The sequence below is a fragment of the Anaerotignum faecicola genome (assembly GCF_003865035.1).
Taxonomy (GTDB): domain Bacteria; phylum Bacillota; class Clostridia; order Lachnospirales; family Anaerotignaceae; genus Anaerotignum_A; species Anaerotignum_A faecicola.
In genome coordinates, this window is sequence record NZ_BHVZ01000010.1 from 57,672 (window position 1) to 115,342 (window position 57,671).

The 57,671-nt window shown below is 47.2% G+C and carries 53 protein-coding genes and 1 pseudogene (1 of these 54 only partly in view); 40 read left to right on the top strand and 14 right to left on the bottom strand.

The features are described from left to right. Positions 1-325 precede the first annotated feature (325 nt). Entirely contained in the window at positions 326-856 is a 531-nt protein-coding gene (locus EJE48_RS09200) for a helix-turn-helix domain-containing protein (protein WP_009247529.1), read from the top strand. 292 nt (positions 857-1,148) lie between these two features. Here the strand turns inward: EJE48_RS09200 and guaA are convergent, their stop codons facing one another. Together guaA and EJE48_RS09210 are read right to left on the bottom strand one after the other, a co-directional pair. Further along, positions 1,149-2,438 carry a glutamine-hydrolyzing GMP synthase gene (gene guaA, locus EJE48_RS09205; RefSeq protein ID WP_124984517.1) on the bottom strand — a complete coding sequence of 430 codons (1,290 nt, stop codon included), beginning with the start codon at positions 2,436-2,438 and terminating at the stop codon, positions 1,149-1,151. Between the two features lie 115 nt (positions 2,439-2,553). Continuing rightward, the gene (locus EJE48_RS09210) at positions 2,554-3,483 is read right to left on the bottom strand and encodes a P1 family peptidase (RefSeq protein ID WP_118578884.1); all 930 of its coding nucleotides are present in this window, start codon (positions 3,481-3,483) and stop codon (positions 2,554-2,556) included. Positions 3,484-3,622: 139 nt separating this feature from the next. Here EJE48_RS09210 and murA point away from each other — a divergent pair, with 139 nt between their 5' ends. The 12 genes from murA to EJE48_RS09270 all read left to right on the top strand — a co-directional run bounded on the left by murA (position 3,623) and on the right by EJE48_RS09270 (position 17,671). Next, a complete protein-coding gene (murA, locus tag EJE48_RS09215; protein WP_118578882.1) occupies positions 3,623-4,885 on the top strand; it encodes a UDP-N-acetylglucosamine 1-carboxyvinyltransferase in 1,263 nt (420 codons plus the stop codon). A 20-nt stretch (positions 4,886-4,905) separates the two neighbouring features. Then, entirely contained in the window at positions 4,906-5,724 is an 819-nt protein-coding gene (locus tag EJE48_RS09220; protein WP_118578880.1) for a cell division protein FtsQ/DivIB, read from the top strand. Positions 5,725-5,961: 237 nt separating this feature from the next. After that, entirely contained in the window at positions 5,962-7,146 is a 1,185-nt protein-coding gene (gene ftsZ, locus EJE48_RS09225; protein ID WP_118578878.1) for a cell division protein FtsZ, read from the top strand. Between the two features lie 353 nt (positions 7,147-7,499). Next, positions 7,500-8,297 carry a sporulation initiation factor Spo0A C-terminal domain-containing protein gene (locus EJE48_RS09230; protein ID WP_118578876.1) on the top strand — a complete coding sequence of 266 codons (798 nt, stop codon included), beginning with the start codon at positions 7,500-7,502 and terminating at the stop codon, positions 8,295-8,297. 160 nt (positions 8,298-8,457) lie between these two features. Beyond that, complete coding sequence (locus EJE48_RS09235; protein WP_016407352.1) at positions 8,458-9,006, top strand: hypothetical protein; 549 nt, start codon at positions 8,458-8,460, stop codon at positions 9,004-9,006. A 29-nt stretch (positions 9,007-9,035) separates the two neighbouring features. Next, positions 9,036-10,232 (top strand): pyridoxal phosphate-dependent aminotransferase, encoded by a 1,197-nt coding sequence (locus tag EJE48_RS09240; RefSeq protein WP_118580362.1) that lies wholly within the window; start codon positions 9,036-9,038, stop codon positions 10,230-10,232. A 76-nt stretch (positions 10,233-10,308) separates the two neighbouring features. Then, positions 10,309-10,842 carry an NUDIX hydrolase gene (locus EJE48_RS09245; RefSeq protein WP_016407350.1) on the top strand — a complete coding sequence of 178 codons (534 nt, stop codon included), beginning with the start codon at positions 10,309-10,311 and terminating at the stop codon, positions 10,840-10,842. A 41-nt stretch (positions 10,843-10,883) separates the two neighbouring features. After that, the gene (locus EJE48_RS09250) at positions 10,884-11,459 is read left to right on the top strand and encodes a stage II sporulation protein M (RefSeq protein WP_160117345.1); all 576 of its coding nucleotides are present in this window, start codon (positions 10,884-10,886) and stop codon (positions 11,457-11,459) included. A 168-nt stretch (positions 11,460-11,627) separates the two neighbouring features. After that, a complete protein-coding gene (gene xerD / locus EJE48_RS09255; RefSeq protein WP_118578872.1) occupies positions 11,628-12,512 on the top strand; it encodes a site-specific tyrosine recombinase XerD in 885 nt (294 codons plus the stop codon). Between the two features lie 254 nt (positions 12,513-12,766). Continuing rightward, positions 12,767-13,357 (top strand): FMN-dependent NADH-azoreductase, encoded by a 591-nt coding sequence (locus EJE48_RS09260; protein ID WP_124984518.1) that lies wholly within the window; start codon positions 12,767-12,769, stop codon positions 13,355-13,357. An 88-nt stretch (positions 13,358-13,445) separates the two neighbouring features. Beyond that, a complete protein-coding gene (locus EJE48_RS09265; RefSeq protein ID WP_118578868.1) occupies positions 13,446-14,579 on the top strand; it encodes an exonuclease SbcCD subunit D in 1,134 nt (377 codons plus the stop codon). Continuing rightward, positions 14,576-17,671, top strand: coding sequence for an AAA family ATPase (locus tag EJE48_RS09270; protein WP_118578866.1), 3,096 nt, complete (start codon positions 14,576-14,578; stop codon positions 17,669-17,671). The genes EJE48_RS09265 and EJE48_RS09270 overlap by 4 nt, the downstream gene beginning before the upstream one ends. Positions 17,672-17,756: 85 nt before the next feature. Here the strand turns inward: EJE48_RS09270 and EJE48_RS12785 are convergent. Together EJE48_RS12785 and EJE48_RS09280 are read right to left on the bottom strand one after the other, a co-directional pair. After that, positions 17,757-17,837 (bottom strand): annotated as a pseudogene (locus tag EJE48_RS12785) (YebC/PmpR family DNA-binding transcriptional regulator); the annotation flags it as partial. Between the two features lie 285 nt (positions 17,838-18,122). Continuing rightward, complete coding sequence (locus EJE48_RS09280) at positions 18,123-18,554, bottom strand: hypothetical protein (protein WP_118578864.1); 432 nt, start codon at positions 18,552-18,554, stop codon at positions 18,123-18,125. A 208-nt stretch (positions 18,555-18,762) separates the two neighbouring features. Here EJE48_RS09280 and EJE48_RS09285 point away from each other — a divergent pair, with 208 nt between their 5' ends. From EJE48_RS09285 to EJE48_RS09320, 9 genes are all read left to right on the top strand, one after another. Continuing rightward, a complete protein-coding gene (locus EJE48_RS09285; RefSeq protein WP_147365787.1) occupies positions 18,763-19,257 on the top strand; it encodes a hypothetical protein in 495 nt (164 codons plus the stop codon). A 520-nt stretch (positions 19,258-19,777) separates the two neighbouring features. Further along, on the top strand, positions 19,778-19,996 hold the full coding sequence (locus EJE48_RS09290; protein ID WP_330548500.1) for a helix-turn-helix transcriptional regulator: 219 nt from the start codon (positions 19,778-19,780) through the stop codon (positions 19,994-19,996). A 190-nt stretch (positions 19,997-20,186) separates the two neighbouring features. Next, a complete protein-coding gene (locus tag EJE48_RS09295) occupies positions 20,187-20,447 on the top strand; it encodes a hypothetical protein (RefSeq protein ID WP_118578860.1) in 261 nt (86 codons plus the stop codon). Between the two features lie 22 nt (positions 20,448-20,469). Continuing rightward, positions 20,470-20,757, top strand: a complete 288-nt coding sequence (locus tag EJE48_RS09300) for an AbrB/MazE/SpoVT family DNA-binding domain-containing protein (protein ID WP_118578858.1) — start codon at positions 20,470-20,472, stop codon at positions 20,755-20,757. Positions 20,758-21,183: 426 nt separating this feature from the next. Then, entirely contained in the window at positions 21,184-21,834 is a 651-nt protein-coding gene (locus EJE48_RS09305; protein WP_118578856.1) for a hypothetical protein, read from the top strand. A 67-nt stretch (positions 21,835-21,901) separates the two neighbouring features. After that, positions 21,902-23,086 carry a radical SAM protein gene (locus EJE48_RS09310; protein ID WP_118578854.1) on the top strand — a complete coding sequence of 395 codons (1,185 nt, stop codon included), beginning with the start codon at positions 21,902-21,904 and terminating at the stop codon, positions 23,084-23,086. A gap of 282 nt (positions 23,087-23,368) precedes the next feature. Beyond that, positions 23,369-23,536, top strand: coding sequence for a DUF5659 domain-containing protein (locus EJE48_RS12285; protein WP_160117346.1), 168 nt, complete (start codon positions 23,369-23,371; stop codon positions 23,534-23,536). A gap of 23 nt (positions 23,537-23,559) precedes the next feature. Beyond that, positions 23,560-24,699: a hypothetical protein gene (locus tag EJE48_RS09315; protein ID WP_118578852.1), complete on the top strand. Its 1,140-nt coding sequence runs from the start codon at positions 23,560-23,562 to the stop codon at positions 24,697-24,699. A gap of 251 nt (positions 24,700-24,950) precedes the next feature. After that, positions 24,951-25,640 (top strand): recombinase family protein, encoded by a 690-nt coding sequence (locus EJE48_RS09320; RefSeq protein WP_118578850.1) that lies wholly within the window; start codon positions 24,951-24,953, stop codon positions 25,638-25,640. 84 nt (positions 25,641-25,724) lie between these two features. On the opposite strand, the gene EJE48_RS09325 is transcribed toward EJE48_RS09320, so the two are convergent. The 7 genes from EJE48_RS09325 to EJE48_RS09355 all read right to left on the bottom strand — a co-directional run bounded on the left by EJE48_RS09325 (position 25,725) and on the right by EJE48_RS09355 (position 32,629). Continuing rightward, the gene (locus EJE48_RS09325; protein ID WP_118578848.1) at positions 25,725-26,633 is read right to left on the bottom strand and encodes a tyrosine-type recombinase/integrase; all 909 of its coding nucleotides are present in this window, start codon (positions 26,631-26,633) and stop codon (positions 25,725-25,727) included. 151 nt (positions 26,634-26,784) lie between these two features. Next, complete coding sequence (locus tag EJE48_RS09330; protein WP_016407344.1) at positions 26,785-27,513, bottom strand: YebC/PmpR family DNA-binding transcriptional regulator; 729 nt, start codon at positions 27,511-27,513, stop codon at positions 26,785-26,787. Between the two features lie 113 nt (positions 27,514-27,626). Continuing rightward, a complete protein-coding gene (locus EJE48_RS09335) occupies positions 27,627-28,166 on the bottom strand; it encodes a transcription repressor NadR (protein ID WP_124984520.1) in 540 nt (179 codons plus the stop codon). An 18-nt stretch (positions 28,167-28,184) separates the two neighbouring features. Continuing rightward, positions 28,185-29,039: a carboxylating nicotinate-nucleotide diphosphorylase gene (nadC, locus tag EJE48_RS09340; RefSeq protein WP_124984521.1), complete on the bottom strand. Its 855-nt coding sequence runs from the start codon at positions 29,037-29,039 to the stop codon at positions 28,185-28,187. Continuing rightward, positions 29,036-30,217, bottom strand: coding sequence for an L-aspartate oxidase (locus EJE48_RS09345; RefSeq protein WP_124984522.1), 1,182 nt, complete (start codon positions 30,215-30,217; stop codon positions 29,036-29,038). Before EJE48_RS09345 ends, nadC begins: the two co-directional genes overlap by 4 nt. Before the next feature lie 13 nt (positions 30,218-30,230). Then, the gene (nadA, locus tag EJE48_RS09350; protein WP_124984523.1) at positions 30,231-31,136 is read right to left on the bottom strand and encodes a quinolinate synthase NadA; all 906 of its coding nucleotides are present in this window, start codon (positions 31,134-31,136) and stop codon (positions 30,231-30,233) included. A gap of 239 nt (positions 31,137-31,375) precedes the next feature. Then, positions 31,376-32,629 (bottom strand): glycerate kinase type-2 family protein, encoded by a 1,254-nt coding sequence (locus EJE48_RS09355; RefSeq protein ID WP_124984524.1) that lies wholly within the window; start codon positions 32,627-32,629, stop codon positions 31,376-31,378. Between the two features lie 377 nt (positions 32,630-33,006). Between EJE48_RS09355 and EJE48_RS09360 the strand changes: the two genes are divergently transcribed. The 8 genes from EJE48_RS09360 to EJE48_RS09395 all read left to right on the top strand — a co-directional run bounded on the left by EJE48_RS09360 (position 33,007) and on the right by EJE48_RS09395 (position 43,670). Continuing rightward, a complete protein-coding gene (locus EJE48_RS09360) occupies positions 33,007-33,498 on the top strand; it encodes a prolyl-tRNA synthetase associated domain-containing protein (RefSeq protein ID WP_124984525.1) in 492 nt (163 codons plus the stop codon). A 118-nt stretch (positions 33,499-33,616) separates the two neighbouring features. Then, positions 33,617-35,053 carry a tRNA (N6-isopentenyl adenosine(37)-C2)-methylthiotransferase MiaB gene (gene miaB / locus EJE48_RS09365; protein ID WP_016407337.1) on the top strand — a complete coding sequence of 479 codons (1,437 nt, stop codon included), beginning with the start codon at positions 33,617-33,619 and terminating at the stop codon, positions 35,051-35,053. 11 nt (positions 35,054-35,064) lie between these two features. Then, positions 35,065-35,469, top strand: a complete 405-nt coding sequence (locus EJE48_RS09370) for a YlbF family regulator (RefSeq protein ID WP_016407336.1) — start codon at positions 35,065-35,067, stop codon at positions 35,467-35,469. A 92-nt stretch (positions 35,470-35,561) separates the two neighbouring features. Continuing rightward, positions 35,562-38,183: a DNA mismatch repair protein MutS gene (gene mutS, locus EJE48_RS09375; RefSeq protein ID WP_118578842.1), complete on the top strand. Its 2,622-nt coding sequence runs from the start codon at positions 35,562-35,564 to the stop codon at positions 38,181-38,183. Positions 38,184-38,204: 21 nt separating this feature from the next. After that, a complete protein-coding gene (mutL, locus tag EJE48_RS09380; RefSeq protein ID WP_118578840.1) occupies positions 38,205-40,208 on the top strand; it encodes a DNA mismatch repair endonuclease MutL in 2,004 nt (667 codons plus the stop codon). 12 nt (positions 40,209-40,220) lie between these two features. Beyond that, positions 40,221-41,177: a tRNA (adenosine(37)-N6)-dimethylallyltransferase MiaA gene (gene miaA / locus EJE48_RS09385; RefSeq protein ID WP_016407333.1), complete on the top strand. Its 957-nt coding sequence runs from the start codon at positions 40,221-40,223 to the stop codon at positions 41,175-41,177. A 13-nt stretch (positions 41,178-41,190) separates the two neighbouring features. Then, a complete protein-coding gene (locus EJE48_RS09390) occupies positions 41,191-42,120 on the top strand; it encodes a putative ABC transporter permease (protein WP_118578838.1) in 930 nt (309 codons plus the stop codon). After that, positions 42,117-43,670, top strand: a complete 1,554-nt coding sequence (locus EJE48_RS09395) for a D-alanyl-D-alanine carboxypeptidase family protein (protein ID WP_118578836.1) — start codon at positions 42,117-42,119, stop codon at positions 43,668-43,670. Before EJE48_RS09390 ends, EJE48_RS09395 begins: the two co-directional genes overlap by 4 nt. A 92-nt stretch (positions 43,671-43,762) precedes the next feature. Here the strand turns inward: EJE48_RS09395 and EJE48_RS09400 are convergent, their stop codons facing one another. Continuing rightward, positions 43,763-44,914, bottom strand: a complete 1,152-nt coding sequence (locus EJE48_RS09400; protein WP_118578834.1) for a THUMP domain-containing class I SAM-dependent RNA methyltransferase — start codon at positions 44,912-44,914, stop codon at positions 43,763-43,765. A gap of 209 nt (positions 44,915-45,123) precedes the next feature. Here EJE48_RS09400 and tgt point away from each other — a divergent pair, with 209 nt between their 5' ends. The 3 genes from tgt to EJE48_RS09415 all read left to right on the top strand — a co-directional run bounded on the left by tgt (position 45,124) and on the right by EJE48_RS09415 (position 47,412). Further along, complete coding sequence (gene tgt / locus EJE48_RS09405) at positions 45,124-46,257, top strand: tRNA guanosine(34) transglycosylase Tgt (RefSeq protein ID WP_118578832.1); 1,134 nt, start codon at positions 45,124-45,126, stop codon at positions 46,255-46,257. A 101-nt stretch (positions 46,258-46,358) separates the two neighbouring features. Continuing rightward, a complete protein-coding gene (gene yajC, locus EJE48_RS12720) occupies positions 46,359-46,799 on the top strand; it encodes a preprotein translocase subunit YajC (protein WP_016407328.1) in 441 nt (146 codons plus the stop codon). Positions 46,800-46,968: 169 nt separating this feature from the next. Beyond that, positions 46,969-47,412: a hypothetical protein gene (locus EJE48_RS09415; protein ID WP_118578830.1), complete on the top strand. Its 444-nt coding sequence runs from the start codon at positions 46,969-46,971 to the stop codon at positions 47,410-47,412. A gap of 112 nt (positions 47,413-47,524) precedes the next feature. Here the strand turns inward: EJE48_RS09415 and EJE48_RS09420 are convergent, their stop codons facing one another. Both EJE48_RS09420 and EJE48_RS09425 read right to left on the bottom strand, forming a co-directional pair. Then, the gene (locus EJE48_RS09420; RefSeq protein WP_243108013.1) at positions 47,525-47,911 is read right to left on the bottom strand and encodes a response regulator; all 387 of its coding nucleotides are present in this window, start codon (positions 47,909-47,911) and stop codon (positions 47,525-47,527) included. A gap of 337 nt (positions 47,912-48,248) precedes the next feature. Continuing rightward, positions 48,249-51,299, bottom strand: coding sequence for an S-layer homology domain-containing protein (locus tag EJE48_RS09425; RefSeq protein ID WP_160117347.1), 3,051 nt, complete (start codon positions 51,297-51,299; stop codon positions 48,249-48,251). 560 nt (positions 51,300-51,859) lie between these two features. On the opposite strand from EJE48_RS09425, the gene EJE48_RS09435 reads away from it, so the two are divergent. The 7 genes from EJE48_RS09435 to mgtA form a co-directional block, all read left to right on the top strand. After that, positions 51,860-52,252 (top strand): Fur family transcriptional regulator, encoded by a 393-nt coding sequence (locus EJE48_RS09435; RefSeq protein ID WP_118578826.1) that lies wholly within the window; start codon positions 51,860-51,862, stop codon positions 52,250-52,252. 31 nt (positions 52,253-52,283) lie between these two features. Continuing rightward, positions 52,284-52,586: an AraC family transcriptional regulator gene (locus EJE48_RS09440; RefSeq protein WP_124984527.1), complete on the top strand. Its 303-nt coding sequence runs from the start codon at positions 52,284-52,286 to the stop codon at positions 52,584-52,586. 123 nt (positions 52,587-52,709) lie between these two features. After that, positions 52,710-53,738 carry a metal ABC transporter substrate-binding protein gene (locus tag EJE48_RS09445; RefSeq protein WP_118578822.1) on the top strand — a complete coding sequence of 343 codons (1,029 nt, stop codon included), beginning with the start codon at positions 52,710-52,712 and terminating at the stop codon, positions 53,736-53,738. Between the two features lie 12 nt (positions 53,739-53,750). Continuing rightward, entirely contained in the window at positions 53,751-54,464 is a 714-nt protein-coding gene (locus EJE48_RS09450; RefSeq protein WP_118578820.1) for a metal ABC transporter ATP-binding protein, read from the top strand. Then, entirely contained in the window at positions 54,461-55,315 is an 855-nt protein-coding gene (locus EJE48_RS09455; protein ID WP_174707777.1) for a metal ABC transporter permease, read from the top strand. Before EJE48_RS09450 ends, EJE48_RS09455 begins: the two co-directional genes overlap by 4 nt. Next, positions 55,312-55,842: an LptM family lipoprotein gene (locus EJE48_RS09460; RefSeq protein ID WP_118578818.1), complete on the top strand. Its 531-nt coding sequence runs from the start codon at positions 55,312-55,314 to the stop codon at positions 55,840-55,842. The genes EJE48_RS09455 and EJE48_RS09460 overlap by 4 nt, the downstream gene beginning before the upstream one ends. 296 nt (positions 55,843-56,138) lie before the next feature. Then, positions 56,139-57,671: the 5' portion of a magnesium-translocating P-type ATPase gene (gene mgtA / locus EJE48_RS09465; RefSeq protein WP_118578816.1), read on the top strand. Its footprint extends 1,131 nt past the window's final position; the window shows 1,533 of its 2,664 coding nt (coding positions 1-1,533); it begins with the start codon at positions 56,139-56,141; its stop codon lies off the right edge, out of view.

The window sequence follows — 57,671 nt, forward strand, 5'->3', positions numbered from 1 at the left end:
CGCTCGCTCGTATAGGGGTTCCCGAAAAGTCGGAGACTTTTGGGGAAGAGGAGGAGCAGTGCAGCGAATGAGCTTTTGTGCTTGCACACAAGCGAACGATACGGAACTTGCTCCGACGAGGTCTTGGCGGTTTGGCTTTTCGGACGGTCATTCAGTTGTCGCATTAAGCATATTTGTTTAATTCGTAATTTATTTTACTAAACATATTTGCTATTGTCAAGTGGTTGCAAAGAAAATATTAAACATTTTTGTTTCGGTTTTTCTTGACTTCCACTAAACATTTCTGCTATACTTATTTCACTAAATATAAAAGGAGCGTATCATTATGGCTATCAGCGAAAGAATACATTTTTTCAGACTAATGCGTGGTATGACACAAAAGTATCTCGGTACAGCAATCGGTTTTCCAGAAAAGAGTGCTGATGTGCGTTTGGCACAGTACGAAACTGGTACACGCAAACCGAAAGCAGACCTTACAAATGCATTGGCACAGGTGCTTGATGTTTCTCCACAGGCTCTTGATGTTCCTGACATAGACAGCTATATCGGTCTTATGCACACTCTGTTTACCCTTGAAGATATTTACGGTCTTACTGTCAGTGAAGCAGACGGAGAGGTATGCTTAAAGGTCAACAAGGACAAAGGCAGAGAAGCATATGAACTCCTCAAAATGCTGTATGCTTGGAAAGAACAGGCAGACAAGCTATCTTCCGAAGAAATCAACAGAGAAGAATACGATAACTGGCGTTACCATTATCCAGAGTTCGACACCACACAGCGTTGGGCAAAAGTTCCATCACAGGAATTAAGTGACGCTCTCGTGGAAGCATTCAAAGACCACTTGAAAGATAAATAAGCACCTACAGGACCTGCCACTGGCAGCTCCCTACAGATGCTTTGGCAACGACAAAAAAGCCCTTAACTATGGTTATTAACCACAGCTAAGGGCTTAGTTTATAATATGGAATTTGTTCAGAGCCAAGCTCCGAACTTTAGTCTGCAAGCCACCTGTTAATTGTTCCGTTACCCATAAACCACTGGATAACAAGAATAATGGCACTTGCTATGACTGTTATCAATTTGTTATCAAAAGACTAATCGAAATCGCTGAAACCCGCATAAACACTGGCTTTTTTAAGCAACTCGATTTATTCAAACTCAATCGTACCGGTGGGCTTGGGTGTCAAATCGAACAGCACGCGATTTATGCCCTTAACCTCATGTGTGATACGGTCGGTGATATGCTGCAGCAGCTCAAAGGGTACATTTTCTACGGTTGCGGTCATAGCATCGATTGTATTTACGGCACGGATGATGGCGCACCATTCATCCACGCGCTTATTATCCTTCACGCCAACGGATTTCAAATCGGGGATAGCGGTGAAATACTGCCAAACCTTGCCCTCCAGACCGTTCTTTGCAAATTCCTCACGCAGGATGGCATCGGATTCGCGCACAGCCTCCAATCTGTCTCTTGTGATGGCACCCAGACAGCGCACGCCCAGACCGGGACCGGGGAAGGGCTGTCTGTAAACCATGCTGTCGGGCAGACCCAGAGCCTTGCCGCAGGCACGCACCTCGTCCTTAAACAGCATTTTCAGAGGCTCTACCAGTGCAAAATCCAAATCCTCAGGCAGACCGCCGACGTTATGGTGAGATTTGATTACCTTTACGGTTTTTGTGCCGGATTCGATGATATCGGGGTAAATCGTTCCCTGACCGAGGAATTCAATGCCTTCCAGCTTTCTTGCTTCCTCCTCGAATACGCGAATAAATTCCGCGCCGATGATTTTACGCTTCTGTTCGGGGTCGGCAACGCCTGCCAGCTTATCCAGGAAGCGGTCAACGGCATCTACATAAATCAGGTTTGCATCCATTTCATCGCGGAACACCTGAACCACCTGTTCGGGCTCGCCCTTGCGCAGCAGACCGTGGTTTACATGCACGCAGGTCAGCTGCTTGCCGATGGCACGAATCAAAAGCGCCGCAACAACAGAGGAATCCACGCCGCCGGAGAGCGCCAGCAGAACCTTTTTATCGCCAACCTGACGCTTGATGAGTTCAATCTGGTCGGCAATGAAGTTTTCCATGTTCCAGTTGGCTTCTGCCTTGCAGGTATCGAATACGAAATGCTTCAGAACTGTTTCTCTTTCTGCATCATCCGCAGGGAAAGCCGCGCCGCCTTTATGGTCTGCCTTTAAAATAGGAAGGCCTGCGTTGTAAACCGCCTCGGATGCATCAATTTCCACGCCATCCACCACGCGGTTCACGCCGCCGTTTAAGATAATCCCCTTTACGCCGGGCAGCTTTGCCAGCTCCTCTGCGGTAATATCGTGGGGATGAATTTCCGTATAAACTCCTAATGCACGAATCTCGCGGGCAATCTTGGGATTTTCCTCACTGCCCAGATCCAGAATCAAAATCATGTCCTGCTTCATAAGTACCTCCTAATGCTGATAACCATGTAACTGTTCTGTATGATATTTACTATGATATTTTATTGTACCATAGCGAAGGGAATCGGAAAACAGAAAATCGATATTTTCCGAAAAATTATTTTGCTGCCTTCACCGCGCGGATAATTGCCTGCTCCGCTACCCTTGCGGCAAGGATACCGACCGTATCTACGGGGTTTTCGGGGAATTCCAGCTCGCCTGTGGAAAGGCAGAAAATCGTATCTCCGTCAAGGGAGGTATGAATCGGGCGGATGCAGCGTGCCAGTCCGTCATGCGCCATGCCTGCCACCTTTGTTGCCTGTGCCTTTGTCAGCTTCACATTGGTTGCGACTACGCCGATGGTGGTGTTTTTGCCGCTGATGGAAAAATTGGATGCCATCTGCAAAAAGCCCTCCTCTGTAGAGGTAAAGCTGCCGTCATCTGCCCTTGTGCCTGCGATGATGCTGCCGTTTTCGTAAACATCCCCGATGGCATTGACCGCAATCAGCGCTGCCACGTGAATCCCGTTTGGCGTTTCCTCGCTCCATGAGCCGATGCCGCTGTTTGTGCAATGCGCCATGCCGCGCAGCTTGCCGACCGTTGCGCCGCAGCCTGCGCCGTAATCACCTTCCAGAAGGACAGAATCGGAGGCGTTTTCGCATGCCTGCATGCCCATTTCCTTATCGGGGCGAACGAAGGCATCCCCATATTCCAAATCAAACAGCACCGCAGAGGGGACGATGGGTACGCTTGTTACGCCGACATCAAAGCCGATGCCCCTTTTTTCAAGCCAGTTCATGACACCGCTTGCCGCCTCCAAGCCGAAGGCAGAGCCGCCCGAAAGCACAACGGCATGCACCTTCTCCACGGTATTGATGGGGTTTAAAAGGTCGGTTTCTCTCGTGCCGGGGCCTGCGCCGCGCACATCCACGCCACAAATCGCGCCGGTCTCTGCAAGCACAACGCTTACACCTGTTTTCGCAGTCGGATTTTCCGCCTGTCCCACCCTTATGCCCTTTATATCAAGGATATTTCTTTTTAATTCCATCTGAAGCACTCCTTTTTGTCCAAAAGTATCGTTTCCTCTTGATTTTAGCTGTTTTTCTCTTTTTTGTAAATATAAAACACGCACCGAATGGGCTCTCTGCCGATAGCATGAAGGTAAAGGAATTTTTGGAGGGAACGCCATGGGGACATATCTGGTGCGGGGCGGGAAGCGGATAGAGGGAGAATTTGCGGTGCGGGGGAGCAAGAATGCCGCTTTGCCCATTCTGGCGGCGTGCGTGCTTGCGGCGGATGAGGTGGTTCTGGAAAATCTGCCGCAGATTCGGGATGTATCGCAGACGCTGGAAATTCTGCGGGAGCTTGGCTGCTCTGTTACGCTGACGGGGCGGACGGCGGTGATAGACAGCCGCGAGATGCAGGTGACCGCGCTTTGCGGCGAAACGGTGCGGAAAATGCGTTCCTCCATCCTCTTTCTGGGGGCAATGCTTGGCAGAAGCGGTGCGGGCAGGATTGCGTATCCCGGTGGCTGTGCGATTGGCAAACGCCCGATAGATTTGCACCTTGCCGCCTTTCGCAGGATGGGCGTTTCCATTGCGGAGGAAAACGAGATTCTTGATTGCAGGGCGGAACGGCTACAGGGGTGTCGGATTGATTTGCCGTTTCCGAGCGTAGGCGCAACGGAAAACATTCTGCTTCTGGCGGTGTGTGCGGAGGGGGTAACGGTGCTGCATAACGCCGCGAGAGAGCCGGAGATTGTAGCTCTGGTGCGGTTTCTGCGTGCCATGGGGGCGGAAATTTACGGCGAGGGAACGGGCAGCCTTCTGATTGAGGGGGTGAAGCGGCTGCATGGGGCGGTTTTCACGATTCCTGCCGACCGTATCGAGGGCGGTACGTTTCTCTGTGCCGCCGCCATGACAGGGGGAGAGCTATGCTTGAAGGGACTGGAGCGAGAGCAGCTTGGCGCGGTTTCGGAAGCCCTGCGGATGACGGGCTGTCGGCTTTTCTGGGAGGAGGGAGGTCTCCTGTGGATGCGTCCGCCAAGGCGGCTGCTGTCGGATTTTTCGATTATAACGGGGCCGTTTCCTGCCTTCCCGACGGATATGCAGCCTTTGCTGATGGCTTTATTGACATTGGCGAAAGGACATTGTATGATTAGTGAAACAGTGTTTGAAGCCCGTTTTTCGCAGGCAGAGGGGCTTTGCCGCATGGGAGCCGATATCCGCATTGCGGGGAGAAGGGCTTCGGTTTTCGGCGTGGAGCGGCTCTTTGGTGCGGAGGTTTTTGCCAAGGATTTGCGCTGTGGGGCGGCGCTTTTGTGCGCGGCACTTGCGGCGGAGGGCGAAAGCCTTGTGCATGGCGCGGAATTTGTGGAGCGTGGCTATGAAAAAATAGAGACTGCGCTTTCGCTTTTGGGCGGCGAGATTCGTCTGACAGAGCAGGGCTGATAGAACAGAAAGGATACGATATGTTTCATCGGAAGAACAAACAACAGAAAAAACCACAGGAAATGCTTGATATTGACCTGATGGAGGAAATCGGCTACTATCAGAAAAAGCCGCAGAAAAAGGGGCTTGACCAGAAAATCGTGATTGCGCTGGTGCTTGTGGTGGTTGTGGCTGCATGCGTGCTGTTTTCGCCACTGTTTTCGGTGAAAAAGATAGAGGTGAATGGCGCAAGCCAGTTTACGACATCTGCGCTTTGCGAAAAAATCGGTCTTTCCAAGGGGGATAATCTGCTTCTGTTCAGCAAAGGCAGAGCGGAAAAAACGCTTGAGAAAAGCCCGTATATCGCCTCTGCGAAGCTTTCCGCCAAGCTGCCCCATACCATGAGGATAACGATAAAGGAAAGAAAGGCGAGAGGGTATGTGCCCTATATGGGGTCGTACCTCTACATAGACGAGGAAGGGCGTGTGCTTGAGGTGGCGGGCAGCTGTAGGGATGCACTGCCGCTGGTCAAGGGACTGAAATTTGACAGCTTTACGGAGGGGGAAATCCTTCCCGTGCAGAATACGGATGCGCTTGCGGTGATTCTGGAAATTTCGCAGCTGATGGAAAAATATGAGCTTCTGGATGAGGTTGTGGAAATTGATGTTTCCAAGCCGAAGGATATTTATGCCTATGTGAATCAGGTGCAGATTCATCTGGGGAATATGACGAACGGTGATATGAAAATTCAGTATATGCAGCAGATTGTAAAAAAGATTCCCAAGGAGGACAGAGGGATTTTAGACCTCAGCGGATTGGACAACCCCAAGGCGAATGTTACCTTCCAATACCTGACCTGATGGGACGGAGAAAAAAGAAAACGGCACTGAAATATTTTTTGCTGAATTTGTTATTTTCTGCTTGAATAAAAAGAGAAAAGATACTATGATAGAATATAACTGACAAAAACGGAAAAAGGCGTTTAAAAAAAAGCAAAAATTCGCAGGAAAACTTGTTTTTGCTATGGCAATCGGCTTTTCTTTCGTGTATAATATAAGTTGATAAATTTTCAGAACAACCTAGGAGGAGATTATAGCATGCTCGAATTAGATATCCCTATGAGTAATATGGCGCAGATTAAAGTAATCGGTGTTGGCGGCGGCGGCAACAACGCAGTAGATAGAATGATTGAAGACGGCTTGGATGGGGTGGAATTCATTTCCATCAATACAGACGGACAGGCTCTGTCTAAATCCAAATCCGCAACGAAAATCCAGATTGGCGAAAAGCTGACAAAGGGTTTGGGCGCAGGCGGCAACCCTGAAATCGGTCAGCGCTCCGTGGATGAAACACAGGATGATATCGCGCAGGCACTGCGTGGTTCCGATATGGTGTTCATTACCGCAGGCATGGGCGGCGGCACAGGCACAGGTGCGGCTCCCCGCATTGCGTCCATTTCCAAGGAGCTGGGCATCCTGACGGTCGGCGTTGTGACAAAGCCCTTCAATTTTGAAGGCAAGAAAAGAATGGGCAATGCGGAAAAGGGCATTGCAGAGCTGAAAAAGAACGTAGATACGCTGGTTATCATCCCCAACCAGAGACTGCTTTCCATTATTGATAAGAAAACAACCCTGACAGAGGCCTTCCGCAAGGCGGATGAAATTCTGCTGCAGGGGGTACAGGGTATTGCCGATCTGATTTCCAAGCCCGGCGTTATCAATCTGGACTTTGCTGATGTCAGAACTATCATGGCAAACAGAGGCATTGCACACATGGGCATCGGTCGCGCAAGCGGTGAAAATAAGGCTGAGGTTGCTGCGAAAATGGCAATCCAGAGCCCTCTCTTGGAAACAACCATCGAGGGTGCAAAGCATATCCTGATTAACTTCAGCGGTGACATGAACCTTGGTCTGATGGAAACAGAGGAAGCAGCAGAGCTGATTAGAGAAGCTATTGACCCCGAAGCAGAAATCATCTTCGGTACTACATTGAATGAAGAGCTGAATGACGAGGTTGTGGTTACGGTTATCGCAACAGGTCTGGAGGATGAAGCGCACACAGAAGCACCTGCCAGACGTTCCTTTGCGGAAACCATTGCTGCAAGAGGCGAAAGAGCAGAAAGAGCAGAAAGAGAAGAGGAGCATGCTGCGGAAACAGAGGAGGCTTCCGAAGAACCCGCACAGGAGGACGCACGTCCTGCCGCAAGAAGATTCGCAGATTTGGATTATGATTATGAATCCGAAATCAAGATTCCTGATTTTCTGACAAGAAAGAAATTCTGATTTTCTGCAATCAATTCAGACAAAAAATTACATAATTCGATTTTTAAACCTCATATCCGTGGAGTCTGTTCTGCGGTATGAGGTTTTTTTGTGAAAAACAACCGAAATAAAGAACAAAAATAATAGAAAAAATATTGTTTTTTTGTGGAAAAGTGCGGATAGCAAATAAAGATAAGATTGTATTTTTGCCAAAACAATTTATTTTGCGTCATTTTCAGTTTGAAAATTGTGTATTTCGTTCGGAATCTGTAGCAAAATCAGATAAATTATCTTATAATAAAAAACGGAAGAGGGGCATCTTCCTCCTTCTCTTTTGGAGAAGGAGCAGCAAAGTAAGAATTGGGGTGTATTTTATGAAAGAAAAGGAAAGAACAAAAGTGGTATTGGCGGATCGAGACGGATTTTATCTGCAACGCTTGAAGCGCTGTCTGGAAAGAAGGGGGGATATGACAGTGGTAGGCATGGCGGACAACGGTGTGGCCCTGCTGGATTTGGTGATACAGAAAAAGCCTGCTGTGCTTCTGACAGATATCCTATTGGGGGAGCGAGATGGCTTATGGGTTCTGGAAAACATCAAAAAGAGGGGACTTCCGTGTATCTGCATTTTTATTTCCGCGATTGACAGCGATAAGCTGGTGCGGCAGGCAATCAGCCTTGGTGCGGAGTATTATATGGCGAAGCCGATTCAGGGGGAGCTTCTGCTGGAGCGCATCCATCAGATGCTGAAGCAGGAAACGCCAACAAAGGAAGCAGCAAAACCGAAAGCAGCGGAGCGGAGGGAAAATCCTTTCGAGGAGCTGGAAAGCGAAATTTCCATTCTGCTCAGTCGCATGGGAATCTCTGCCAGCATAAAGGGGTACCACTTTATTCGCAAAGCGGTGATGATGGCAGTGGAAAATCAGGATGTGCTGGTCGGCATTACGAAGGGGCTGTATCCCGATATTGCCAAGCAGTATAAAACAACCGCAAGCAAGGTGGAAAGAGCCATTCGCCACGCAATCGAAAGCGTATGGAAGAAGAACGGGCCGCAGGTTTATTTTGAGGTAGCAGGCTATCTGCCGACTGAAAAGCCGACGAATGGGCAGTTCATTGCCGCCCTGTCGGAATATTTTCGCATTAAGGAAAAAGGAAAATCGAAAAAAATTAGCTGAAAATAAATAAGAAGAAAAAAGGAACGAAGCTTGTTGTATGACAATTCGTTCTTTTTTTCGGTCGAAATTCACAAATTTTCATTGTAATTCTTGCCATATCATTATAAAATAAGAAACTAGAAAGAGTATTTTTGAGAAAAACAGAAAAGGGGCGGTTGGGATGGATACGAAAAAAGCAGTGCTGAAAGGCGTTTTGACGATGGTGGTTGTTGCATTGGCAGGCTTTCTGCTGTTCAATGGCATCGGGCGGCATCCCTATCAGCCGGATGAGCTGGAGGGCGTATTCCGCAAGGAGGCAGCCGCGCGCAGTGTCAGCGGCGAGGGTGAGGTAATTTCCGAAACCTATGGCAACAGCATTACCTTTGCCATGCAGACGGCAGACGGCAAACGGGCATGTGCAACCTATGGACGCAGCATGTTTTTTGATAAATATAAGGAGCTGGAATTTTATACCGGCGTGCAGGGAGAGGAGCCTGCGGAAAATATTGTTTATGCGGAGAGGAACGACACCATAACGGGTGACAGCATCACCTATTCCGTAAACGATGGCGCGATTGCCTATCAGGCAACGGTTCGCTTTGGCAATGACATCGGGATTCAGTTCAGCGATGAGGTGAGACCGATGATGTATCTCAAATTCATGGTTGTCTGCCTTGCGGCAATGGGCATCTTCGGGGTGCGTATTTTCCTTGGCAGACGGCAGGCATGAGTACAAAAGAAAATAATGAGGTGAAGAAAATGGAATTATCGAAAAAAGCAATGAGCATCAAACCTTCTACAACAATGGCAATTTCCTCCCGTGCGGCTGAAATGAAGGCAGCGGGGGTGGATGTGGTTTCCTTCGGCGCAGGGGAACCCGATTTTGATACCCCTGCACACATCGCGCAGGCAGGCATTGATGCCATTCAGAACGGGCAGACACGCTATACCCCTGCGGCAGGGACACCGGAGCTGAGACAGGCGGTTTGCGATAAGCTGAAACGGGATAATGGTCTGGAATACGAACCGGCACAGGTGGTAATCAGCAACGGCGCAAAGCATTCCCTGATGAATACCTTCATGGCAATCCTGCATGAGGGGGACGAGGTGATTATTCCTGCGCCCTTCTGGTTAAGCTATGCGGAAATGGTGCGTATTGCCGGCGGTGTGCCTGTGATTATTCATACGAAAAAGGAAAACGGCTTCATGATGACCAAGGAGGAACTGGAAAATGCCTATTCTGCAAAAACAAAGGCAGTTGTGCTGACAACACCCTCCAACCCCACAGGGCAGGTGATGAGCAGAGCAGATCTGGAAATGGTGGCAGAATTTGCGGTCAGCCATGATATTCTGGTGGTTTCCGATGAAATTTACGAAAAGCTGATTTACGAGGATGATAAGCAGCACATCAGCATTGCATCCCTTGGGCAGGATATTTATGACAGAACCATTGTCATCAACGGTGTTTCCAAAAGCTACGCTATGACAGGCTGGAGAATCGGCTATGCGGCGGCACCCTTGCCGATTGCAAAGCTGATGGCATCCCTGCAGTCCCACATGGCTTCTAACCCCAACTCCATCGCACAGGCGGCAACGGTGGTTGCGCTGAATGGTCCGCAGGATTGTGTGGCAGAAATGTGCGTGGAATTTAAAAAACGCAGAGATTACATTTATGAAAGAGAGGAAGCCATCCCCGGCATTTCCGCACTCAAGCCCGAAGGTGCCTTCTATCTGTTTGTGGATGTTTCCGGACTGTACGGCAAGGCATACGAGGGGCAGAAAATCGAATCGGCGGCGGATTTCGCATCCATTCTTCTGGAAAAGAAGTATGTGGCGGTTGTGCCCTGTGCCGATTTCGGCATGCCCGATTATATCCGCCTTTCCTATGCAACGAGCATGGAGCTGATTAAAAAAGGCATGGACAGAATCGAAGAAATGGTAAAGGAATTGAAATAAGAAAACGCAGGCGGTGCATCTTATATCTGAACGATAAAGGGAGTGCCGCCTTTTTCAGGAGAAAGGAAGCGAGCCAATGAGCTATGAGGTTTTGGAAAGCAGGAAAACCTATGAAGGGAAGATTGTGACGATTACGGTCGATAAGCTGCGGATGCCGGATGGCAGTGAGGCCTATCGCGAAACCGTAATCCGCAAGAAAAACGCCGCAGGCGTGCTTGCGGTGGATACGGATGGGAGGCTTCTGTTTGTCCGCCAGTATCGGCATCCGTTTCGGGAAATGCTGCTGGAAATCCCTGCCGGTGTGATAGAGGAGGGCGAAAGCGGCGAAGCAGCCGTGCTGCGCGAGCTGGAGGAGGAAACGGGCAAAAGGGCAGGCAGAGCGGAATTTCTCTGCGAGCTGTATCCCTCTGTCGGCTTCTGTACGGAAAAAATTCAGCTTTTCTTCGCCACAGAGCTGACCGCAGGCACACAGAAGCTGGATGCGGATGAATTTGTGGAGATTGAAAAATATACTTTGGAGGAAGCCATTGCAATGATTCATAAGGGCGAAATCAAGGACGGAAAGACCATTGCGGCGCTTTTTGCATGGCAGGCAAGAAAAAACGCATAATTAAAACAGACGAGCCATACCTTGTATCAGGGGGGATGGCAATGAAAAGGCAGAAACGAAGGACAGACAAACAGCTGCAACGAATTATAGGCATTGTCTGCCTTTCTTTTTTATTGGGGACGGCAGGCGGCGCGCTTCTGGCGAATCTTCTGCCGCAGGGGCAGCAGGGGCAGCTTTCTGCATTTTTGCAGCAGGCGCTGGCAGATGGAGACGAAATCAGCTTTGCGGCAATTTTCTGGAAATATCTGAAATATGATATCATCATCTGGTTAGGGGGATGGATGCAGCTGGGGCTTTTCTTTGCGGGGGCGGCGTTCCTGTTTCGGAGCGTCTGTGTCGGCTTCACCTCTGCCATGATGATGGCGGCGTATGGCATGAAGGGGGTGCTTCTTTCCGCGACTGCGTTTCTGCCGCAGAATCTTCTGCTGATTCCCTGCTATATCCTGATGATGTCCGCCTGTGTGTATTATCTGCTTTCCTGGCAGGAGGAGGGCGGCAAGCGGACGCTGAAGCGAGAAAAACGGCGAAAGCAGCTGGAATATTGCATTCTCTTTGGGGGGTCTGTGCTGCTGCTTGCGGCGGCTTCTGGGGTGGAACGGATGCTTTTACTGCTGTGAGGGCTTCTTATCGAAAAAAATAAACGTTGTTTTGTAAAAAATTCATGTGAAATTTTGCAAATTGTTCACAAAAAGTTCACAAAATTAACATTTTTCAGCAAATCATATCGACAAGCCATGGAAAAATAAGTATAATTTAAAGAACTAAAGACGAAGGGGATTGTTGAAATGGAACAATGTATTGCTGATTTTACCGCATATTTACGGAATGAAAAAAAATCACCGGAAAATACTGTTCTCTCCTACAGCAGAGATTTAAAGGGGTTCTGCCGCTTTATGCAGGAGGCGGGAGTTTCGGATGCCGCAAAGGTGAATCGCACGAATGTGATGGCGTATGTCTATGAGCTGCAAAAGCAGAAAAAGGCAGGGGCAACGGTTTCCAGAAATATTGCGTCCATTCGTTCTTTTTACCAGTTTTTGCAGAAGAAGGGCATGGTGACGGAAAACCCTGCGGCGGATATAGAGCTGCCGAAGGTGGAGAAAAAAGCCCCTGAGATTCTTTCTCTGGAAAAGGTGGAGCTGCTTTTGGAGCAGCCGAGAGGGGAAGAGGATAAGGAGGTGCGCGATAAAGCCATGCTGGAGCTGCTTTATGCGACCGGCATTCGCGTGACTGAGCTGATTTCTCTGAAGGTTTCGGATTTGAATCTGCCCTTGGAATATATCCATTGCGGCAGCGAAGCAAAAAGCCGTATCATTCCCATCGGCGCACAGGCGAAGGCATCTCTGCATAAGTATATGGAACGGGTGCGGGAGCACATGATTTCCGTTCCGGAGGAGGAGGCGCTGTTTGTCAACTGCAACGGCAGACCCATGACCAGACAGGGCTTCTGGAAGATTATCAAATCCTATGCAAGGCGAGCGGGCATCGAGGAGGATATCACACCGCATATTCTGCGGCATTCCTTTGCGGCGCACTTAATCGAAAACGGTGCGGACTTGCGCTCTGTGCAGGAAATGCTGGGTCATTCCGATATTTCCACCACGCAGATTTATACGAAGCTGACGAATCAGAAGCTGAAAAATGTATACGCAAAAACGCATCCCCGTGCGTAAATCCATAAGAAAGACGAAGCTCTCCAACGAGATTTGGAGAGCTTTTTTGATGGGGAAAACCACTCCACGGAGCGTTTGTTGCTTTCGGAAGGCGGATAAAGTAAGATAAGAAAGAAGGTCTGTTCCGCAAAGGGCTGTGAGAAATATTTGTCGAGGCTTTAGGAGGGACAGCCCCTTTGAAGAAACGCGGAAAGTATGCTATACTGGAAAAAATATACCGAAAAAAGAATTTCTGTGCAAAAGGGGGAAGAAGCATGAAAAAGGTATTGTTTGTGGATTGTTGCATCCGCAGGGAGGCTTCCCGCTCCAAGGAGCTGGCGGAGTATTTTATCCAAAAATTAGAGGAAACGGGTGCGTATGAAATTGAGCGGCTGTGCCTGATGGATGAAAATTTATCTTATTTTTCCGATGGGTTCTTTTTGCAGAGAGAAGCCCTTCTGGCGGAGGGAAAATTCGACCATCCTCGTTTCCGCTATGCGCACCGGTTTGCGGCGGCGGATAAAATCGTGATTGCCGCGCCCTTCTGGGATTTAAGCTTTCCTGCGCTTTTGAAGGTGTATATCGAAAACCTCTGTGTGGACGGCATTACCTTTCATTCGGATGAAACAGGGCTGCATGGGCTTTGTAAGGCAGACCACATGGTTTTCCTGACGGCAAGGGGCGGTATTTATACGGATTCCCCCATGGAGCAGGGCGCACGCTACTTGGAGCAGATGGCGGCGTTCTTCGGCATTGCAAAATTCGACTGCGTTGCCGCGGAGGGGCTGGATATCGGCGCATGGCCTGTTGTGGAGCTGATGGAGCAGGCAAAGGAGAAGGCGGCAGAGGTCGCAAAGGCATTTTAAATAAAAGAAACACGGTATGACATGGCTCTGATTCCGAAAGGGGTTTTCTGTGATACCGTTTTTTATTAGGAAGGATGCGGGAGGAACTATGAAGCTATTTCATATCAGTGATTTGCATTTAGGCAAGCGGATATATGAATTTTCCATGCTGGAGGAGCAGAGGGAGCTGCTTTTGGAAATTCTGCGGAGCATAGACGAGGAACAGCCGCAGGCACTGCTCATCAGCGGTGATATTTACGATAAGCCTGTGCCGCCGACAGAGGCGGTGAAGCTGTTGGATGATTTTCTGACGGAAGTATCCAAACGAGGACTGCATACCTATCTGATTGCAGGCAACCATGATTCCGCACAGCGTCTGGAATTCGGCAAGGAAATTTTCGGCAGGGAAAGCATCCATATCAGCGGCAGCATTGGCGAGGGATTGGCGCATGTTACGGAAACGGATGAATATGGTACGGTGGAAATCTGGCTGCTTCCATTTTTCAAGCCGGCGCATGTGAACGCCCTGCTGCGCGAGGAGGAGGCTTCTTCCTATGCGGCGGCGGCAAAGCTTTTGTTGGAACGAGAGAAGATTGATTTTTCCAAGCGAAACGTGATTCTGGTGCATCAGTTTGTGACGTGGAGAGGGGCGGCGGAGCGCAGTGATTCCGAAACGCTTTCCTTGGGCGGCGTGGATGAAATTGATGCAGGGCTGTTTTTTGATTTTGATTATGTTGCACTGGGGCATCTGCACAATCCGCAGAAGTTGGGAAGGGAAACGGTGCGCTATGCCGGCTCTCCCATGCCATATTCCTTTTCGGAAATCCGCAGGAAAAAGGGCATTACGGTTGTTGAACTCAAGGAAAAAGGTGTGGTTTCTCTGGATTTTATCCCACTGGAAACAAAGCGGCAGTTTCGGGAAATCAAGGGCCCGTTGGAGGAAATCCTTGCGGCAGGAAGGGAAACGGGCGGCTCGGAGGATTATATCCGCTGCATCCTGACGAACAGCGAAGCCCTGCTTGACCCTGTGGGACAGCTGCGGCGCATTTACCCGAATTTAATGACGCTGGAATTTGAACAGCAGGCAGCTTCGTTTTCCGATGAGGTGCTTTTGGATACAGAGACTGCCCGCCCGGAGGAATTGTTTGCGCGCTTTTTTGAAAGGCAGAACGAAAAGGAACTGGATGAAACGCAGAAAAAGCTATTGGAGTGCATCTGGAAGGGAACGGAGGAGAAGGCATGAAACCATTAGAATTGACGATTTCCGCCATTGGCCCCTTTGCGGAGCAAACGGAGATTTCCTTTGAACGGCTGGGAAAGCAGGGGCTTTTTCTCATCAGCGGCGACACAGGCGCAGGGAAAACTACGCTCTTTGATGCCATCTGCTTTGCGCTGTTCGGTGAGGCGAGCGGCTCGAACCGTGGCGTGGACAGTATGCGGAGCGATTTTGCGAAGCCGCAGACCAAAAGCTTTGTGTCGCTGACGTTTTCCCATCAGGGCAGACAGTACCGCGTGGTGCGCAACCCTGCGTATCAGCGACCCAAGCTGCGCGGCGAGGGCATGACGGCGGAGAGTGCGGATGCGGCGTTGTATCAGGAATCGGGCGCGGAGCGGGCAACACTTGCGACCGGATTTACGCCTGTGAAAAACGAGATTGAAACGATTTTGGGCGTGGATGCAAAGCAGTTCAAGCAGATTTCCATGATTGCGCAGGGGGAATTTCTGAAGCTGCTTTATGCGGACAGCACAGAGCGCGGCAATATTTTCCGCAGGGTGTTCCATACCGACCTCTATGCCGCCTTTCAGAAACGGCTGAAGGATGCGGAGCGAGAAAAACGCATTGCCTTGGAGGACAGCGAAAAGCAGCTGTTGAGACATTTCAGCGAAATGACGGGGGAAGCCTTGAAAAAGGAAGCACTTTTCGACGGGGAGGAGCTGCTTTCCGTGCAGGAAAAACGCTTGCAGGAAATGGAGCGGAGCCTACAGGAAACAGACGAAGCCCTGACAACACAGCAAAAACGTCTTAGCGAGCTGGAGCATGCCATCAGCGAAGGCGCGGAAACGGAGCAGCTTTTTGCGAAGGCGGCGGCAGCACGGCGGCTTTTGGAAACGCAGGCGGCACTTCTGCCCGAAAAACAGGCAGAAACGGCAAGGCTGAGAAAGCAGCGAGATGCGCTTGATTTTGTTTTCCCCTTGGAGCAGGCTTGGAAAACGGCGGAAAAAATGCGGGTAAACCGGCAGAGAGGTGCCATCGAAAACGCGGAAAAGGAGAAGCAAGCGGAGGAAATACTTGCCCGTTTACAGGCGGAAAGGCTGCTTCTGGATGCAGAAAAGCCACAGCTTGAGGAAAAACGAAGTCTTTTGCGCAGATTGAAGGCAGACGAAGAACGGGTTTGGCAGAGGGAAAAAACAAAGCAGGAGACAGAGCGGCTTGCTGCGGAGAAAAGCGCGGCAGAAGCCGAGATGCAGGCGTTGCAGGAACGGCTCACGGCGCAGGAAACGGCACAGCAGGAATGGCAGGCGATGCTTTTTATGCAGGAAAAGCTGCTGTTGGAGAAGAAAGCACAGGAGCAGACGATTACCCGAAAAAAAGAATTTATCGAAAGCATCGAAACACTTCTGCAACAGAAAACAGATATCTCCAAAAAGGAAAGGGATTTGCAGGGCATGCAGAAGAAATACCTCGCGTCGGAGGAGGCATGGCAGGCGGCGAAGGCAGCGGCAACGCAGGCGGAAACGCTTTATCTGCGCGAACAGGCAGGCTTTCTAGCGGAAAACCTCACGGAGGGGATGGCTTGCCCTGTCTGCGGCGCAACGCACCATCCCCATAAGGCGGCGCTGACGGAAAATGCCATTACGCAGGCGGAATGGCAGGAGAAAAAGGCGCAGGAGGAAACGGCAGGCGCGGCTCTGCGAAGGGCATCCGAGCAGGCGAAGGTTGCAGGGGAAAAGCTGCTCCTGGCGCAGGAAGCGTTCCGCACAGGCTGTGAAAGGCTGGGGACAGCTGCGGAGGGGCTTTATGCGGAAAAGGAAACGGCAGAAGTCGCATTCAAGCAGGAAATAGCACTGCTGGCAGAGAAGCAAAGGAGGATAGACGAAGCAGAAGCCCTGCGCCCCGAAAAGGAAGGCTTGCAGGAACGCATTGCGAAAAGCCAAGCCGCCTTGGCAGCATTGCAGAAAAGGGCGGAGGAAACGAACACCGCTTTGCGGCAGAAGCAGGGCGAATATAGCCTGTTGCAGGCGCAACTTGGAAATTTGACTGCCGCAGTGCTGACAGAGAAATGCGCCGCTTTGCAGAAGGAAATTTCTCTTGCGGAGAAAAAGGAATTCGACTTGCAGGAGACTTTGCAGCAGACACGAGAGAAAAAGGAGCGTTTTCTTGCCCTGCGCAAGCAGGCAGAGCAGGAGAGCCAAGCCGCCGCAAAGACGGAGCAGGGAGCGGAAGCAGAATTTTTTGCCGTTTTGCGGGAAAAGAGCTTTGCAAATCAGACAGAATATGAAGCATATCTCACAGAGCGCACGGTATTGGAGTGTGCGGAGGAAGAAAACAGACAGTTTTTCGCAGCTTTGGAAAAGCAGAAGCAACTGGCAGAAATGCTTGCGGAGAGCTGTGCGAAAAAGGAGCGGAAGGATGTTTCCGCTTTGGAGGAGGAGCGAAAAACGCTTTTGACGGAACGCGCGGCGAAAAAGCAGATGGCAGATGAAACAAGAAAACAGGCTGCTGTTCTGGCAAATTTCCTGCAAAATGCAAGGAAGGAATGGCAGGAGAGGATGCACGCTGCGGCGGCGTATCTCCCGATTCGGGAGCTTTCTCGCACTGCCAACGGGGAATTGCCCGGTAAGGAGAAAATCGCCTTTGAACAATTTGTGCAGGGGGTTTATTTCCGAAGGATTTTGCAGGCGGCAAATCTGCGTTTGCAGGATATGACAGAGGGCAGATATCTTTTGCTGCACGCAGAGAAGGCGATGAATAAACGCTCGCAGGCGGGCTTGGAGCTGGAGGTGTTGGACCATTATACGGGCAAAAGCCGCTCGGTGCGTTCACTTTCGGGTGGGGAAGCGTTTAAGGCTTCGCTTTCCTTGGCATTGGGGCTTTCCGATGTGATTCAGGCGCACGCAGGCGGTGTCCGTGTGGATGCGATGTTCATTGATGAGGGCTTCGGCTCTCTGGATGAGCAGTCAAGGGAGCAGGCGGTGCAGGTGCTGCAAAGGCTTTCTTATGGGAATCGTCTGGTGGGAATTATTTCCCATGTTTCCGAACTGAAGGAAAGCATTGATAAGAAGATTATCGTGAAAAAGGGCAGTGCCGGCAGCAGCATTGCATGGCAGGAATAAAAAAGAAATAAGGAAATAAAAAACCTCTTTCCTCAAAGCGTATGAAAATGCTAAGGGAAAGAGGTTTTATTATTATCAGAAAAAATTATTCATCCCAGTTATGGTAGGTATTCTGAACATCATCGTCATCGTCGAGCATTTCCAGAAGCTTATTCATCTTCTTGATATCCAGAAAACCTTGATAAATCAATGGTTTCAGAGCTTTTTCAGAACCTAAATTTTTTCTTCAATTATGACATGCAACAGCAAATACATTGAACATATATCATCACTGAAATTGTACAAAAATCATCACTGAATGTCAAGAAAAGACTATATTTTTTATTTTTTATTGCATTTTTATATAGTAAAATACATAGGGTAAAAGAGAAACAGGTAGAGATGTTTATTCACTCATAATTTATTGAAACAAAAAAATACCTTAATTCAAGGTATTTTTTATCCCTCCCCATCACCTTTTAGGTTTCCAAGTATAACCGCAATTAGAACATCTATTTACAGTTTTACTTGCACCAATAAAACCCCACAGATAGTTTACTCCCCTTGCCCCTGTGGAGATTGCCGTAGAGCCGCATTTGGGACAACGTGGTTGGTTGGATTGGGATTTTTGAAGACTGATTTGTTGTTCAATTTGATTGATTTTCAGTTGATATTCAATAATGTCATTTTCTTGCAAGTCAACCATAGATTGCAGAAATTTTTTATCTCTTGATACTTGTTTTAACATATCTATTTCGTATAAAGGTATATTGATTTTGTTATGAAAAATTATGCAGTTATCAGATATACATTTTTCACATTTGTCAAAGTACATGTCTGTTAACCTACCAATGTGCTTACAGTCAATGCAATAGTAAAATCCAGTATTTCTATTTTCTGACATAATATCTCCCCCGTTTGTGTAAAAATATTCCAAGTATTTCTATTTAAGTATATCATTCAATATAAGCGTTGTAAACAGTGATAAAAATGGGAAATTAAGTATCCCTTTATTTGATATGCTTCGCACTACGGGTGAAGGAAATCCTACCGTTGGACAAGGAACTGAAAGATTTATTCAAGCTATTCGCTCTGCAAGCGAAAAAGACTTAATGGGCAAATTGAATATCGGGAAATTGGCAAAAGGCATTGGTGAAGTAGATGCCAGAGCCGTAGAAGCTGCCAAACATATGCAACAGACATCTGGCAGCATAGAAGATTTTAACAAGACGGTTGGTGCAGCAGGTACTGCCAGTCAGGAATTCGGTGAAGCCGTAAAAAGTGCAGTTATCAACATGGGTGCTATGCTTTTAGTCATGGTAGCCATCAAAGGTGCTATGTGGATATTCGACAAACTGAATGTCACCACAGAAGAACAGCAGGAAATTGTTGATGACCTGACAGAAAAGGTTAAAGGGCTAAAGGATGAGTATAACGAACTATATGGTAGAAATGACCTAACAGAAGCAGAAAAACAGAAGTTAGATTATCTGCAACGTCAGCTTACTGTTAACGAACAGATTCTAAAGCAGGAACAGAAAAAGCTGGGAACAGTAATATTTCTAATTGGACAATTTGTCCCTTTTGAATTTTCAAAGTTAGCATAAATTTGCATGTACAATAAAAAATACTTGACGAATACAAGAGAAGCACTTATACTACAGCTGTGGCTAATGGACAAGTGTGTTTTTATAGATGCTTACCGAAGCTATCACTTGAGCTTGTCTTGGGTGCTTCAATTTTTTGAAAGATATATTTCAACGTGTCACTTTCATGTGCTTTTCTAATAGGGGACAATGCCTTTCATGGTAAATGATTTTCACATCAACCCTTGCGGACGTTGAAAGAAACTTTCCGCTTTGTGTTTCGTCAAGGGTGTCATACAGTTTTAATTACAGATACCTTCTTGTATAACAAGTGTATCTATTGTTGCACGAAGCAGTAAGCTGTCTGTGAATTGCCGTAGATATATGGTGGTGTACGAAGCAGTAATTTGTCTGTGGATTCCATTCATCAGAGGTTGCCAACCTTGACAATTAAAGAATGATATCCCTGTTATAGCATATTGATATTCATAACGATTTCGTATATAATCACATATAGAATCGTTATTTTTTGATTGCGGAGGTGATTATCATAACACTACAACAAAAAGTTAAGGTTGCCTGTGCTATGGCTGGAATTAGTTTGACAGAATTAGCAGCCAGAATGGGAACTTCACAACCAAATCTTTCTAAAAGGCTACGGGTAGGCAGATTTACAAAGGAAGAACTAGAAGAAATGGCAACATATTTAGGATGTGAATACATTTCATTTTTTCAATTTAAAGACGGAACGAAGATTTAATAATTTATACTGAACGCGAAATGCACAAGAATTTTTCTTGTGTTTTTTATTACTCATGGAAATAACTAAAAAGTTATAATAAATTCGATTATAGTATTGATATAACCAAATAGTTATGATATAATGCTTTTGAAATTCATAATCAAAAAGTTATATATTATATCTCAAATGTATAAGGAGTGTTGGAAGTATGGCAGGAATTAAAAAAGCATTAGAAGTACCAGAGATGCCAGTAGGCAGATTGAAGCAGGAGTTAAAGATTGGTGCAGCCGTTACCGTATCAAAATACTCTCTTCTAAAAGATTATACATATATTCAGCGTGAGAAACGCAGCGGAACGGTAGCGGTACTGTCAAGATATATTGTTGTATTAGACTTTGGATGCTATCAAGAGTGTTTCCGCTACACGCAGTTTTTTGAATGTGGCGGTGACAGATTAAGACTGCAATAAAAGGAAAGGGAGAGTGCAGAACATGAAAACAAATGGATTTTTTCACAGCAACGATACTACAACAGGTATAACCAGAGTAATAGACGAACTTGGAAGGCTTGTTATCCCAGCTGAGGTTCGGAAAGAGTTAGGAATGTTTCCTAAGGAAGTTTGTAAAATAATTCCGTATGAAAACGGTATTTTCGTGCAAGTTTTTCATTCTGGTTTAAAACTTGAGTTAAAAAAACTAATTGATAAATATGATATGAATTTCTCTGACCCAACTATTATTGAAAGATTAAAGGGAATTTATGAAGAAATGACAGTTTAAAAAATATTTTGTTCCTTAGACAGCATTATTACTAGGGAAATAATAGGGTATATGCCCCAGATTTAAGCGTTATATTTTTGGTTGACTTATTTATCGACTTGAAAATAAAAACGGCTTACAGGCTTATATACCCTATTTTTTTATAAGGGATAATGACAAATAAAAAAATCTTTTTTAAAGATGTGTCGATTTTCATTTTTACTAAAAACGCAAATCAAACAGAGAATAACATAGTGTAACCATTTTTAAAGAATGGTAAGGGCGTTTGTAGGCTGTTGTTTCGACCTACCCCAGTTTGGGGGTGGTCGAAGGTGTCAGGTTTCATATTTACAATAAAAACAAAATTTCATTGGAAAAGTGACCCCAACAAAGCCCGTAAAATGGGGATTTATTTAATGTGTATTTTTAAGAAAGGATGATTTTTACATGAATGAAAGAACTAAAAGTTTCTACAAGAAAAAATTTGATGATTTAAGGCAGTATACCTATAATTTCATACCACAGGAAGATGAAATTTTTAAACAATGTAATGGTATAACAGAACCTCCTTACTGGTTTATCAGCAACTACGGTAGATTGTTTTCTGTCTATTACAAGAATGAACCATTGAAGCAGATTAGAGTGAACTATACAAAGAGTGGTACAGAGAGAAAGCAGCATGACTGGTCTTATGTGACGCAGTACAAGGGAAAGCAGAGAGAGCCACGCTTACATAGACTGGTTGCAAAATATTTCTGCAAAAACGAGTTTGACGGATACGCAGAAGTTGCAGGCGAACCTTTAGAGGTACATCACATTTTACCCGAAAGCACATTTGCAGAAGATGAACCATTCAAGGCAAACAGAAGTGAAAACTTGCAGATTCTTCCAAAGTCGGTACACAGGGATGTGTCGCACATTGGCAGCCTTGAGAAAAAGATTGCTGCACATGATAGCTTACCATTGTATTTTTTCGGTGATAAGTTTATACAGGCTTTGCAGAAACATATTGAAGATGGACGTTTAGCATATACTGTGCAGCAAGACGATAAAAAAGTTACTGCAAGACCATTGAAGAAAGAACCAGAAGAAGAATAATAAAAAACAGTCATTGTGGGGGTGTGTTATCCTCCACAGTGCTATTAAAAAACATAGGAGTGATTGAATGAAAAGTAAAGTAATATTTAAAAGTTTTTGTTTTGAGATAACACGAAAATGTAATATGAAATGTCTACATTGTATGCGTGGAGAAGCACAAGATTTGACAATCAGCAAGCAAGTGATAGATGAATGTTTAGATAACATAGCAGGTATGTATGATTTTATTCTCACAGGTGGAGAATCGTTTCTTGAGCCAGATATGATTGAATACCTCTTTGATGAAATCATTCGTAGAGAGATAACGGTATATGGCTTTTCGTGCGTGACAAATGGCAGTGTACGCAGTGAAAAGGTGGCTAAAGCATGGAATAGACTTGCTGACTATATCGCAGCAAGATATAAGCTGACAGAAGATGCAGAGGGTGATAGAAAATACCTTCGTTCTATCGGTCGAATTACTGTATCATACGATAAATATCACCAACTGGAATATGACGCATTGGAAACGGTAAAATGGTACAGGCAATATCTGAATAATCATTGTATTGCACTTAGAGAAAACTTAGAAGAAAATGAAACAATTCATGCACTAGGTAGAGTTTTGGAGAATGACGATATAATGCGAAGCGGTAAGATTGATTATGTTGTTTGTCCTCATAGAATTTCATTGTTGAAAGATACAAATATGGTAGAGACAGGGGTGCAAGTCGGGTGTAATGGTATTATAACGTGTGCGAAAGATTCATCATTTGAGCAGCAAGACAAGAAAAATTTTGGAAATATTCTAACAGAACCATTATTTGATATTATGCAACGTGGTATGCGTGCAGAGCCTTTTACAGAAAAAGAAGCAGCAGTATATGACAGAGTTTATACAGAGTTGCGTACAGGAAAAATTGACTTAAAACAGGGAAACGAACTATTGACATACTTTGATTCGGTATACACAGCAAGAAAAGTGTGTCAAAAGATTTATCCTTGGATGACCTTTGAAGAAATGGTAGAAGCGGTCTATGATGATATGAATATTCAACTGAGGAAAACAGAAGATAGTCCTTATATATTCACAATATATCCTCTTGAAGAATATAAGGTTACGAGGGAAGAAAGTATAAAAAGGACACAGACAACAAAGATTAAGGCATTGCTTACAGACCCACTATCATACTTTTCTAATTTATCGAGTTTGAAGGCAAGTATAGAAGAAACACCGTTGAAGATTTGGGACGGGTTTAAAAGGTGTGAATGATTGTTAAAAGGCTTAAAGGGTTTACCCCTAAAGTGATAACCTCTAAGCTGAACGTGAAGTATGTAAAATATCGTGTTTTCATGCTTTATTCTCGATAACGTATCGATACGCCATTGTTTCAAACAATCTGCAAAGAAGCTTTATGTTATGGGGTTTGTTGTAGGTAAGTGCTTAATCCATACTATACAAATATGAATTGATTCAAGTCAACAAATGCCGTATTTAAGCAATTTGTGCGATACGGCATTGTTATATTTCAAATCGAAACGGAGGTAACAAAAAATGAACAATGCTTATGTATGCCGTAAACTTTACTTAAATATTTTCTTGCAAAGCAAAGGATTCAAGCCGTTTGCACAGAGAATGGATAAATTTGATGCAAAAAAAATGGTTTGGATTTATAATAATAACACAGATTTGCAAGCGGCTGTCACTGAATACTATAATTAGAGATAAAATCGGAGGGACATACTTTGGAAAAATACTTACAAGACGTTATAAATATTGACGATTTAAAGACAGGAAAAATAAATATTATCGAAGCACCATGCGGCAGCGGCAAGACAACCTTTGCTATTCGTAAGCTACAAGAACACTTTAGAAGATGCACGACGCTTTACTTAACTGACACAGTGAATAACAGAGAGAGTTTACGAAACAGCTTCAAAGAAGGGAAACAATACGAACATGACGAACAACCAGAAACAATGAATTACGCTTTATTTGGAAAGTGTTGTGCTGAAAATCAAGATGCATTCGACATGGTAGATATTTTTCTCTGTGATGAACTATCGAATTGCGTGAATTTTTCTAAGATACGGCAGGAAGTTGATGATGTCAATTTGCATGATGAAGCACTAAAATATCTACACGATAGATATTTAAACGAACACACCTACATTATAGCTATAGACGCTACACCGCAGAAAATTTTTGACTATTATAGCCATTATCCTAATTGTTTTCATCTTGTGCCGTTGCATGGCGAACCAATATCTTATCAGCAAGACGAAACGATAAAATATACCCACATCAACACGATACTCACGCAGTTAGACCCAACGCAGCGAGGTTTAATCTATACGCCAAGAATAAAAAAAATGAAGGAGATTATCACTTTTTTGAATGGTAGAGGAATTACTTGCAACGGTATCTGGAGTAAAAAGAACGAAGCGGAACCAATGACCAAAGAGCAGTTAGGATTGCGAAACTATGTTTTGACGAAACAGCAGATACCAAATGATTTAAACGTGCTTGTGATAAACAAGAGTTCAGAGAGAGGTATTAACATTCATTCCCAAGTCGATTATGTGATTGTTGACGATATAGAAAAGGATGTACAAGTGCAGGCTAGAGGGAGAATAAGAAGTGATATTCGCACACTATATCTAAAATCGTATGAAGCGGAAAACGAAATTTGTTTACCACACGAATACTGCGGAGAAAAATTATATAGAGAACAGAAGGAAGAACTTTGCAAACTATTTAATATTGTTGAAAACGGTAGACGTTGCGGCTGGAAAACAATAGAATGTATGCTTGAAGAAAACGGATACACTATTGTTGATGGGAGAGAACCAAAAGGCGGAAAAAGGTATAGTATCATTATGTGATGTGTTTTTTAGGGGTACCAAACTTGTTGTTTTGTATATAGGAAAACAACAAAAATGGTACCCTTTTCAAAAAGTAATTTTTATTGTTATCCTGTTATCTTGAATGAGCGCAGCACAATCATAAAGAGTAGTATTAAATCTAACCTTGTCTTAAAAAGTATTAAAAGTTATTGACAATTCATGAAAAATGGTATATATTTTAAGTATCAATTCTAACGAACGTCAAATTTAATATGAAGGGCGGTTGCACTATGAATAAGATTTATGGTTATTGTAGAATCTCTACGAAGAAGCAGAGCATAGAGCGGCAGATAAGAAATATTAAAAAAGCATACCCCGATGCAATTATTATTGAAGAAGAATACACAGGTACAACGATTGATAGAAAAAAATGGAACAAACTGTATTCTCATGTTACAACAGGAGATACGATTATCTTTGATAGCGTATCCAGAATGAGCAGGAACGCAGCAGAAGGGTTTGAAGCCTATGATGAATTATACCGCAAGGGTATATCATTAGTATTTTTGAAAGAGCCACACATCAATACAGATACTTTTAAAAAGGCTTTATCCGATGCCGATTTGAAAAAGACGGGGACAAATGTTGACTTCATTCTTGAAGGGGTAAGCAAATATCTGATGGCACTTGCAAAGGAACAAATAAAAATAGCATTTGAACAATCTGAGAAGGAAGTGCAGGATTTGCACAGGAGGACTGCGGAAGGGATAGAAACAGCAAGGTTGCGCGGAAAGCAGATAGGACAGAAGCAGGGTACAAAGCTGACAACGAAAAAGAGCATAGAAGCAAAAAAGGTTATTTTTGAACATTCCAGAGACTTTAACGGTACTTTGAAAGATTTGGATGTTATGAAGCTGACAGGTCTTGCAAGAAATACATATTATAAGTATAAAGCAGAAATGAAGCAGAATAAACAATAATGAAAAAGGGGGGACAAAAAACTTTCCTCCCCCCTTTTTTTGTTTGCTGACTGTTAGGCTAATTCATTTACACACCAGAGTGTTTTATAATTTCATCAAAGGACTGGATGTAATAGCCATATCAATAATCGCACTATCTTCTATAGATTGCAGATAACGTTTTGTAATAGAAATATTTTCGTGTCCCAACAATCTTGATACGATGTAAACATCTAAACCGTTTTTTAGACACATTTGTGCAAAGGTATGTCTACAGGTATGTGGGCTACATCTGATTTTTTCATCAACATGAGCAGCAATGCCGCAATCCTTCACAACTCTTTCAACCGTTTCGGGAGTAAGCCTTCTTCCTTTTTGGCTTAAGAAATAGTAATCTGTTTCATAGTTCCATCTTTCACGAATATAATTTTCTCGCTTGATTTCATATTTCAACATAGCTTTACGCAGGAGAGGAGAGATAGGAACTAATCTTTGTTTACTGCCTTTCCCATGAATTAAAATGGTTCGTTCCCGAATATCTTCACATTTAATGCTGCAAAGTTCATAATTTCGAATACCTGTATCAAACAGCATGGTTATCATACATCTATTTCTGGAATTCAAGAAGTTAGAAGTATCATATATACTTAACATTCTTTTGGTTTCTGCGGCAGTAAAGGTTTGAATTAAAACTTTTTCCTCTATCTGTAATTTGATTTGAGAAGCGGGGCTAGTGCTTAAATATTCTTCTCTTACCATGTAATTGAAAAACGCTTTTACATTTTTTAGAATACTATTGATATAGGTGGGTTTTAGCCCTAGACTTTGTTTGTAGTGCAGATAGCCTTTGATATGAACCCGTTTGATATCCTCGATTGCAGTCAAATTATATTCAGTTTCTAGCCAACAAAGGAACAGTGCCATATTATTTTTAGCAGAGCGCACAGTCCTTGGGGAGCAATTCCGCAGTTTCAAATCAAACAGATACTCGTTTAATGCAGTCTCGTTTTTCATGAAAAAACCTCCTTAATTATAGTGCTATTGCACGTCATAATTAAAGAGGTTCTGTACGTCATTGTTGGTTGTATTTTCATACAAAAATTGATGTATAAAAGTGAATATTAAGATGAAAAATGTTGATTTTACTGAATTTCATAGTGATAAATTATTCATCCCAGTTATGGTAGGTATTCTGAACATCATCGTCATCGTCGAGCATTTCCAGAAGCTTATTCATCTTCTTGATATCCTCTTCGTCTGTCAGCTCCGTATAGGTCTGGGGAATCATGGTTACCTCGGCGCTTGCCATAGGGATACCTGCTGCCTCCAGTGTTTCGCGCACTGCGGAGAAATCATCGGGTGCGGTTGTGATTTCGTAGCTATCCTCCTCTGCGGCGAAGTCCTCTGCGCCTGCATCCAGAGCAGCCATCATCAGTTCTTCCTCATCCATATCGATTTCTTCCTTATCAATCACAATCAGACCCTTTTCATCGAACATGAAGGATACACAGCCGCTGTTGCCCATGTTGCCGCCGCCCTTTGTGAAGGCGTTTCTAACATTGGCTGCTGCACGGTTTCTGTTATCTGTCAGCACTTCTACAATAACAGCTACGCCGTTGGGGCCATAGCCTTCGTAGGTTACGTTTTCGTATTCTACGTCTTCACCGCCGCCGGCAGCCTTTTTGATACTTCTGTCGATGGTATCATTTGGCATGTTGTTGGCTTTGCATTTTGCGATAACATCACGCAGCTTACCGTTTACGGCAGGGTCGGGGCCGCCGGCCTTTACCGCAACCTGAATTTCTCTGCCCAGCATGGTAAAGATTTTACCTTTTTTTGCATCGTTTTTTTCTTTTTTATGTTTGATATTTGCAAACTTAGAATGTCCTGACATTAGGAACCCTCCTCCTTAAAATTTCACCAAAATATTTTATCATTATTTTCTGCATAATTCAAGGAATTTCGTATCGGAAAGCCTGTTTTTTATAGAATTTGGCAAAAATCGTCTTATTTTCGGATTTCCTCCTGCTCATAGGGGAAAACCTCTGTCAGGAAATGCTTGCGCCGCAGGGCATCCTCAATCTCATCCAGAATTTCCTCGCTTTCGGCGGAAACATGGTGAAAATGATACCCTGAGGTGACATTTAAAAGGGGAGTGGATTTGCCGCTTTCCAGATTTTTCAGAAACGCCTGCACATCTCTGCGGTTTTTGATTTGCAGGGGAGCAGAAACCTTCCCATAGACTCTGTGGTTTACCATGACATCCACGACACAGCCGCCTAAATCCACAATGGTCGTCAGTTCCTCCTCTGTTGCCGCGGCATCATGGAAGACCTTGAACAGCCGTATGGTATCCGCAGGCTCTTCCAGAAGATAGCCCCTTGCCGTTGCCAGAATGGAATGACCCTCTGTGCGAAGCAAAGCAATATCCTGCACAATCACCTGACGGCTGACCCCTGTGGCAGAGCCGAGCGCACCGCCGGAGAGAGGTGTTTTTGATTCCCTCATCAGATTTAATAATTTCTTTCGTCTTTCTGTGCCAGTCATTTTTTCAATCACTCCTGCTTATTCTACCGCATGGAGATTTTTCAGGCTGATATCCAGAATAGGTGCGGAATGGGTCAGCGCACCGCTGGATACATAATCTACCCCAAGCGCTGTGATGGTTTTGATATTTTCGATTGTCATATTGCCGGAGCATTCGGTTTCTGCTCTGCCGTCAATGATGCGGATGGCCTCCGCCATTTCCGCAGGGCTCATGTTATCCAGCATGATGATATCTGCGCCGGCTTCGACTGCTTCTCTTACCATATCCAGAGTTTCCGTTTCGACCTCGATTTTGCGGACGAAGGGAGCATACGCCTTTGCTGCGGCAATGGCTTCCTTTACGCCGCCTGCCGCGCCGATATGGTTATCCTTCAGCATTACGCCGTCGGAAAGATTATAGCGGTGATTCGAGCCACCGCCGACGGTTACGGCATATTTTTCAAACACTCTCATACAGGGAGTGGTTTTTCTTGTATCCAAAAGGGTTGTTTTTGTACCCGCAAGCAGCTTTGCAACGGCATTCGTATAGGTTGCGATGCCACTCATGCGCTGCAAATAATTGAGGGCGGTGCGTTCTGCGGAAAGCAGAACACGGATATCCCCCGTCACGGTTGCCAGAAGCTGCCCCTTTTTCACAGCATCCCCATCGGCGGCATGAAAGGCAATTTCTGTTTTTTCATCCAGAAGCTGAAACGCCCTTGCGAACACATCCAGACCGGCAATGATGCCGTCCTGCTTGCAGATTAAATCGACTGTGCCAAGCTGATACCGCGGCATGACTGCGTTGGTGGAAACATCCTCGCTGTTGATGTCCTCCTCCAGAGCCATGCGGATATATTTATCTGCTACAATTTGCATGGTAATCGGGTTCATTCTAATCCTTCCTTTCCTGCAATGTGCTGTGCTGCTTTTTCTGCGAAAACAAGGCTTTCCAGAAGGCTGTTGCTTGCCAGTCTGTTTTTGCCGTGTACGCCGTTGCAGCTGGTTTCGCCGACAGCGTAGAGATGCTCCATGGTTGTTTTGGAATGACGGTCTACATGGATGCCGCCCATAAAGTAATGCTGTGCCGGCACAACGGGCGCAGGCTCTTTTTTGATATCATAGCCTGCTTCCAGACAGGTTTTATAGATATTCGGGAAATGATTTTCAATATCCTCCGCAGGAACGGGAGCAAAGGAAAGCCATACATGCTTTGTACCTTCCTTTTCCATTTCCGCATGGATGGCGGCGGAAACCTTGTCTCTGGGCAGAAGCTCATTGACAAAGCGTTCGCCCTTGCTGTTGAGCAGGATTGCACCCTCGCCGCGGGCGGATTCGGAAATCAGAAAATGTCTGCCGGGCTTTTCGCTGTAAAGGCTGGTGGGGTGAATCTGCACATAGTCCATATTTTCCAGCTCCACGCCGTATTTTTCCGCCAGACGGAGTGCATCCCCCGTCAGGGAAGGGAAGTTTGTAGAATGTTCATACAGACCGCCGATGCCGCCCGTTGCCAGAATTGTGTTTTCTGCATGAATCCGCAGGATATCGCCGTTTTCTGCCTTTGCAACGATGCCATGGCAGGTGTTTCCCTCCACCAGAAGGTCTTCCATAACGGTATAGTCCTTAATGGTGACATTGGGCAGTGCCTGCACATTTCTGAGCAGCGTTTCTGTGATTTCCTTCCCTGTGATGTCCTTATGGAAGCAGATACGGGGCTTTGCGTGCGCACCTTCTCTGGTATATTTTAAACTACCGTCCGCTTCCTTGTCAAATCTTACGCCGAGGGCAAGCAGGTCATTGATCACGGCTCTGCTGTTGCGAATCATGATATCCACGCTTTCCTTGCGATTTTCGTAATGCCCTGCCTTGAGGGTGTCCTCGAAGAAGGAATCGTAGTCGGTTTCATCCCTCTGTACGCAGATGCCGCCCTGTGCAAGCATGGAATCGCAGCTGGGCAAATCCTCCTTGCAGATGAGAAGAATGTTCTGCTCTTTGGGCAGCTTGAGTGCGGCATATAAGCCGCTGACTCCTGCGCCGACGATGACGGTGTTATAGGTAAGCTCTTTTTCCATTTTATGCTCCTCCTTATTTGCTCAGCTCCAGCATGCGTGTCAGGGTGTTGCCTGCGGCTTCTGCCTGTGCTCGGTCTACGGATGCCTGATTTTCCTCTGTCTGCAAAACATGCAGCACCTTTTCCAATGTAATCAGCTTCATGTCCCTGCAGGTGGGTGCTGTTTTCGGGAAATAGAAGGTCTTGTCGGGGTTGCGTTTTTTCAGCTCATACAGCACGCCGATTTCCGTCCCGATGATAAATTCCTGCTTTTCGCTTTCGGTCGCATGCTTGATGATGCCTGTGGTGGAGCCGATGTAATCTGCCAGCCTTGTCACAGCTTCGGGACATTCGGGATGCACCAGAACCTCTGCATTGGGGTGTGCGTCCTTCAGCTCCTGTACCTCGGCAGGAGAGATATTCTGATGGATGGGACAGTAGCCATTGACGAGAATGATGTTTTTTTCAGGCACCTGCTCTGCAATGAAGCGACCGAGGTTCTGATCGGGGATAAAGAGGATATTCTGATTGGGCAGGTTGCGGACAATCTGTACCGCGTTGGCGGAAGTCACGCTTACGTCGGACCAGGATTTGATTTCCGCTGTTGAATTGATATAGCAGACAACCGCCAAATCCTCGTAGGCTTCTCTTGCTGCGTCAACCTCTGCCTTTGTTACCATGTGCGCCATGGGGCAGTCCGCGCTTGCATCCGGCATCAGCACCTTCTTTTCGGGGCTTAACAGACAGCCGCTTTCCCCCATGAAGGAGACACCGCAGTAAACGATGATAGGGTTGGGCAGGGTTGCCGCCGTTTTGCTCAACGCGAAGGAATCCCCGACATAATCAGCGATTTCCTGAATTTCATCCGCTACATAATAATGCGCCAGAATGACTGCATTTTTCTGTTCCTTTAAGGCTTTGATTTCATCTTTGATATTCATGCTTTTCCTCGATTCTACTGTGTTTTGTAAATAAGTATTGTAAATAAATTTTTTTGCAGTGGAATTTAGTATAGCACAATTATTTACAAGTGACAAGACAGATGAAAGAAAAGTTGTATTGTTTTGTATTTTTTCAGAAGCAGCTGTTGTGTCGAATAAAAAGCAAAAGCCTCCGCAGGGTCGTACCCCACGAAGGCTTTATGTCTCAATAGGCTGAAATTCCAATTTCGGCTGAGTTATTATTGGCATAGAAGAAGATAAATATCATTTACGTTTGTGCCGGTTGCCCCTGTGATGAGCAGGGCATCTGCCGCCGCCAATGCGGCATTGGAATCATTTTCCGCAAGAACCGCAGGAATGGAAATGCCCTTTTCCGCAAGGATACCGCAGGTTTTCCCGTCCACAATACCGCCTGCGGCATCGGTCGGCCCATCCGTACCGTCAGAGCCTGCCGCAGCAACCACAATGCCTTCCATGCCGGCAATGCGCTCCGCCGCCGCAAGGGCAAGCTCCTGATTTCTGCCGCCCTTGCCCTTCCCGGTGATATGCACAACGGTTTCGCCGCCGCAGAGAACGGCGCAGGGCGGGCGCAGGGGCAGACCGTCCTTCCGGATTGTTTTTGCGATGGATGCAAGAAATCTGCCGGCCTCCCTTGCCTCGCAGTCAAGCATATTCGTCAGAACCAGAGGAGCATAGCCAAGCTGCTCTGCCGCCCTTGCCGCATCGGCGCAAAGCTGTGTCACGCTGCCTGTGATTTCCATAGTGACGTTGGCAAGCGTTTTCGGCGTTTCCATGGCAAGCTGCTTTTGCATTTCCTCTGTCAGCTTGAGCTTGTATTTTTCCGAGATGGCAAATGCTTCCGCCACCGTGGACGCATCCGCGCAGGCAGGGCCGGAGGCAATGGAATCGGGGCGGTCGCCCAGAATATCGCTCAGAGCAATGCAGTACACCTGTGCAGGGGCGCAAAGCTTTGCAAATTTGCCGCCCTTTACGGCAGAAAGATGCTTGCGGATGGTGTTGATTTCCACGATATCTGCGCCGCATTTCAAAAGCTGGTCGGTGATGTCCAGAAAATCCGCAAGGGTCAGCTTGCCGGCAGGACATTCAAAAAGCGCAGAGCCGCCGCCTGAAACCAGAAAGAAAACCGTATCCTTTTCAGTTAAACCGGAAACGGCATCCATGATTTTCTGTGTGCCGAGAATCGTATTTTCATCGGGAAGGGGATGCCCTGCTTCAAGGATGGTAAAGCCGGGGATTTCGCCCTTCGCATGGTCATATTTCGTCAGAACAATGCCTGTATCAATCCTGTGGGGGATATTTTCTGCCGCCGCCTTTGCCATGTTCCAAGCCGCCTTGCCGATGGCAATGACAATCACCTTTCCTTCAAAAGCGAAGGTCTTGCCGCCGATGAACTTTTTTACGGCTTCATCGGGAAGGGATGCCTGAATGGCAGTGTGGAGTATCCTTTTTGCATCAGATAAAATCTCATTCACAGAAACTGCACCTCTTTCTTTTGTATATCAGTTTTATATTTGTTTTTTCAAGTATAGCAAATCAGAGGGGAAAATACAATCGAAAAAGGCGCATAAAAAGGCATATATAAAGGGAAAAGAGCCACCGGGGAAGTGGCTCTCTGTAAAGGGGAGGGTATGTATACTATGTTTATTCATTATCCTCTTCCTTGAGGACATCTTTATCATACCCTGTCAATATGAATCTGATGTGGCTGAAATATGAACGTTTTGTAAACAATGGGGAATATCTTTGAAAAACCCCGTTGCTTCTGCTGATTTTTCGCAGAAAATATGATACTATCTTCCTTAGAAAGAAGCAGGAAAAGAAGAAAGAGGCAGGAAGGGAGCAGAGGAAAATGTTTGGAAAAGAAGAAGTAAAGGTATTTCTGAAGGAAAAAGGAATCCCCTTTCATTGGGTGGAGCATAAAGCGGTTTATACCATTGAGGAGATGGAGGAGCTGGGCTTGGAAAAAATGGAGGAGACGGCAAAAAATCTCTTTTTGCGAGACCAGAAGGGCAAATGCCATTTTCTTGTGGTAATTCGTGCCGATAAGCAGGTGAATCTGAAGGAGCTGGGCGAGAAGCTTGGCGGCGTAAGGCTTTCCTTTGCATCGGAGGAGCGTCTGGAAAAATATCTTGGATTGAAAAAAGGGGCAGTGACACCCTTGGGCATTTTGAATGATACTGCCTGCGCCGTAAAGGTTTTTCTGGACAAGGATTTTCTGGGAAAGGAGGAAATCGGGGTGCATCCCAATGACAATACGGCATCGGTTTATCTGAAAACGACGGATCTTATGCAAATGATAAAGGAGCATGGCAACTCTCTTGAGGTGCTTTCCTTTGCGTAAGCCTTTTCTGCAAGTTTTGGGGAAAAATCATTGAGAAAGCAGGGAAGGTATGCTATACTGAAATATACTTGTGAAAGACTGTCTTTTCATAAGAATTCAGTTTCGAGAGGAAGAAAGAATGGAAAGGAAAGCTGGAACTGCTGTTAAGCCGGGCGAAACAGAGCTGGCAAGACAGCTGGAATATATCCGCGCCATTCGTGCGGAAAATGATGCCTTTGCGGCAGAAAACGGCAGAAAGAAAAAATTCTATTCCCTTGCGATGGGCTGTCAGATGAACGCGCATGATTCCGAAAAGCTGGAAGGGATGCTTGACGAAATGGGCTTTGACAGAACAGACGAGGAAACAGAGGCCGATTTTATCATCTACAACACCTGCTGTGTGCGCGAAAACGCGGAGCAGAAGGTATACGGCAAGCTGGGCTGGCTGAAGCACTATAAGGAAACAAAAAATCCCGATGCGGTGATTGCGCTTTGCGGCTGCATGATGCAGCAGGAAACGGTTTTGCAGACCCTGCGGCAGAAATATCGTCATGTGGATATCGTCTTCGGCACATTTAATCTCTACAAGCTGCCGGAGCTTGTGGCAACACGCATGGAAAGCGGCGAAACGGTGTATGATATCTGGCAGGAGCAGCGTGAGGTTGTGGAGGATTTGCCTGCGATTCGGCATTTCCCCTATAAGGCATCGGTCAATATTATGTTTGGCTGCAACAACTTCTGTTCCTACTGCATCGTGCCGTATGTGCGCGGCAGAGAGCGCAGCCGTACCCCTGAGGATATCCTCGCGGAGGTAAGAAGGCTTGCGGCGGACGGCGTGAAGGAGGTTATGCTTTTAGGGCAGAATGTAAACTCCTATGGCAAAAATCTGGAAACACCCGTTTCCTTTGCAGAGCTTCTGCGGATGGTGAACGAGGTGGAGGGGATTGAACGGATTCGTTTCATGACCTCTCACCCGAAGGATTTGTCCGATGAGCTGATACAGGCAATGGCGGATTGTGATAAGGTATGTAAATATCTGCATCTGCCTGTGCAGAGCGGTAGTGATGAAATTCTGCGCCGCATGAACCGCCATTATACAAAGGAATCCTACATGGAGCTGGTGCGCAAGGCAAGAGCGGCAATGCCGGATATCACCCTGAGCACGGATATCATCGTGGGCTTCCCCGGGGAAACGGAGGAGGATTTCCAAGAAACCTTGGATGTCATCCGCAAATCCCGTTACAGCACCGCGTTTACCTTTATTTATTCCAAGCGGACAGGTACCCCTGCGGCAACTATGGAAAATCAGGTGCCGGAGAATGTCATTAAGGATCGCTTCGACAGGATGCTCAATATTCTTAACCCAATCGTGCATGAGGTGCATGAGGAGCAGCTGGGCAAGGTGATGACGGTATTTGCAGAGGAAGCAAGCAAGCAGGATAAGACTGTTCTGACAGGGCGTGCCGATAACAATATGCTGGTGCATTTTAAGGGCACGGAGGACTTAATCGGGCAGATGGTTCCTGTGAAGATTACAGAAAACAAAACATTTTATTTAATAGGCGAAAGGATGTAAGGTGAAGCATTATGGCAACGATTTTTGAAATGGCAAGAGCATTGGGTGAGGAATTGCAGAAAACCCCTCAGGTGGAAGCGCTGGTAGCGGCAAAGGCTGCATACGAAAGCGACCCCGAAATTGCAAAGCTGGTAGAGGAATACACAAAGCTGCATTATGATTTTGAAGCAAAGATGAATGCAGGCGGCATTTCCATAGAGGAGCAGAGAGCCTTCAATGAACAGATGAAGGCAAAGGGCGAAGCAATCAGAACCAATAAGCTGGCATCTGATTTGTACGTTGCGGAACAGAATTTCAATAACTTCGTAAATTCCGTATTCAACATCATCACAGCAACCCTGACAGGCGAAGAACCCGAACAGGGCGGCGGCTGCGATCCCAGCTGCTGCTCCTCCTGCGGCGGCGGCTGCCACTGATTCAAATAGAAATAAAGGAAGAAAAGCCCGAATAGAGAATCCGTTCTTTATTCGGGTTTGCTTGCAGAAAAAGGAGAAGGAGGACAACATCCATGGCGAAAATCACACCCATGATGCAGCAATACTTTGAAATTAAAGAACAATATAAGCATTGTCTGCTTTTTTTTCGTTTAGGGGATTTTTATGAGATGTTTTTCGAGGATGCGGTCATTGCCTCGAAGGAGCTGGAAATCACCCTGACGGGGAAGGATTGGGGGCAGGAGGAACGAGCCCCTATGTGCGGCGTGCCTTTCCATTCTGCGGATGGATATATTGCCCGTTTGGTGGAACGTGGCTATAAGGTTGCCATCTGCGAGCAGGTGGAGGACCCAAAGACGGCAAAGGGCTTGGTCAAGCGCGATGTTGTGCGTGTCATTACTCCGGGGACGGTTGTGGATAACACTGTTCTGGATGAAACAAAAAATAACTATATTCTCTCCGTTTTCAGCAGCGCAAACGGCTATGGCATTGCGGTCTGCGATGTGACAACAGGCGAATTTCAGACAACGGAATTTCGCAGCGTGCAGGCGGCGGCAAAAATTCTGGATGAAACGGCAAGGTTTTCCCCTGCGGAGCTTGTCTGCAACAGCGAATTTCTTTCCACCCCTTTGGCGAAGGAAATCGAGGAACGGTTTCACCTGTATCTGAATGATATTGACAGCCGCATGTATGAATATAATACCGCAAAGGATACCCTGCTTGCGCATTTCAAGGTGAAAACACTGGAAAGCTTCGGTCTGCAGAAAAAGCTGCTGGCGGTTTCGGCTTCGGGTGCGCTGATGTGGTATCTGAATGAAACGCAGAAAAACGATTTGAGCCATATTTCCGCCCTGAAATATTACACAACAGGGGATTTCATGCTGTTGGATGTTTCCAGCCGCAGAAATCTGGAGCTGACGGAAACCATGCGCGAGAAGAACAAAAAAGGATCGCTTCTGAGCGTGCTGGATAAAACCCAGACTGCGATGGGCGCAAGGCTTCTGCGCAAATGGGTGGAGCAGCCCCTGCTTTCTAAAGAAGAAATCAATCAGCGTCTGGATGGGGTGGAGGAGCTGTTCCAAGACCTGTTCCTCAGAGAGGAAATTAAGGAAATTCTCCATTCCATGTATGACTTTGAACGTATTATGTCCCGTGTGGTGTATCAGAATGCAAACGCAAGGGATTTGGCGGCGCTGAAAAATTCCGTGGAAAATCTGCCGTTGCTGAAGAAGATTCTTTCTCGCTGCAAGAGTCCATATCTGTCCACTCTGCATGACAGACTGGACACGCTGGAGAATATCCATGCGCTGATTGCGCAGTCCATCGTCGAAGACCCTCCGTTTTCCGTGCGCGAGGGCGGCATGATTCGTGAGGGCTTCAATGAGGAGCTGGATACCTACACCAAGGCGAAGGAAAACGGCACCACATGGATTCATCAGCTTGAGGAGGAGGAGCGCGAAAAGACGGGCATTAAAAACCTCAAGGTGCGCTACAATAAGGTGTTCGGCTATTATATTGAGGTCACAAAATCCAATCTGGAGCTGGTGCCGGAAGGCTATATCCGCAAGCAGACGCTTGCCAATGCGGAGCGTTTTATTACACCCGAATTAAAGGAGCTGGAGGAGCTGATTCTCGGCGCGGAGGATAAGATTACCACTCTGGAATACGATATGTTCTGCGAAATTCGCAATGCCGTTGCGGCAGAGGTGGAGCGGATTCAATATTGTGCGTATATCGTTTCTGTTATTGACTGCCTGCAGTCCCTCGCAGAGGTGGCGCAGAACAGAAGCTATGTGAAGCCGCTTGTGGATGACGGTGATGTAATTGAAATTAAGGGCGGCAGACACCCCGTTGTGGAAAAAATGATGGACGGGCAGTTTATCCCGAATGACACCTATTTAGATCGGGAGGACACCAGACTTGCCATCATCACAGGCCCGAATATGGCAGGGAAATCTACATATATGCGGCAGACCGCGCTGATTGTGCTGATGGCGCAGATTGGCAGCTTCGTTCCCGCGGAGCAGGCGCATATCGGCATTGTAGACAGAATCTTCACCCGTGTCGGTGCATCGGATGACCTTTCCGCAGGGCAGAGCACGTTTATGGTGGAAATGACAGAGGTTGCGAACATTCTGCATAACGCAACGAACAAAAGCCTGCTGATTCTGGATGAAATCGGGCGAGGCACAAGCACATTTGATGGGCTTTCCATCGCGTGGGCGGTGCTGGAATATATCGCGGATACGAAGCAGATTGGCGCGAAAACGCTTTTTGCAACGCATTATCATGAATTAAGCGAGCTGGAGGGCAAGCTTTCCGGCGTGAAGAATTACTGCATTGCCGTGCAGGAGCAGGGCGAGGATATTATTTTCCTCCGAAAAATTCAGCGCGGCGGCGCAGACCATAGCTACGGCGTGCAGGTGGCGCGTCTGGCGGGTCTGCCGAATAAGGTGATTCGCCGCAGCGGACAGATTCTCAAGCAGCTGAACGCGGCGGATATTACGAAAAAAGCAAAGCAGATTGCAGTGGAATCCAAGGAGCAGCAGGAGGAAACCGCACAGCAGATGGATATGTTCCATATTGCGGAAACGCAGCTTGCGGATGAAATCTCCAAGCTGGATGTGATGGCGATGACCCCTATTGAAGCACTGCAAACGCTTTTTGAATTGCAGAAAAAGGCAAAAGGGCTGTAAGCCGAGGAAAGGAGGAGGTCTATGCAGAAAATCCGACTGTTGGATGCAAAAACCATCAATAAAATTGCGGCAGGGGAAGTAGTAGAATCTCCGAAATCCGTTGTAAAGGAGCTGACGGAAAACGCCATTGATGCAAACGCCGGCAGTGTGACGATAGAAATTAAGGAGGGCGGCATTTCCTATATCCGCATTACCGATAACGGCACAGGGATTCCCAAGGAGCAGGTGAAGGAAGCCTTTTTGCGCCATGCTACAAGCAAAATGTCGCAGATTGAGGATTTGGAGCATATTTTTACACTGGGCTTTCGCGGCGAAGCATTGGCGAGTATCGCGGCGGTGGCGCAGGTGGAAATGCTGACAAAAACCAGAGACGAGGAAACGGGCACGCGCATTGTGATTCATGCCGGAGAAATACAGGAGCTGGAGGATGCCGCCTGTCGGGAGGGCACTTCCATTACGGTGCGGAATCTTTTTTACAACGTGCCTGCGCGCAGAAAATTTTTGAAAAAGCCTGCGACCGAAAGTGGCTATGTTTCGGATTTGGTGAACAAAATCGCACTGGGGCATCCTGAGGTTGCGATTCATTATATCAATAACGGCAATACTGTTCTGCATACGGCAGGGAACAATGACCCGAAAACGGCGGTGTTTTATGTTTACGGGAAGGATGCGGCAAACAGCATGCTCCCCATTTCCTACCGCAAGGGGGAATATGCCGTCAGCGGTCTGATTGGGAAGCCCGAATTTTGCCGTGCGAACCGCAATTATGAAAATCTTTTCATCAACGGCAGATTTATCAAAAACCCCGTGGTTTCCGCTGCGGTGGAGGATGCGTATAAAACAAAGCTGCTGATTGGGAAATTTCCTGTTTTCGTGCTGAATCTTGCGGTTGAGCCTGCACAGGTGGATGTGAATGTGCATCCTGCGAAGCTGGAGGTTCGCTTTAAGAATGACGATGAGGTATATGAATTTTTCTACAACGCGGTTGCGAAGGCATTGCAGGAAACGGTGCTGATTCCCAAGGCGGTTCTGGAAAAGAAGCCGAAGGAAAGACTGCCGCAGGCGGAACAGCAGACCCTTGCGGATATGCCAAAGGAAAGCATCCTGAAGGAAAGCATCCTGAAGGAAAGCGAACCAAAGGCAGAGCCGACAGCAAATCCCTCTAAAGAAATTCCGCTCCCGCAATCGCAGGGCGTGATTCTTTCCAAAGAGGAAAGGGAAAAGCTCCTGCGTGCGGCAGAAAAGCCGCAGACCCCCACATCGGGCGGACGCAGTGTGGATGAGCTGCTGAAGCGCACCCCAAAGGCGGAGAGCTTTGCACAGACGGCAGTGCCGTACCGCAGGGAAGAGCTGAAGCCGAAAGAGGAACAGCCGATAGAATTGAAGCCGATTGTTTCTGATGAAAAAACGGAAGAGGTAAAGCCGACAGAAGAAAAGCAGCCGTTTTTCCAGAATTATAAAATCATCGGGCAGGTCTTTCGCACCTATTGGATTGTGGAGCAGGGCGATTGCCTGTATCTGATTGACCAGCATGCCGCGCATGAACGGGTGCTGTATGAGGAATTTATGAATAAATTCAAGGAAGAAAGGGTCGCCTCGCAGCGGTTGCTGACACCTCTGATGCTGCAGCTGACACCAATGGAAACAGAGGTACTGCGGCGCAATCTGGCACTTTTGGAAAGCTTCGGCTTTGAGCTGGAGGAATTCGGCGAGAAATATGCCCTGCGCGCAACGCCGTATCTCTTGCAGAACCCGACAGAGGTCGGCTTTTTTACCGATATTCTGGACAGGCTGACAGAGGAGCGCATTTCCAATGTGTATGATACAAAGATACTGGCAGTGGCAACGATGGCGTGTAAGGCGGCGGTCAAGGGGCATGATGTGCTGAGCACGAGAGAGGCGGAGGAGCTGATTCACAGACTGCTTGGTCTGGAGCATCCCTTTACCTGCCCCCATGGCAGACCGACGATTATCGAGCTGACGAAATATGAAATGGAAAAGATGTTTAAACGCATCCAGAATTGAGCAGGTGAAATGATGAAAAAACCATTGATTGTGATTGGCGGCCCAACCGCCTGCGGCAAAACAGGCTTTTCGATTCGGCTTGCAAAGGAAATCGGCGGCGAGGTGATTTCTGCCGATTCCATGCAGATTTACCGCTATATGGACATTGGGACGGCGAAGGTGACACCCGAAGAAGCGGATGGTGTGCCGCATTATCTCATTGATGAGCTGAACCCCGATGAGGAATATAATGTTATGCTCTTTCAGCAGAAGGCAAAGGCGTATATGGAGGAAATCTGGGCGAAGGGAAGGATTCCCATTCTGGTCGGCGGCACGGGGTTTTATATCAATGCCCTGCTGTATGATAATGATTTTACCGAAACGGAAAATGATACCTCCTATCGGGAGGAGTGCTACCGTATCGCCAAGGAGGAGGGGCCGCAGGTGCTGTATGAACGCTTACGGAAAATCGACCCTGCCTATGCGGAAACGATTCATGCGAACAACGTCAAGCGTGTGACGCGTGCCTTGGAATACCATTACCTGACGGGACAGAGATTTTCCGAGCATAATGCGGAGCAGAAGGAAAGGGAAACCCCCTACAATGCGGCGGTGATTCTCCTGACGATGGAGCGGGAAGCGCTATATGCACGCATTGAGCAGAGGATTGATTTGATGATGCAGCAGGGGCTTCTGGCAGAGGTGAAGGGACTTCTGGACAGGGGCTATTCACCGAAGCTGGTTTCTATGCAGGGCATCGGCTATAAGGAATTTGTGCCGTATTTCAACGGAGACTGCACGCTGGACGAAGCAGTTACGCAGCTGAAAACCAATACGCGCCGCTTTGCAAAGCGACAGCTGACATGGTTCCGGCGGCAGATTGAAGGGCTTTGGATAGACATGAGCAAAACAGACGGGGCAGGCGCACTGGCGCAGACGATGACATATTTAAAGGAACGGGGCGTTTTGCAGACAAATAACAATTCATAAGGAAGGGATTGCGATGTGGTCAACCGTTTGGTTTTCGTTTACTTTTTTTGAATTATATGCGTATTTTATGATTTACAGCTTTCTGGGATGGGCAATGGAATCAACGTATGTTTCTATCAATGCGAAAAAATGGGTGAATCGCGGCTTTATCAATGGTCCGTTCTGCCCCATTTACGGCACAGGCGCACTGCTGATTCTTCTGGCACTGGAGCCTGTTTCGGATTCGATTTTGCTGCTGTTTCTGGGCGGCTTTGTGATTGCAACCGTTGTGGAATATCTCATCGGGCTGATATTGGAAAAGCTTTTCCATGCCACATGGTGGGATTATTCCCAAAAGCCCTTTAATATCAAGGGGCGCGTCTGCCTGGAGCGTTCCGTGGAGTGGGGCGTTCTGACAGCCTTCGTGATGCGTGTGGTGCAGCCTGTGATTGCAGATTTTGTGGCGGCGATTCCCCGTGCATGGGGCGAATTTGCGGCAACACTGTTGCTTGCATATCTGGCTGTGGATACCACGATTACGGTGCTGCATATCCTGCGGTTCAACGAAAAGCTGGCATCCCTCAGCGAAGCGCACGATGCGCTGCAGAAAAAGCTCGAGGGAACGAGGCTTTATGCTTCCCGACAGGAAATCATTACGCGTTTCGAGAGCATGCCTGCTGCGGAATTTCTGCGTGAATTTAAGGAACGCATGGCAGAGGAAAATGAAAGGCTGGAGCAGCTGCGCGAGGAGGAACGTCTGCGTCGGCAGCTGGTTCAGGAGGAAATCAAGGAAAAACTGGAAGCCCGTATCAATGCTTTGCAGAAGAGCAGCCTTATCGAGCGCCGTTTGATGCGTGCATACCCAGGTATGCATTCCAAGCGGTTTGATGAAGAATTGAAGGCGTGGAAACGGGAGCTTATGGAAAAGAGAAGTAAGAAAAGCAGAAAGGATGTTTCAAAATGAAAAAATCTTTCGCAAAACTGACTGCCTTATGTCTGGCGGCGGCGGTAGCGTTTGGTGCAGCCGGCTGCGGTAAGGAGAAGAAGGAGACACAGCAGGATAAAAATGCTGTGGCAGCGGATGATACAAAGGAAGACAAGAAAACCGAAAAAGCGGCGGATGCCTTGCAGACAGCAGTAATGCTTGCGGATCAGGCACCTGAGCTTCAGGCAGAGGCGGCAATTTTGATTGAGGCATCTTCGGGGACAATTCTGTATGAAAAAAATGCCACCCAGAAGATGTATCCTGCCAGCATGACAAAAATGCTGACCGCTCTGGTGGCGTTGGATTATTTCAAGCCGGAGGATTTAATTGTGGTTGGTTCTGAAATCAATGAGGTTTCTCTGGATTCCAGCAAGGCGGGGCATGAGCTGGGCGAAACGCTGACAGTAGAAAATGCTATCCGCGGTCTGATTATCCCCTCCGGCAATGACTCTGCAAATGTGGTTGCGGCAGCAGTTGCGAAAAAGGCGGAGAATGACGAAAACATGACCTTCGGTAAATGTGAGGTTGTTTTCACAGACCTGATGAATAAAAAGGCGGAGGAACTAGGCGCAACCAACAGCCATTTTGCAAACGCGCATGGCTACCATTCCGATGACCACTACACCTGCGCGCACGACCTTGCGCTGATTGGCAGAGCGTTTATGGAAAATAAAACGCTGGCAGAAATTGCGAAGGAAAAAAGCTATTCCGGCAACGGCGCAGAGGGCTTAGTCAAAGCGGAGGATACTTCCGTAAAAACACAGGATTACAACTGGCGCAGCCATAACCTGCTGATTACGGATGGGGAATATAATTATCCCTATGCCATCGGCATTAAGACAGGCTTCACCGATGAAGCAGGGGACTGCGTGACAGCAGCGGCGGAAAAGGACGGCGAGGAGCTGATAGCGGTTATCTTCAAATCCGAAGACCCGAACCGTTGGTTGGATGCAAAAAATCTCTTTGAATACGGCTATAACCAGTATGAAAAGATTACAGTTGCAAAGGCAGAGGAAGCTATTGCAGATGCACCTCTGACAAAGCATAAAAAATCCGAAGGGAATACGGTTCCTGTTGTATTCCGGAAGGAGGTTACGGCAATTCTTCCGAAGGATACCGCAAAGGATATGAAGCTGACCGTTTCCTATAACGATACCTATGCGGTAACGGATAAGGAGGGCAATGTTTCCCTGAAGGCTCCCATCGAAAAGGGTGCGGAAATCGGTACGGCAACGTATGAGGTGAAGGGCAAAACCGTTCTGGAGGCTCCCGTTTACGCAGGCAGAGATGTTTCTAAGGGTACCATTTTCAGTGCAATCGGTGATTTCTTCAAGAATCTGTTTACAGTGAAGGGTCTGCTGAAGCTGGTTATCGTCATCATCGTGATTGCGATTATCATTCTGATTATCAAATTCATCAACGGCAGAAGAAACAGACGCGGCTACAGCTTTGGTTCTCCGCGCCGCAGCAGTGGGCTGAGCTTTGGCGGCGGACGCAGAAGACGCAGAGGCGGCAGAAGAAGATTCTGATAAAGGCTTTCTGTGAAATTTCATAAAGACAAAAAGAAAAGGATAAGTCCTCTGAGAAATGAGGATTTATCCTTTTTTTGATGCGTTTATGTTCAGTTTTCTTCAGTCTTCTGCTTTTTCGGCGGACGAGGACCTTCATACTGATAATAATCCGTTTTGATGCGCCCGTTGAACAGCTTTCTCTTTCTGTCTGCCTTTCTGCCAAAGAGGGATTCAAAATATTCCATGGAGGTGATAATATAGGTTGACCAGGTGGGGTCGGTCTGCATGGTTGCGCCAAGCGCACGATACATATTTTCAACCTCCTTCAATTCCCCGATACGCTCCCCATAGGGAGGATTGGAAATCAGCACGCCGTATTTCCCGGGCAATACAATCTCCTGCGAGGGCTTTACCTCGAAGGTGATGCAGTCATCCACGCCTGCAAGCTCTGCATTTGCCTTTGCCAGCTCGATTGCCGCAGGGTCAATGTCACTGCCGTAAATTTCGGGCATAACATCATAATCAATCGCTTGATATGCCTCTTTTCTTGCCTGCTTCCAACGCTCCTTGCCGATGCGTTCCCATTCCTCGGATGCGAATTTGCGATTCAGACCGGGGGCAATGTTGCGTGCAAGCATGGCGGCTTCAATGGGAATTGTTCCTGAGCCGCAGAAGGGGTCTAACAGGATACGATCCTTTCGCCAGTAGCTGAGCTGTACCATGGCGGATGCAAGGGACTCCTTCAGGGGGGCATCCAACGCACTCGCACGATAGCCGCGCATGTGTAAGCCACTGCCGCTGGTGTCAATCGCAAGGGTGACAACATCCTTTAGAATCCCGACCTGAATGGTATAGGATGCGCCTGTTTCATCAAACCAGTCTGTTTTATATTTTTCCTTCAGCTTTTCGACAACAGCCTTCTTGACGATTGCCTGACAGTCCGAAACGCTGAACAGGGTGGATTTTACGGATTTCCCCACAACGGTGAATTTCCCGTCCTCCGGAATCCAATCTCCCCATGGCAGTGCCTTCGTCCGGTCGAATAGCTCCGTAAAGGTAACGGCGGTAAAGGTGCCCATTTTCACCCAGACACGCCCGGCGCATCGCAGCCAGAGGTTTGCCTTTACGATATCGGATTCGTCCCCTGTAAATTCAACCTTGCCGTCTGAGGTTTTGATATTCTGAAAACCGAGAGCCTGACACTCTCTCTTGACTACGGCTTCTAAGCCGAAGGTGGTTGTTGCAATCAGATTGATGCTCATTTGTTCTCTCCCATCTTTTTTCTGTAACGATATGATTTCCTAAGGAACAGTCTATCATTTTTCCTGCCAAAAGAAAAGGCTAATCGGCAGATTTTTCCTGACAGGTTTTTCCCGCATTTTTTGCAAATTTTGCTGCCACCTCTTGAAGAAAGCACGAAAAAAGGGTATCATAGAAAGAATAGAAAAATTTTGATAAAGTGAGGAAAATTATGTACAAAGTATTGAAAAAATGCGGCAGAGCAAAGCGTGCCGAATTCCATACCCCTCATGGAGTAATCCAGACACCCGTCTTTATGAATGTCGGCACAGCGGGTGCGATTAAGGGGGCTGTTTCCACAGAGGATCTGGAGCAGCTGAAATGTCAGGTGGAGCTTTCTAATACCTACCATCTGCATCTGCGCCCCGGGGATAAGCTGATCAAGGAAATGGGCGGTCTGCATAAATTCATGGTCTGGGATAAACCGATTTTGACCGATTCCGGCGGCTTTCAGGTATTCTCTCTTGGGCTTCTGCGCAAAATCAAGGAGGAGGGCGTTTATTTCAGCTCTCATATTGATGGCAGAAAGATTTTTATGGGGCCGGAGGAAAGTATGCAGATTCAGTCCAATCTTGGCTCCACGATCGCGATGGCGTTTGATGAATGCATCGGGCTGCCTGCGGAACGCCCTTATGTAGAGGCATCCGTTGCCAGAACAACCCGTTGGCTGGAACGCTGCAAAAAAGAGATGCACCGCTTGAATCAGCTAGAGGATACCGTTAACCCCAAGCAGATGCTGTTCGGCATCAATCAGGGGGCAACCTTCGAGGATATCCGTATCGAGCATGCAAAACGGATTTCCGAGATGGAGTTGGATGGCTATGCCATCGGCGGTCTTGCGGTAGGGGAATCCCATGCGGAAATGTATCGTATTCTGGATGAGGTTGTACCGTATCTGCCGGAGGAGAAGCCGACTTACCTGATGGGCGTTGGGACACCCGAAAATATTCTGGAGGCGGTAGAACGCGGCGTTGATTTCTTTGACTGCGTCCTGCCTGCAAGAAACGGCCGCCATGCTCATGTGTATACGAATAAGGGTAAGCTGAACCTGTTAAATGCGAAATATGAAAAGGATGATTCGCCCATTGATGATACCTGCGGCTGTCCTGCGTGCAGAAGATACAGCAGAGCCTATATCCGCCATCTGTTCAAAGCAAAGGAAATGCTTGCTATGCGCCTTTGTGTGATGCATAATCTGTATTTCTTCAACAGCATGATGGAGGAAATCAGACAGGCGATTGAGGAAGACCGCTTCCACGCATATAAGGCTGCAAAGCTGGATGGATTTCGCGAAAACGGGAAATAAGCGCTTTCTTACACATAGGCTACTTGACGGAAAATGAAAAATTCTATATAATTATCTACTAGATGTAACATTAAATTTAGAAAAAGTTAGGAGAGAAAAAAATGGGATCATTTTTACTTGACACAGTCGTAAAACCTGCCGGCGAGGCAGCAAAAGCAACCTCCGGCACAACACAGAGCACAGGCCTTTTCGGCACATGGATGACAGACCACCCCGTTATGCTGATTGTGGTTTACTGCGTTGTTCTGTTGGTTATCATGTATTTCCTGTCCATCAGACCCACACAGAAGAAGGAGAAAAAGCTGGCTGAGCTGAGAAATGCAATCGAGGTTGGTGACAGTATCATCACAAACAGCGGATTCTACGGCAAGGTTGTTGATACAACATACGATACACTGATTGTGGAATTCGGTCTAAACAGAGGAATTCGTATCCCTGTTGCGAAAACAGAGGTTTTCGGTAAAGCAGAACCCAATATGTCCAACGAAGCACCTCCGGTAGAAGAAGAACCGAAGAAAAAGGGTCTGTTCCGCAGAGGATAATTATGAAATAAAGAAAAAGCATTGGTTTCGATAAAGGCCGATGCTTTTTATTTGCAAAATTTGCAAAGAATAATTTATCCGGCTTGGCTGAGGAGGAAAAGCAGCTTTACAGGAACGTATTTCATAGCTTTACGGCAATGCGGATTATTTTTGGAAAAGGAAAAGGTAAATGAAAAATAGATTTTTTGTAAAGGAAAAAAGCCTTTTGCTGATTGCAGGCATTGTGTGGCTGATGGCAGGCTTTAATGTTGCCCGATTGGGTGTGCTGTCCTATTTGCAGATTGAAAGGCAGTGGTATTTATATTTGCTGTCCATGCTTGTGTTTTTTCTTTTTGGAAGAATGTTTTTTAAGATGAGCAAAAAGCATACAAAGCGCATTATAGCCTATGAGGAATATCGTCCGTTTTGGCATTTTTTTGATAAAAAGGCTTATATTATGATGGCTTGCATGATGGGTGGCGGCATTGGTCTGCGTGCCGCAGGGGTTTTTCCGGATACATTTGTTGCGTTTTTCTATTCCGGCTTGGGCTGCGCCTTGGCATTGGCAGGCGTAGTGTTTGCAAGAAATTATTTATGCTATCACAATTTGATGGAAAGGGAACAGGAAGCATGAGAGAAATTATTTGACAGCTTACGGACTCTATGGCAGCATAGAGTTCGTTTTTTGGTAATAACCAAATAAGGACGTTCATCAAAAAAGAAAGAACGTCCTTATTTATTGTTTTTTAGTTGCTTAGATATTTCATCATAACCTGAAGCAAAACATTCATGTCAATAGGCTTAGCAACATGGTCATTCATGTCTGCCTCCAGTGCGGCCTGCTGATCCTCGGAAAAAGCATTCGCTGTCATTGCAAGAATGGGTATTTCTGTTTTTTTTCGATTTTCCAGCTGCCTGATTTTTTTCGTTGTCTCATAGCCGTTTAGAATCGGCATTTGAATATCCATCAGCATCAAGTCATAATAGCCATCCTCTGCATGACTGAGCATATCCACACACATCTGACCATCCGCGGCGTGTTCAAAAATCGTATACAAAGAATAGAACAGCGCCTCTATATCCTCAGCCTCTAATCGCAGGGTGGCTGTTCCGCTTTCGATGCGGGCAATCAATTACCCACCAGACAGTCGGAATCCATCCGGCAGTCGGGGCAATATCCACCTACCAGGTATCGTTCGGAATCCCACATTCAACGGTAAGGCAATTTTGGGGATATCTTTTTGGCTCTTTTTACGGCGGTGCTGCATTTATCCATTTCGGGGTACTCCTTTTAGAATAGTATTTTTACGAGATAAATCATATTTATTTATGATGGAAGCTTATTCACCTAAAGATAACATAACATGGATTTTATGTACACGTCAACAGATTGATAAAAAAAGGGGGTGCGGGCAAATAGCCCGCACCCCCAAGAGTGAGTCTGTTTTCTTTTCGATGCTTTCCGATTTATCAGTCCGCCTGCATCGGCTTAGTATTCTCAACGAAGCGGTGAAGCATGGCGGCGATCTCAGCGCGGGTCGCCGTACCCTGTGGATCAAGCAGAGTTTCGGCTTTTCCCTTTATCAATCCGTTGCCGACTGCCCATTGCATTACTGTGTTTGCGTAATCCGTAATCTTGTCCGCGTCCTCGAACTTGTCAAGATTTCCTGTGACGGTCAGTTTGTAGCCCTTGTAGTCCGCGTAGCGGTAGAAGATGGCGGTAAGCTGTTCTCGGGTAATGGGATCGTCCGGGCCGAATTTGTCCATGCTGTAGCCTGCAAAGATGCCATTCTCTGCCGCCCATGTGATTGCGTCGGCGTACCACCTTCCGGCTTCCACATCGGTAAAGCTGTTTTCGCCCTTCGGCGCGAGGCTGCCCTCCATGCGCCAGAGAATGGTCGCCATCATGCCGCGTGTCACCGTCCCGTGCGGACTGAACAGGGTCTTGCTCGTGCCGAGCATCAGACCATTTTTGTAAACGAACATCGCATCGTTGTAGAACCAGTCCTTTTCGGAAACATCAGTAAAGGGGTTTACGACTATGTCCGGATTTTCATCCGCGCGCCAGCCTGCGTATACGGTCATATTTTTCGTAAGAGAAACCTCAGAAACCTGATTTGTCAGGCTACGGTCGCTGTACCAGCCGATAAAGGTATACCCATGCCGAGTCGGAACGTATTTTGTCAGGCTGATTCGGGTGTTGTTTTCTTCCCGCATGTCGGTTATAGTACTGCCGCCATTGGTTTCAAAATGCAGCGTGTAATAGGTGACGGACGGTTTGCGGCTGCCGCCACCGCCGCCACTGCCGCTACTGCCGCCGGCAAACTTCGCCGTCAGCTTGGTTACATCCGCCGAGACGCTTTCGCTGGGCGCGTAAAGGTTTCCGTCACTGCCAAGCCACTTAAAGTAATTTTCGGTATTTCCGTCCGGGCGGGTCAGACCATCGGACGCAGGCGCGGTAAAGCTCTCGCCATTTTTCACGATGATTTGAATATCCTCAGCGCTACCGCCCAGCGTGCCGCCGCCAAGGGCAAGGGTAACGGCCTTCAGTCCGCCAGAACCCAGTGTGTCAGGGTTCAGGACTTCAAGGACGGGGCGGAAACCAAGGGTGACATCCCGATCCGAGGACGAGCTGCAACCCCAGAAGCGGGCCGAGTGGAACCCGCGAACCGCACGGAATGGAGTCGAATTATCGGGTCTGGTGTCTTGCCCCCAGGAAGCCATCCGCTTCCAGTTTTTGATATATCCGTCGTTCTTGTCCAGCATCTTATCCCATTCGTTGATTTGTGGCGTGCCGTGTTGGGACTCATCCGAGCCTGTACGACCACTTCCCGCGGACGGCGCACGCAGTGTATAGTTCACGCCGCCTGCGGCGTAGTCCTTGCCGAAAATCAGATCTGCGGTATTCAGGTCATTCCAGCTTATCGTATGCGTTACATTGTGATTCGCAATAAACAGGCTGTGGGGATATTTGTTCTGCTGTGCATATTTCTCGGTGGTTTCCTTCTCCGATGTGAGCTTGTAAGCATCCACTGTTCCGGCGTAGGTAAAGGGAACATAGTGCAGCGTCGTATCCGGCAAGGAAGTCGCGCCAAAGATGTTTCCGGTGTTCACCGTGCCGGGAATGCTCGCGCCGGAGAGGTCAAAGTAATAGGTGCCGCCGGGAACGAGGTTGAACTGCTCTGGGGGAGCAAACTGTGCCGTCAGCTTGGTTACATTTGCCGGAACGCTTTTACCGGGTGCGTACAGGTTTCCATCACTGCCAAGCCACTTAAAGCTGCTGCCGTTATTTCCGTCAGGGCGTGTCAGACCATCGGACGTAGGCGCGGTAAATGCACTGCCGTTTTTCACGATGATTTGAATATCCTCGGAGCTATTCCCCAGCTTGCCGCCGCCAAGGTCGAGGGTAACGACCTTCAGCCCGTCAGCGCCCAGCGTGTCCGGGTTCAGGACTTCAAGGATGGGGCGAAAACCGAGGATCGTGTAGTTGTTAATAGCAGAGCTGTAGTTGGTCCAGTAGCGGGCCGAATTGGATCCGCGAACCGCACGGAGACTCGGAGCATATTTCGCATTATCCTGTCCCCACGAAAACATCCTGCTCCAGTTTTTGACGTATCCTTCGTCCTTGTTCATTATCATGTCCCATTCGTTGCTTTGGGGGTTGCCGCGTTCTGAATCACCCGAACCTTTACTGGCACTTCCCTCGGACGGCACTCGCATGGTATAGTCTATGCCGCCGCTGGCGTAGCCTTTGCCGAAAATCAGCCCTGCGGCATTCAGCTCATCCCAGCTTGTTTCATTCGTTACGGCATAATCCGCAATGAACAGGCTGTGGGGATATTTGTTCTGCTGTGCATACTCATCGGTGGCTTCCATCGTTGACGTGAGCTTATAGGCATCCGCTGTTCCTGCGTAGGTAAAGGGAACATAATGCAGGGTGTTGTCCGGCAGATCGCTGTTTGCCGTGCCGGGGATGTTTTCGCCGAAGAGGTCAAAGTAATAGGTGCCGCCGGAATCAAGGTTGAACTGCTCCTCGACCGTATGCTCCTGCGCACGGATAATGGCGTAGAGCCCGACAACATAGATATTTTTCAGATCCCCCATCGATGGATCGCCGGTGCCATCCTTGCTGAACATAACGGAGCCAAGGTAGGCATCCTCCTTCCCGTCATAGGCGTTCAGCGCCTCGGTAAGTGCCTGATGGTCCGCATAGCGCGTAATAGGGTTGCCGTTGAATGTCAAGGCAGTCTCATTTGTGATGGGCTTCTGCGTGTAGAAGGCGAAATACAGCAGATAGATGTTGTCCTTCTCGTAAGTATCATCCGCTTTCAGCTTTTTGGGCTCGCCGTCCTGCTGCCACAGCGCGCGGCCAAAATCAAGGAACGTCAAGTCGCTGGCGAATGCTGCCGAGCCGTCTCCTATCTTTTTGCCTTCCTCCGGTTTGGGGAAGGTAATATCGACGCTTGTCAACGCTTGCGTAGGCGTATCCTCGTTGCCCTCGGCAAAGGCCGCCGTCGGCATAAGGCATAGCACCATACACAAGGTGAGCAGGATGCTGAGTATTCGTTTCTTCATAGGCTTTCTCCTCCTGTTCGTTTCGGTTGGACTTGCTCGTCCCACCTTTTTTCTGATTTTCTCTGTTTCTGAGCCGAATGCACAGCGCGATAATCGCTGCCGCCGCTGCAAAGGAAACGAAGGTCATCGGCACATGGTCGCTCGCGTTCTCCCACAGCAGTATCGTGCCGAGGCTGCATCCAACGGGTGTTTTCGCGCACTCTTTGCTTGACGAGCGCGACTCGTATTGCGGTATCGTACATATCGTTCGAACCTCCTTTCTCCGTTTGTGTGAAGCTTTGGCTGAAAAGTCCTTTCACTTATATAGGTACATAAAATCGGAAAAACTCTCACCCAAAATGCAAATTTTTTTAAATTTTTTCAATTTTTTTTAACAATGTGGCTCTTGGAAATGGATTGCCGCTCGATGGCGATACCCTCTATTTGCAATCAATTCGCATATTGACAAATGCAAAGCAGTACGGTATACTAATTTGCAAATAAGTTGCAAATTGGAGGGGTGGCTGATGGCAAGGTATCTGACGCGGCAGCGCAAGCAGCTTCTCGAATATCTTTCAAAGCATACAGATGAACAGATGACCGCACGGCAGATAGCCGATGCACTGACGGCAGAGAGTATCAGCATCAGCGCCGTTTATCGTAATTTATCCGCCTTGGAGGAGGAGGGAATTCTGAAGCGCAGTATCCGAGAGAACACCAGAGAGGTGTATTATCAATATATTGCCGCAGAGGGATGTAAGGACAGTCTGCATCTATCCTGTCGGGTATGCGGGAAAAGCATTCATCTTGGAGAAAAGGAAACGGAACAGCTTCTGCATAGCACGCTGGAAAGCACAGGCTTTCAAATCGACAAAACGGAAACGATTCTGTATGGCGTTTGCGCCGATTGCAGAAAATAAAAGAGCAGAAAATAGAAGGGTGGTGAGCAGAATGGAAAGAAAAAAGAGAAATAGAATTGCAGCATTGCTTCTTGCCGTGACCATTCTGGTCATCATGCTTTACTCTGCTTTTTTTGTTGCGGCAGAAGCCGACCACGATTGCGTGGGCGAAGGCTGCCCGATTTGCTATCAGATTGATGCTTGCCAAAACACACTGAAAAGCCTTTCGCTTGCTGTATGCGTTACAGCCGTTGCTGTTGCGTTTACATATATTTTGTGCAGGTGTATTTCTCTCTGCACGGACTATGCACAAAGAGATACCTTGGTATCTCTCAAGGTGAAGCTTTCGAATTAAATAAGAGCCTTTTACAAGGGTGAAGTCTATCTGTTTTCGGATAGGCTTTTGCGGCGTTGCTGTTACCCTTGTATTTTTGTGCCTATTTTTAGTTCTTATTATAATTCGGAGGTAAATATAATCATGAAAAAGATAACTGCGCTGCTGCTTGCGCTTTTCATGCTTGTCGCCGCTCTTGCCGGCTGCGGAAAGCAGAATGATACCAATCAGACAGACAAACTGAGCATTGTCACCACCATTTTTCCCGAATATGACTGGGTTAGGGAAATCCTTGGTGACAAGGCTGACAACGCAGAAATCACAATGCTGCTGGATAACGGCGTTGACCTGCACAGCTATCAGCCCACGGCAGATGATATTGTTAAAATCTCGGATTGCGACCTGTTTATCTATGTAGGCGGCGAGTCCGACGAATGGGTGGAGGATGCCCTGAGAAATGCCGCCAACGGGAATATGAAGGTTATCAATTTGCTGGAGGTACTGGGTGATTCCGTAAAAACGGAAGAAATTGTTGAGGGGATGCAGGAGGCGGAGCACGAGTACGAGGATGCAGAGGAACACGAGCACGAGGATGCCCATGCACATGAGGATGCAGAGGAGCACGAGCACGAGGAGGAAGCTGACGAGCATGTTTGGCTGTCCCTGAAAAATGCCAAAATGCTGGTCAGAGTGATTTCCAAAGCCTTGCAGGAGCTTGACCCCGATAACAAGGATATCTATGCCGCCAATGCCGATGCTTATGTAAAGAAGCTGTCTGCTCTTGACGCAGAGTATCAGGCAGCCGTGGATGCAGCAAGCAATAAAACCATCCTGTTTGGCGACCGTTTTCCGTTCCGCTATCTGGTGGATGATTATGGTCTGCGCTACTATGCCGCTTTTGTTGGCTGCTCCGCTGAAACCGAAGCCGGCTTTGAGACCATTTCGTTTCTTGCCAAGAGGGTGGACGAATTGAAGCTGCCCTGCGTGTTGACTATTGAGGGCGCACAGCACAAGATTGCCGAAACCGTTGTCCGGAACACGACAGCGAAAAATCAAAGGGTGCTGACGATGGATTCCATGCAGTCTACCACTTCTAAAGATGTGAAAAACGGCACGACTTATCTCTCCGTTATGGAGAAAAACCTTTCCGTGCTGAAGGAAGCATTGAGATAAGGAGGCAGGTTCATGGCTCAGCTCACTTGCCAAAGGCTCTGCGTCGGCTATGAGGGAAAGTCCGTTCTGCAGGAACTCAATTTTGAGGTTTTTGCAGGCGACTATCTCTGCATCGTAGGAGAAAATGGTTCCGGCAAGAGTACACTTATGAAAACGATTCTCGGCTTGCAGCCACCTATCAGCGGCAAAATTTTGACAGGCGATGGGCTGAGGAAAAATGAAATCGGCTATCTGCCGCAGCAGACCGTTGTCCAGAAGGACTTCCCGGCAGCCGTGAGAGAAATCGTTCTCTCCGGATGTCAGGGACGCTGTGGCAGCCGTCCTTTTTATAGCAAAGAAGAAAAGCAGCTTGCGGCGGCGGCTATGGACAGGATGCAGCTTGCGCAGCTTGCAAAACGCTGCTATCGGGAGCTGTCCGGCGGACAGCAGCAGAGGGTTCTGCTTGCTCGTGCGCTGTGTGCCACTCGAAAAATGTTGCTTCTCGACGAGCCTGTTTCCGGGCTTGATCCCAAGGCGACAGCGGAAATGTATGCGCTTATCGAAGAGCTTAACCGAAACGATGGCATTACGGTAATTATGATTTCGCACGATATTACTGCCGCAGTTCAATATGCCAGCCATCTTCTGCATATTGGAGACACCGTTTTTTTCGGAACAAAAGCGGAATATCTCAGAAGTCCGCAGGGGCGGCTGTTTGCCGCAGAGAAGGGGGGCGATGAACAATGACCGCTATTTTGGAAAAGCTGACCCTCTATTGGACATATCCCTTTGTCCGCTATGCGCTGGTAGTCGGTGTGCTGATTGCGCTATGCTCGTCTTTGCTGGGCGTGACGCTGGTGCTGAAACGGTTTTCCTTCATCGGCGACGGACTTTCCCATGTGGCGTTTGGCGCAATGGCGATTGCCGCCGTGCTGCAAATCACAAATGAAATGCCACTGGTAATGGTCATTACGATCAGCAGCGCCGTGTTGCTTTTGCGTACAGGGCAGAACGCGAAAATCAAGGGCGATGCGGCGATTGCCATGATTTCGGTGGGAGCGCTTGCCATCGGCTATCTGGTGATGAATATTTTCTCCACCTCATCCAACCTTTCGGGCGATGTGTGCAGTACACTGTTTGGCTCCACCTCCATCCTGACACTGTCTCCTGTAGAAGTGTGGCTTTGCGTTGGAATGTCGGTGCTGGTTGTGGTGGTGTTTATCCTGTTTTACAATAAAATCTTCGCTGTGACCTTTGATGAGGACTTTGCAAGGGCAACCGGCACAAAGGCAGGGCTTTACAATCTGCTGATTGCAATCGTTGTTGCCATCATCATCGTGCTGGCAATGAACCTTGTCGGCTCTCTGCTCATCTCCGCACTGGTAATTTTCCCGGCGTTGTCCGCTATGCGGATGTTCAAGAGCTTTCGTAGTGTGACGATCTGCGCCGCAGTTTTGTCGGTGTTGTGTTCGCTGATCGGTATTCTGGCATCTATCCTCGCCGGAACACCGGTAGGCTCGACAATCGTTGCTGTTCAGATTGTCGCTTTCGCTCTATCGTGGCTGACAGGTACAGCTATCGGAGGTGTGAGAAAATGAAAAATCTGTTTTGCGTAGTACTGATTGCCCTAATGCTTTGCTCTCTTGCCGCCTGCGGAGGTGAGGAGGATAAAGAGACAGCCGATAATCAGACACCGAATACCTCTGCTTCACAAAATCAACCGATGGAAAAGGAATCGGTGTCTGCGCCTGCTGCCTCTGAGTCTGTGCAAAGCGCAGACGGCATTGATGTTGATCTGACAAAGCTCAGCAGTACAATGGTCTATTCTGAGGTTTACAATATGCTATACACCCCTGATGATTACATTGGGAAAATGGTTAAAATGAAGGGTGCTTTTGCATATTACGAGGACCCCGAAACAAAGGAGCAATATTTTGCCTGCATTATTGCCGATGCGATGGCTTGCTGTTCACAGGGATTGGATTTTATTCCGACCGACGAGTACACCTATCCGGACGATTATCCGGAGCTAAACGCAGAGATAACAGTCACAGGAACCTTTGAGATTTATGAGAAAAACGGAATAAAGTATTGTAGGCTTGCGAATGCTGCGATTGAGAGCTAAGGCTGATGGTGTGCTCTGCTTTCCGAAGCATGATTCAAAAAGTGGTGACAAGAAAATGCTCTGTATGCTGCATTATAATTTGCTATCAGAGAAGGGCTTATAATTAAATATCTGAACGAAACAAAGGCAGCTGACGAAAAAATTACAGCTGTCTTTGTTGTTTGAAAAATTGCGTATACAGGAGGGCAAAGGGCTGTTTTGTGTAAATGCAAGAAAAAAGCAAGAATATAAGCGTGGCGTTTTTTGCGAATGATGTTAAAATAGCAATATATGTATCGCAAAGGAGGAGCTATTTCGTGTCAAAAACAACCTTGATTGATTGTTGTATCAAAAAATACGCTTATCGTGAAATATCGGAAATTTATAAAGAGATTGGGGCTTCCCCGCAGGGACTGTTTCCCGAACAGGTGGATGGCATGCGCCGGAGATACGGCGAAAACAGCTTTGCAAAAAGGAAGAAGGATACCATGCTGCGCTGCTTGCGTCGTGCCTTTATCAACCCGTTTCATATTATTCTTTTTGTGCTTGGGATGATTTCCTTGGCAACCGATGTTGTGCTTGCCTCTAATTTTGCCAGAAACGCCACCACTGCTATCATCATTTTCTCCATGATTTTGACGAGCGGTGTAATCCGTCTGATTCAGGAGCTGCGGGCGAAGAATGCGGCGCAGCAGCTGGAACGGCTGATTCACGAAAGCATTACAGTTCGGCGAGCGGGAGATCTGCAGGAAATATCGGCGGAAGAATTGGTGGTCGGGGATATTGTTCTGCTTTCGGCGGGAGACCGCGTGCCTGCGGATATCCGTTTGACGAAGGTCAGTGATTTATTTATTTCGCAGGCTGCCATCACGGGCGAAAGTGCGATTCTGGAAAAAAATTGCAATACCCTCAGCTATGGCAGTACGGAAACGCTGACACAGCTTGAAAACCTTGCCTTTATGGCAACAACGGTTATCGGCGGCAAGGGCGAGGGAATTGTGCTTGCGGTTGGGAAGGATACGTTATACGGCAGCTTTGAAAAATCGGATGCAGAGGAGAAGCAGTCATTCCAAAAGGGTGCCAATTCGATTGCATGGGTAATGCTTCGCTTTATTGTGGTGCTGATTCCCATTGTGTTTGTGCTGTTAAGGCTGACGGGCGGAAAATGGTTGGAATCCTTTGCGTTTGCGCTTTCCGTTGCGGTAGGGCTGATGCCGGAAATGCTGCCGATGGTAATTACCGCCTGCCTTGCGAGGGGCAGCCTGAGCATGAGCCGTAAGCAGACCATCATCAAGGATATCAACGCCATGCAGGGCTTTGGCAGTATGGATGTGCTTTGTATGGATAAAACGGGAACGCTGACGAATGAGAGCATTTTGCTGGAATACTACATGGATGTGCTGGGGAACGAAAGCACAAGGGTGCTGGATTTTGCCTTTTTGAACAGTATGTATCATTCGGGTGTCTGCAATCCCATTGATAATGCCATTCTTGCGTGCCAGACAATGCCGGGGCGCAGTGCGTATTATACAAGATTGCTTGCGCAGTATCAAAAAACGGACGAGATTCCGTTTGATTATGCCCGTAAATTTGTCAGCACGCTTGTGACGGAGGCAGACGGAGCAGGGCAGCTCATTATCAAGGGGGATATTGCGCATGTTGTGGCGCGCTGCGGTTTTGTGGAATATCGGGATGCCGTTTTGCCGATGGATGAGGACAAAATGCGAAGCGTGGCCTCTGTGGTGGATGAAATGCTGCAGGATGGGATGAAGGTGATTGCTGTTGCACGAAAGAGGATAGAAAAGCAAAATCGGATTTTGCCGGAGGATGAACAAAGCATGATTTTGATG

Excerpts from the sequence above, each read along its gene's own strand:
- EJE48_RS09200 (WP_009247529.1), top strand. The coding sequence starts at position 326 with ATGGCTATCAGCGAAAGAATACATTTTTTCAGACTAATGCGTGGTATG.
- guaA (WP_124984517.1), bottom strand. The coding sequence starts at position 2,438 with ATGAAGCAGGACATGATTTTGATTCTGGATCTGGGCAGTGAGGAAAAT.
- EJE48_RS09210 (WP_118578884.1), bottom strand. The coding sequence starts at position 3,483 with ATGGAATTAAAAAGAAATATCCTTGATATAAAGGGCATAAGGGTGGGA.
- murA (WP_118578882.1), top strand. The coding sequence starts at position 3,623 with ATGGGGACATATCTGGTGCGGGGCGGGAAGCGGATAGAGGGAGAATTT.
- EJE48_RS09220 (WP_118578880.1), top strand. The coding sequence starts at position 4,906 with ATGTTTCATCGGAAGAACAAACAACAGAAAAAACCACAGGAAATGCTT.
- ftsZ (WP_118578878.1), top strand. The coding sequence starts at position 5,962 with ATGCTCGAATTAGATATCCCTATGAGTAATATGGCGCAGATTAAAGTA.
- EJE48_RS09230 (WP_118578876.1), top strand. The coding sequence starts at position 7,500 with ATGAAAGAAAAGGAAAGAACAAAAGTGGTATTGGCGGATCGAGACGGA.
- EJE48_RS09235 (WP_016407352.1), top strand. The coding sequence starts at position 8,458 with ATGGATACGAAAAAAGCAGTGCTGAAAGGCGTTTTGACGATGGTGGTT.
- EJE48_RS09240 (WP_118580362.1), top strand. The coding sequence starts at position 9,036 with ATGGAATTATCGAAAAAAGCAATGAGCATCAAACCTTCTACAACAATG.
- EJE48_RS09245 (WP_016407350.1), top strand. The coding sequence starts at position 10,309 with ATGAGCTATGAGGTTTTGGAAAGCAGGAAAACCTATGAAGGGAAGATT.
- EJE48_RS09250 (WP_160117345.1), top strand. The coding sequence starts at position 10,884 with ATGAAAAGGCAGAAACGAAGGACAGACAAACAGCTGCAACGAATTATA.
- xerD (WP_118578872.1), top strand. The coding sequence starts at position 11,628 with ATGGAACAATGTATTGCTGATTTTACCGCATATTTACGGAATGAAAAA.
- EJE48_RS09260 (WP_124984518.1), top strand. The coding sequence starts at position 12,767 with ATGAAAAAGGTATTGTTTGTGGATTGTTGCATCCGCAGGGAGGCTTCC.
- EJE48_RS09265 (WP_118578868.1), top strand. The coding sequence starts at position 13,446 with ATGAAGCTATTTCATATCAGTGATTTGCATTTAGGCAAGCGGATATAT.
- EJE48_RS09270 (WP_118578866.1), top strand. The coding sequence starts at position 14,576 with ATGAAACCATTAGAATTGACGATTTCCGCCATTGGCCCCTTTGCGGAG.
- EJE48_RS09280 (WP_118578864.1), bottom strand. The coding sequence starts at position 18,554 with ATGTCAGAAAATAGAAATACTGGATTTTACTATTGCATTGACTGTAAG.
- EJE48_RS09285 (WP_147365787.1), top strand. The coding sequence starts at position 18,763 with ATGGGCAAATTGAATATCGGGAAATTGGCAAAAGGCATTGGTGAAGTA.
- EJE48_RS09295 (WP_118578860.1), top strand. The coding sequence starts at position 20,187 with ATGGCAGGAATTAAAAAAGCATTAGAAGTACCAGAGATGCCAGTAGGC.
- EJE48_RS09300 (WP_118578858.1), top strand. The coding sequence starts at position 20,470 with ATGAAAACAAATGGATTTTTTCACAGCAACGATACTACAACAGGTATA.
- EJE48_RS09305 (WP_118578856.1), top strand. The coding sequence starts at position 21,184 with ATGAATGAAAGAACTAAAAGTTTCTACAAGAAAAAATTTGATGATTTA.
- EJE48_RS09310 (WP_118578854.1), top strand. The coding sequence starts at position 21,902 with ATGAAAAGTAAAGTAATATTTAAAAGTTTTTGTTTTGAGATAACACGA.
- EJE48_RS12285 (WP_160117346.1), top strand. The coding sequence starts at position 23,369 with ATGAACAATGCTTATGTATGCCGTAAACTTTACTTAAATATTTTCTTG.
- EJE48_RS09320 (WP_118578850.1), top strand. The coding sequence starts at position 24,951 with ATGAATAAGATTTATGGTTATTGTAGAATCTCTACGAAGAAGCAGAGC.
- EJE48_RS09325 (WP_118578848.1), bottom strand. The coding sequence starts at position 26,633 with ATGAAAAACGAGACTGCATTAAACGAGTATCTGTTTGATTTGAAACTG.
- EJE48_RS09330 (WP_016407344.1), bottom strand. The coding sequence starts at position 27,513 with ATGTCAGGACATTCTAAGTTTGCAAATATCAAACATAAAAAAGAAAAA.
- EJE48_RS09335 (WP_124984520.1), bottom strand. The coding sequence starts at position 28,166 with ATGACTGGCACAGAAAGACGAAAGAAATTATTAAATCTGATGAGGGAA.
- nadC (WP_124984521.1), bottom strand. The coding sequence starts at position 29,039 with ATGAACCCGATTACCATGCAAATTGTAGCAGATAAATATATCCGCATG.
- EJE48_RS09345 (WP_124984522.1), bottom strand. The coding sequence starts at position 30,217 with ATGGAAAAAGAGCTTACCTATAACACCGTCATCGTCGGCGCAGGAGTC.
- nadA (WP_124984523.1), bottom strand. The coding sequence starts at position 31,136 with ATGAATATCAAAGATGAAATCAAAGCCTTAAAGGAACAGAAAAATGCA.
- EJE48_RS09360 (WP_124984525.1), top strand. The coding sequence starts at position 33,007 with ATGTTTGGAAAAGAAGAAGTAAAGGTATTTCTGAAGGAAAAAGGAATC.
- miaB (WP_016407337.1), top strand. The coding sequence starts at position 33,617 with ATGGAAAGGAAAGCTGGAACTGCTGTTAAGCCGGGCGAAACAGAGCTG.
- EJE48_RS09370 (WP_016407336.1), top strand. The coding sequence starts at position 35,065 with ATGGCAACGATTTTTGAAATGGCAAGAGCATTGGGTGAGGAATTGCAG.
- mutS (WP_118578842.1), top strand. The coding sequence starts at position 35,562 with ATGGCGAAAATCACACCCATGATGCAGCAATACTTTGAAATTAAAGAA.
- mutL (WP_118578840.1), top strand. The coding sequence starts at position 38,205 with ATGCAGAAAATCCGACTGTTGGATGCAAAAACCATCAATAAAATTGCG.
- miaA (WP_016407333.1), top strand. The coding sequence starts at position 40,221 with ATGAAAAAACCATTGATTGTGATTGGCGGCCCAACCGCCTGCGGCAAA.
- EJE48_RS09390 (WP_118578838.1), top strand. The coding sequence starts at position 41,191 with ATGTGGTCAACCGTTTGGTTTTCGTTTACTTTTTTTGAATTATATGCG.
- EJE48_RS09395 (WP_118578836.1), top strand. The coding sequence starts at position 42,117 with ATGAAAAAATCTTTCGCAAAACTGACTGCCTTATGTCTGGCGGCGGCG.
- EJE48_RS09400 (WP_118578834.1), bottom strand. The coding sequence starts at position 44,914 with ATGAGCATCAATCTGATTGCAACAACCACCTTCGGCTTAGAAGCCGTA.
- tgt (WP_118578832.1), top strand. The coding sequence starts at position 45,124 with ATGTACAAAGTATTGAAAAAATGCGGCAGAGCAAAGCGTGCCGAATTC.
- yajC (WP_016407328.1), top strand. The coding sequence starts at position 46,359 with ATGGGATCATTTTTACTTGACACAGTCGTAAAACCTGCCGGCGAGGCA.
- EJE48_RS09415 (WP_118578830.1), top strand. The coding sequence starts at position 46,969 with ATGAAAAATAGATTTTTTGTAAAGGAAAAAAGCCTTTTGCTGATTGCA.
- EJE48_RS09425 (WP_160117347.1), bottom strand. The coding sequence starts at position 51,299 with ATGCCGACGGCGGCCTTTGCCGAGGGCAACGAGGATACGCCTACGCAA.
- EJE48_RS09435 (WP_118578826.1), top strand. The coding sequence starts at position 51,860 with ATGGCAAGGTATCTGACGCGGCAGCGCAAGCAGCTTCTCGAATATCTT.
- EJE48_RS09440 (WP_124984527.1), top strand. The coding sequence starts at position 52,284 with ATGGAAAGAAAAAAGAGAAATAGAATTGCAGCATTGCTTCTTGCCGTG.
- EJE48_RS09445 (WP_118578822.1), top strand. The coding sequence starts at position 52,710 with ATGAAAAAGATAACTGCGCTGCTGCTTGCGCTTTTCATGCTTGTCGCC.
- EJE48_RS09450 (WP_118578820.1), top strand. The coding sequence starts at position 53,751 with ATGGCTCAGCTCACTTGCCAAAGGCTCTGCGTCGGCTATGAGGGAAAG.
- EJE48_RS09455 (WP_174707777.1), top strand. The coding sequence starts at position 54,461 with ATGACCGCTATTTTGGAAAAGCTGACCCTCTATTGGACATATCCCTTT.
- EJE48_RS09460 (WP_118578818.1), top strand. The coding sequence starts at position 55,312 with ATGAAAAATCTGTTTTGCGTAGTACTGATTGCCCTAATGCTTTGCTCT.